This window comes from Pseudomonas sp. BF-R-19, from assembly GCF_019956445.1.
GTDB lineage: Bacteria > Pseudomonadota > Gammaproteobacteria > Pseudomonadales > Pseudomonadaceae > Aquipseudomonas > Aquipseudomonas fluorescens_BH.
In genome coordinates this window covers 56548-114218 of record NZ_JAHBDN010000022.1, presented here as the reverse complement: position 1 = coordinate 114218, position 57671 = coordinate 56548, and the positions used below count along the sequence as shown (strand labels likewise).

37 protein-coding genes, 1 tRNA gene and 3 pseudogenes (2 of these 41 only partly in view) are annotated in these 57671 nt (G+C 56.5%); 25 read left to right on the top strand and 16 right to left on the bottom strand.

What is annotated here, in order from left to right; translation table 11 throughout:
- Positions 1-1439, top strand: the 3' portion of a protein-coding gene (locus KGB28_RS01620; RefSeq protein ID WP_223441572.1) for a VRR-NUC domain-containing protein. Its footprint begins 229 nt before the window's first position; the window shows 1439 of its 1668 coding nt (coding positions 230-1668); the start codon falls outside the window, past its left edge; it ends in the stop codon at positions 1437-1439.
- Entirely contained in the window at positions 1436-3703 is a 2268-nt protein-coding gene (locus tag KGB28_RS01615) for an ATP-dependent DNA helicase (protein ID WP_223441569.1), read from the top strand. The genes KGB28_RS01620 and KGB28_RS01615 overlap by 4 nt, the downstream gene beginning before the upstream one ends.
- Before the next feature lie 142 nt (positions 3704-3845).
- On the opposite strand, the gene KGB28_RS01610 is transcribed toward KGB28_RS01615, so the two are convergent.
- The gene (locus KGB28_RS01610; RefSeq protein WP_223441566.1) at positions 3846-5000 is read right to left on the bottom strand and encodes a MalY/PatB family protein; all 1155 of its coding nucleotides are present in this window, start codon (positions 4998-5000) and stop codon (positions 3846-3848) included.
- A gap of 310 nt (positions 5001-5310) precedes the next feature.
- Between KGB28_RS01610 and fdnG the strand changes: the two genes are divergently transcribed.
- The 7 genes from fdnG (at position 5311) to KGB28_RS01575 (ending at position 14418) form a co-directional block, all read left to right on the top strand.
- A complete protein-coding gene (fdnG, locus tag KGB28_RS01605) occupies positions 5311-8376 on the top strand; it encodes a formate dehydrogenase-N subunit alpha (protein WP_223441563.1) in 3066 nt (1021 codons plus the stop codon).
- Entirely contained in the window at positions 8377-9312 is a 936-nt protein-coding gene (gene fdxH, locus KGB28_RS01600; RefSeq protein ID WP_223441560.1) for a formate dehydrogenase subunit beta, read from the top strand.
- Positions 9309-9974, top strand: a complete 666-nt coding sequence (locus tag KGB28_RS01595; protein WP_223441559.1) for a formate dehydrogenase subunit gamma — start codon at positions 9309-9311, stop codon at positions 9972-9974. The genes fdxH and KGB28_RS01595 overlap by 4 nt, the downstream gene beginning before the upstream one ends.
- A 3-nt stretch (positions 9975-9977) precedes the next feature.
- Positions 9978-10904 carry a formate dehydrogenase accessory protein FdhE gene (fdhE, locus tag KGB28_RS01590; protein WP_223441557.1) on the top strand — a complete coding sequence of 309 codons (927 nt, stop codon included), beginning with the start codon at positions 9978-9980 and terminating at the stop codon, positions 10902-10904.
- A 51-nt stretch (positions 10905-10955) separates the two neighbouring features.
- The gene (selA, locus tag KGB28_RS01585; RefSeq protein WP_223441545.1) at positions 10956-12386 is read left to right on the top strand and encodes an L-seryl-tRNA(Sec) selenium transferase; all 1431 of its coding nucleotides are present in this window, start codon (positions 10956-10958) and stop codon (positions 12384-12386) included.
- Positions 12383-14290, top strand: a complete 1908-nt coding sequence (gene selB / locus KGB28_RS01580; protein WP_223441542.1) for a selenocysteine-specific translation elongation factor — start codon at positions 12383-12385, stop codon at positions 14288-14290. Before selA ends, selB begins: the two co-directional genes overlap by 4 nt.
- 32 nt (positions 14291-14322) lie before the next feature.
- Positions 14323-14418 (top strand) — tRNA-Sec (locus KGB28_RS01575).
- Positions 14419-14426: 8 nt separating this feature from the next.
- Here KGB28_RS01575 and KGB28_RS01570 read toward each other — a convergent pair.
- Both KGB28_RS01570 and KGB28_RS01565 read right to left on the bottom strand, forming a co-directional pair.
- Entirely contained in the window at positions 14427-15758 is a 1332-nt protein-coding gene (locus KGB28_RS01570) for an OprD family porin (RefSeq protein WP_223441538.1), read from the bottom strand.
- A 178-nt stretch (positions 15759-15936) separates the two neighbouring features.
- Entirely contained in the window at positions 15937-16590 is a 654-nt protein-coding gene (locus KGB28_RS01565) for a hydrolase (RefSeq protein WP_046043338.1), read from the bottom strand.
- 207 nt (positions 16591-16797) lie between these two features.
- Here KGB28_RS01565 and KGB28_RS01560 point away from each other — a divergent pair, with 207 nt between their 5' ends.
- Complete coding sequence (locus tag KGB28_RS01560; protein WP_223441536.1) at positions 16798-17529, top strand: hypothetical protein; 732 nt, start codon at positions 16798-16800, stop codon at positions 17527-17529.
- Positions 17530-18063: 534 nt separating this feature from the next.
- Here KGB28_RS01560 and KGB28_RS01555 read toward each other — a convergent pair.
- From KGB28_RS01555 to KGB28_RS01545, 3 genes are all read right to left on the bottom strand, one after another.
- Positions 18064-19554: a DUF1254 domain-containing protein gene (locus KGB28_RS01555; RefSeq protein WP_223441533.1), complete on the bottom strand. Its 1491-nt coding sequence runs from the start codon at positions 19552-19554 to the stop codon at positions 18064-18066.
- Between the two features lie 14 nt (positions 19555-19568).
- The gene (locus KGB28_RS01550; RefSeq protein WP_223441531.1) at positions 19569-21044 is read right to left on the bottom strand and encodes a DUF1254 domain-containing protein; all 1476 of its coding nucleotides are present in this window, start codon (positions 21042-21044) and stop codon (positions 19569-19571) included.
- 190 nt (positions 21045-21234) lie between these two features.
- Positions 21235-22302, bottom strand: a complete 1068-nt coding sequence (locus KGB28_RS01545; protein ID WP_223441530.1) for an alpha/beta fold hydrolase — start codon at positions 22300-22302, stop codon at positions 21235-21237.
- A gap of 376 nt (positions 22303-22678) precedes the next feature.
- Here KGB28_RS01545 and KGB28_RS01540 point away from each other — a divergent pair, with 376 nt between their 5' ends.
- Positions 22679-23188, top strand: coding sequence for a cupin domain-containing protein (locus KGB28_RS01540; RefSeq protein ID WP_223441528.1), 510 nt, complete (start codon positions 22679-22681; stop codon positions 23186-23188).
- Positions 23189-24429: 1241 nt separating this feature from the next.
- Complete coding sequence (locus KGB28_RS01535; RefSeq protein WP_223441526.1) at positions 24430-25728, top strand: tyrosine-type recombinase/integrase; 1299 nt, start codon at positions 24430-24432, stop codon at positions 25726-25728.
- A 67-nt stretch (positions 25729-25795) separates the two neighbouring features.
- On the opposite strand, the gene KGB28_RS01530 is transcribed toward KGB28_RS01535, so the two are convergent.
- From KGB28_RS01530 to KGB28_RS01505, 6 genes are all read right to left on the bottom strand, one after another.
- The gene (locus KGB28_RS01530) at positions 25796-26623 is read right to left on the bottom strand and encodes a hypothetical protein (RefSeq protein ID WP_223441524.1); all 828 of its coding nucleotides are present in this window, start codon (positions 26621-26623) and stop codon (positions 25796-25798) included.
- Positions 26624-27194: 571 nt separating this feature from the next.
- Positions 27195-28280 (bottom strand): nucleotidyltransferase family protein, encoded by a 1086-nt coding sequence (locus KGB28_RS01525; protein ID WP_223441523.1) that lies wholly within the window; start codon positions 28278-28280, stop codon positions 27195-27197.
- Between the two features lie 8 nt (positions 28281-28288).
- Positions 28289-29338 (bottom strand): DUF3800 domain-containing protein, encoded by a 1050-nt coding sequence (locus KGB28_RS01520; protein ID WP_223441521.1) that lies wholly within the window; start codon positions 29336-29338, stop codon positions 28289-28291.
- Positions 29339-29370: 32 nt separating this feature from the next.
- On the bottom strand, positions 29371-31128 hold the full coding sequence (locus KGB28_RS01515; RefSeq protein WP_223441512.1) for an SIR2 family protein: 1758 nt from the start codon (positions 31126-31128) through the stop codon (positions 29371-29373).
- Between the two features lie 63 nt (positions 31129-31191).
- Positions 31192-32943 carry a UvrD-helicase domain-containing protein gene (locus KGB28_RS01510; RefSeq protein ID WP_223441667.1) on the bottom strand — a complete coding sequence of 584 codons (1752 nt, stop codon included), beginning with the start codon at positions 32941-32943 and terminating at the stop codon, positions 31192-31194.
- Positions 32943-34847 (bottom strand): ATP-dependent nuclease, encoded by a 1905-nt coding sequence (locus KGB28_RS01505; protein ID WP_223441510.1) that lies wholly within the window; start codon positions 34845-34847, stop codon positions 32943-32945. Before KGB28_RS01505 ends, KGB28_RS01510 begins: the two co-directional genes overlap by 1 nt.
- A 264-nt stretch (positions 34848-35111) precedes the next feature.
- Between KGB28_RS01505 and KGB28_RS01500 the strand changes: the two genes are divergently transcribed.
- From KGB28_RS01500 to KGB28_RS01465, 8 genes are all read left to right on the top strand, one after another.
- Entirely contained in the window at positions 35112-35450 is a 339-nt protein-coding gene (locus KGB28_RS01500) for a hypothetical protein (protein ID WP_411740564.1), read from the top strand.
- A 70-nt stretch (positions 35451-35520) separates the two neighbouring features.
- Complete coding sequence (locus tag KGB28_RS01495; RefSeq protein WP_223441504.1) at positions 35521-35748, top strand: AbrB/MazE/SpoVT family DNA-binding domain-containing protein; 228 nt, start codon at positions 35521-35523, stop codon at positions 35746-35748.
- 327 nt (positions 35749-36075) lie between these two features.
- The gene (locus tag KGB28_RS01490) at positions 36076-38352 is read left to right on the top strand and encodes a hypothetical protein (RefSeq protein WP_223441502.1); all 2277 of its coding nucleotides are present in this window, start codon (positions 36076-36078) and stop codon (positions 38350-38352) included.
- Between the two features lie 418 nt (positions 38353-38770).
- Positions 38771-41188 carry a TerB N-terminal domain-containing protein gene (locus tag KGB28_RS01485; protein WP_223441499.1) on the top strand — a complete coding sequence of 806 codons (2418 nt, stop codon included), beginning with the start codon at positions 38771-38773 and terminating at the stop codon, positions 41186-41188.
- Entirely contained in the window at positions 41185-42480 is a 1296-nt protein-coding gene (locus tag KGB28_RS01480; RefSeq protein WP_110746292.1) for an ATP-binding protein, read from the top strand. The genes KGB28_RS01485 and KGB28_RS01480 overlap by 4 nt, the downstream gene beginning before the upstream one ends.
- Positions 42455-44698 carry a DEAD/DEAH box helicase gene (locus tag KGB28_RS01475; protein ID WP_223441496.1) on the top strand — a complete coding sequence of 748 codons (2244 nt, stop codon included), beginning with the start codon at positions 42455-42457 and terminating at the stop codon, positions 44696-44698. Before KGB28_RS01480 ends, KGB28_RS01475 begins: the two co-directional genes overlap by 26 nt.
- A gap of 132 nt (positions 44699-44830) precedes the next feature.
- On the top strand, positions 44831-46054 hold the full coding sequence (locus KGB28_RS01470; protein WP_223441493.1) for a PD-(D/E)XK nuclease family protein: 1224 nt from the start codon (positions 44831-44833) through the stop codon (positions 46052-46054).
- 44 nt (positions 46055-46098) lie between these two features.
- Positions 46099-46341 carry an AbrB/MazE/SpoVT family DNA-binding domain-containing protein gene (locus tag KGB28_RS01465; protein WP_223441491.1) on the top strand — a complete coding sequence of 81 codons (243 nt, stop codon included), beginning with the start codon at positions 46099-46101 and terminating at the stop codon, positions 46339-46341.
- A gap of 130 nt (positions 46342-46471) precedes the next feature.
- On the opposite strand, the pseudogene KGB28_RS01460 reads toward KGB28_RS01465, so the two are convergent.
- Positions 46472-46672 (bottom strand): annotated as a pseudogene (locus tag KGB28_RS01460) (AbrB/MazE/SpoVT family DNA-binding domain-containing protein); the annotation flags it as partial.
- 263 nt (positions 46673-46935) lie between these two features.
- On the opposite strand from KGB28_RS01460, the gene KGB28_RS01455 reads away from it, so the two are divergent.
- From KGB28_RS01455 to KGB28_RS01435, 5 genes and pseudogenes are all read left to right on the top strand, one after another.
- Positions 46936-48567 carry an AMP-binding protein gene (locus tag KGB28_RS01455; protein WP_223441489.1) on the top strand — a complete coding sequence of 544 codons (1632 nt, stop codon included), beginning with the start codon at positions 46936-46938 and terminating at the stop codon, positions 48565-48567.
- A 298-nt stretch (positions 48568-48865) separates the two neighbouring features.
- Positions 48866-50212: an MFS transporter gene (locus tag KGB28_RS01450; protein WP_223441487.1), complete on the top strand. Its 1347-nt coding sequence runs from the start codon at positions 48866-48868 to the stop codon at positions 50210-50212.
- A 155-nt stretch (positions 50213-50367) separates the two neighbouring features.
- Positions 50368-50481, top strand: a pseudogene (locus KGB28_RS01445) (hypothetical protein); the annotation flags it as partial.
- Between the two features lie 231 nt (positions 50482-50712).
- Complete coding sequence (locus KGB28_RS01440; RefSeq protein WP_223441485.1) at positions 50713-52020, top strand: OprD family porin; 1308 nt, start codon at positions 50713-50715, stop codon at positions 52018-52020.
- Between the two features lie 281 nt (positions 52021-52301).
- Positions 52302-52547: pseudogene (locus KGB28_RS01435) on the top strand (SDR family NAD(P)-dependent oxidoreductase); the annotation flags it as partial.
- 435 nt (positions 52548-52982) lie between these two features.
- On the opposite strand, the gene KGB28_RS01430 reads toward KGB28_RS01435, so the two are convergent.
- The 3 genes from KGB28_RS01430 to KGB28_RS01420 form a co-directional block, all read right to left on the bottom strand.
- Complete coding sequence (locus tag KGB28_RS01430; RefSeq protein ID WP_223441479.1) at positions 52983-54521, bottom strand: IS3 family transposase; 1539 nt, start codon at positions 54519-54521, stop codon at positions 52983-52985.
- 252 nt (positions 54522-54773) lie between these two features.
- Positions 54774-56081 (bottom strand): OprD family porin, encoded by a 1308-nt coding sequence (locus tag KGB28_RS01425; protein WP_223441477.1) that lies wholly within the window; start codon positions 56079-56081, stop codon positions 54774-54776.
- A 503-nt stretch (positions 56082-56584) separates the two neighbouring features.
- Positions 56585-57671, bottom strand: the 3' portion of a protein-coding gene (locus KGB28_RS01420; RefSeq protein ID WP_223441475.1) for an AMP-binding protein. The gene runs 566 nt beyond the window's last position; only the last 1087 of its 1653 coding nucleotides appear in the window; the start codon falls outside the window, past its right edge — the gene reads right to left on this strand; it ends in the stop codon at positions 56585-56587.

Below are 57671 nucleotides of genomic sequence, written 5' to 3'. Positions count from 1 at the left end.
AGGAAATCGGCGATACCGGCAGCGCCGTCGGGCCGCTGCTGGCACTTGGCTGGGTCGATGAGCAAATGCCGTTGGCGGTCGAAGCGCTGTTCGAGGTGCTGCTCAAGGGTGAAATCCTCCAGGCCTTTGGCCCGGTCATCGATCAGCCCAATGGCAAGAAAGCCGATTGGTTGCCGGCGCTGTGCGAACAGTTTCCCCAGGTGCAAAGCTTCAACGATTGGTGCCCGAGTCTGGACGAGCGCCTGTTCAGCCTGACCATCATGCAATTGTGCGACCGCCTGCGCCTGATGTTTTTCGGCAACCTGTATCAGGACTGGTCGGAGTTCGTGTTGGCCGACCTCGGTATCTACACCTACGAAAAAGTCGAATTCAGCGCCGAGTCCCGTGGCTTGCGCAGCCGCGAAGACGTGGATGCCTGCGTCCTCCTGCACACGTACCAGCAACAATTCGAGGCCGGTGAAGCGCTGGAGGAGGTGGCCGAACGGATCAAGGGCCTGGCGCTGGATAATCCGTGGTTGCAACGCCGGCGCGGCAAGCTGCTGTTCCAGATGGCCCAGTACTGCGAACGCATCGCCGATTTCTCCATGGCCCTGAACCTGTACCGCGAATGCGTTTATCCGGGCGCGCGGGCACGGCTCATTCGCGTGCTGGAACGCAGCGGTCAGTTTGAGCAGGCCATGGGCCTGGCCGAGCAGGCCGAACAGGCACCGGAAAGCGCCGCCGAACACCAGCAGTTGCTGCGCGTGCTGCCACGCCTGCGGCGCAAGCTCGGCGGGCCGCCCATCAAGCGGGCTGCGCCGCGGGAAATGCAGCGCCTTGACCTGCAATTGCCCAGGACAGACCCGGCGTTATCGGTGGAGTTCTACGTTCAGGCGCATCTGGCGCAAGAGTCGGCGCCGGTGCACTACGTGGAAAACAGCCTGGTCAATTCACTGTTTGGCCTGCTGTGCTGGCCAGCGATTTTCGCGCCGTTGCCGGGTGCGTTTTTTCACCCGTTCCAGCGGGGGCCGGTGGATCTGCTCAGCGAAGACTTCCAGGTCCGCCGGGCCGAACTGTTTCAGGCGTGCCTGGCCGAACTCGACGACGGGCGCTACCGGCAGACCATCCGCGAACGTTATGCCGCCAAGTGGGGCGTGCAGTCGCCGTTCGTGTTCTGGAGCGTACTCAGCGAAGAGTTGCTGGAGCAGGCCCTCGATTGCCTCCCGGCCGAGCACCTCAAGCACTGGTTCAACCGTCTCTTGCTGGACATCAAGGCCAATCGCGCCGGCATGCCGGACCTGATCCAGTTCTGGCCGCAGCAAAAGACCTACCGCATGATCGAAGTCAAAGGCCCGGGCGATCGCCTGCAGGACAACCAGTTGCGCTGGCTGGAGTTCTGCCATGAACACCAGATGCCCATCGCCGTGTGCTATGTGCAATGGGCGGAGCAGGGCGATTGAGCTACAGCATTGCGGTGCGGGCGCTGTGCGAGTTCACCGCCAAGGTCGGCGACCTCGATCTGCGTTTCACTCCGTCACCGACTGCGCTGGAAGGTATCGTCGGTCACCGCACCGTGGCCTCGCGGCGCAGCGAGGGCTACCAAAGCGAAGTTGCCCTCGAGGGCCAGTATCAGACCTTGACGGTCAAGGGCAGGGCGGATGGCTATGACCCCGGGCAAAACTGTCTGGAGGAGGTCAAGACCTACCGCGGCGACTTGAGCAAACAACCGGCCAACCACCGTCAATTGCATTGGGCCCAGGTGAAAATCTACGGCTGGTTGAAGTGCCGGAAACTGGATCTGCCGCAGATCAATCTGGCTCTGGTGTACTTCGACATTGTCAGCGAAAAGGAAACCTGCCTGGTCGAGCCTTTCGACGCCACCGAGCTGCAACAATTCTTCGAACAGCATTGCGCGCGGTTCCTGCAATGGGCCGAACAGGAAGTCGCCCATCGAGAAGGGCGCAATCTGGCCGCCCAGGGCCTGGCCTTTCCCCATGCCGGTTTTCGACCGGGGCAGCGCCACCTGGCCGAGTCGGTGTTCAAGGCCGTCAGCACGGGGCGCTGCCTGATGGCCCAGGCGCCCACGGGCATCGGCAAGACCCTGGGCACCTTGTTCCCCATGCTCAAGGCCCTGGCGCCACAGCAACTGGACAAGGTGTTCTTCCTCACGGCGAAAACCCCGGGACGCAAACTGGCCCTGGACGCAGCGCAAGTGATTCTTGCCTGCACCGATGCGCCACCGTTGCGGGTGCTGGAGATGATCGCCCGGGACAAGGCCTGCGAACACCCGGACAAAGCCTGCCACGGCGAGTCCTGTCCGCTGGCCCGGGGTTTCTACGATCGCCTGCCCGCCGCACGGCAGGCGGCCAGCCAACTGAGCCTGTTGAACCAGAGCGCCTTGCGCGAGGTTGCCCTGGCGCACGATGTCTGCCCATATTACCTGAGCCAGGAAATGGCGCGTTGGGCCGACGTGGTGGTTGCCGACTACAACTATTACTTCGACTTCAGCGCGCTGCTGTTCGGCCTGGCCCAGGCCAACAACTGGAAGGTCGCGGTGCTGGTCGACGAAGCCCACAACCTGGTGGAACGCGGCCGGCAGATGTACAGCGCCAGCCTCGACCAGGCGACCTTCAACGGCGTGCGCAAAACCGCGCCCGACGTGCTGAAAAAACCGCTGCAGCGGGTCAACCGCGCGTGGAATGACCTGCATAACGCGCAAACCGGCGCCTATCAGGCCTATGACAAGGCGCCGGAAAAGCTGCTTCAGGCTCTGTCATCGTGCAGCGCCAGCATCGGTGACTACCTCAACGATCACCCTCAAGGGCTGGACAGTGCACTGCAGGGGTTTTACTTCGACATGCTGCACTTTTGCCGGGTCGCCGAACTGTTCGATGAGCAGTTCCTGTTCGACATCAGCAAGCGCGACCTCGAGCGCCAGCGCAGCCTCTCGCAACTGTGTCTGCGCAATGTGGTCCCCGCCGGGTTCATCCGCCCGCGCCTGACCGCCGCGCGTAGCACGGTGCTGTTCTCCGCGACCCTCAGCCCCCGGCACTATTACGCCGATTTACTGGGAACACCGGCGGACACGGTGTGCATCGACGTCGAGTCGCCGTTTCACGCCGATCAACTGCAAGTGCACATCGTTGACCAGATCTCCACGCGGTTCGTGCATCGCCAGGCGTCTCTTGAGCCGATCGTGGACTTGATCGCCAGGCAGTTCTGCGAGCGCCCCGGCAATTACCTGGCGTTTTTCAGCAGTTTCGATTATTTGCAGCAGGTGGCGCAGTTGCTGGCCGAGAAACATCCGCACATCAGTCTGTGGTCACAGTCCCGAGGCATGGGCGAAGCGCAGCGTCAGCAGTTTCTCGATCAGTTCCACGCCGACGGCCAAGGGGTCGGCTTTGCGGTGCTGGGAGGGGCCTTTGGTGAAGGCATCGATTTGCCCGGTGCCAGGTTGATCGGCGCATTTATCGCTACGTTGGGTCTGGCGCAGCTCAATCCGGTGAACGAGCAACTGAAACGGCGCATGGCCGCCATTTTCGGTGCCGGTTATGACTACACCTATCTTTATCCCGGTGTGCAGAAAGTGGTGCAGGCCGCTGGGCGGGTGATCCGTACGCAACAGGATCAAGGGGTGGTGATGTTGATCGACGATCGTTTTGGCGAGAGCAAGGTCAGGCAGTTGCTGCCGCGTTGGTGGGCCATGGCAGGCAATTATTCGTAGCATCACAGCATCGGGTTATCGCCCTGTGGGAGCGAGCTTGCTCGCGATAGCGCCGTGTCAGGCAACATCATTGCCGACTGACAGGACGTCATCGCGAGCAAGCTCGCTCCCACAGGGATCTTCGTTGTTGCTGAGGGGGGGATCAGGCCTTGAGATGGCGCAAGCTGCGCTCCATCCGCGCAATGCCTTCTTCCAGCAGCGACCGTGGGCAGCCGAAGTTCAGGCGTACGAACTGCTTGCAGTCATCGCCGAAGTCCAGGCCGGCGCTCAAACCGACCTTGGCCTGTTCCAGGAAGAACTGCTGCGGGTCGTCCAGCCCCAGTGCCGTGCAATCGAGCCACGCCAGGTAGGTGCTTTGCGGCAGGTTCATGGTGATGCCCGGCAGGCGGGTGCGCACGGCCTCGGCCAGGAAGTCGCGGTTGCCTTGCAGGTAGACCTTCAGCTCGGCCAGCCATGGCGCGGCTTCGCTGTAGGCGACGCGGGTGGCTTCCATGCCCAGCGGATTGACGCTGTCGACCATGCCGCAACGGGCGTGGTTGACCTTCTCGCGCAGGTGGCGGTCCTGGATGATCATGAACGAGGTCTTCAGGCCGGCGATGTTGTAGGCCTTGCTCGCCGACATCAGCGTGATGGTGCGCTGGGCGACTTGCGGGCTCAGGGTCGCCATCGGAATGTGCGTGCGGCCGTCGAAGCACAATTCGGCGTGGATCTCGTCGGAAATGATCCAGGCACCGTGCTCAAGGCAAATGTCGGCAATGGCTTGCAGCTCTGCGCGGGGGAAGGCCTTGCCCAGCGGGTTGTGCGGGTTGCTCAGCAGCAGTGCGCCGCCACCTTGCAGCGACTGGCTCAGGGTATTCAGCGGCGTGGTGTAGGTGCCGTCGGCTTGCGCATCGAAATTCAGTTCGACCTTGTTCAGTCCCCAATGCCCGGGCGCATGGCGCAGCGGCGGGTAGTTCGGCACCTGCACAACGACATTCTGTGGCGCCTGCACCAGTGCCTTGAGCGCCATGTTGAAACCGGACTCGACGCCCGGCAGGAAAATCAGCTCCTGGGGCTCGACGCGCCAGGTGTACTTGTTCCAGAGGTCGGCAACGATTGCCTCCCGCAAGTCTTCCTGGGCCACGCTGTAACCGACCATCGGGTGTTCCAGTCGCTTTTGCAGGGCCTGGATGATCACCGGCGGTGCGGCGAAATCCATGTCGGCGACCCACATCGGCAACACGTCGGCCGGGTAGCGGCTCCACTTGGTACTGCCGGTGTGGTGGCGGTCGAACACCTGATCAAAATCGAAAGTCATGCGTAGTCTCATGAAAGCTGGGTTGGAATGCTGACCATGATAAACGCCAAGCCCTGTGGGAGCGAGCTTGCTCGCGATGGGGCCAGTACAGTCAGCATTGAGGTTGCCTGATCCACCGCCATCGCGAGCAAGCTCGCTCCCACAGTCTGTTTGCCTTGGGCGCCCACCGGGAATCGTCCGACGGTCGGCTGTCATGGTGAATTCGACAGCATTGACTACAGTTTGTAGTGTCGGCAGCCAGACTGCCCCGACCGTGGTTGTTCAAAAAAGCCCGGCCATGTACCGGGTTCCACCTGATCAGGAGTGCACGATGGACCTCAGCCGTCGTCAGTTCTTCAAGGTCGCCGGTATCGGCCTTGCAGGCTCTAGCCTGGGCGCGTTGGGCATGGCCCCGACGACAGCCTTTGCCGAACAGGTGCGTCATTTCAAGCTCGCCCACACCCATGAAACCCGCAACACCTGCCCGTATTGCTCGGTCGGTTGCGGCTTGATCATGTATAGCCAGGGCGATGCGGCGAAGAATGTCGCGCAAAACATCATCCACATCGAAGGTGACGCCGACCACCCGGTCAACCGCGGTACTCTTTGCCCCAAAGGCGCAGGCCTGCTGGACTTCATTCACAGTCCCAGTCGTCTCCAGTACCCGCAGGTGCGCAAGCCTGGCACCAAGGAGTGGATACGAATCTCCTGGGATGAAGCGCTCGATCGCATCGCCGACTTGATGAAGGCCGACCGCGACGCCAACTTCATCGAGAAGAACGCCCAGGGGCAAACGGTGAACCGCTGGCTGACCACCGGTTTTCTCGCGGCGTCGGCCTCGTCCAACGAATCGGGTTATATCACCCATAAGGTGATTCGCAGTCTCGGCATGCTGGGGTTCGATAACCAGGCACGTGTCTGACATGGCCCGACGGTGGCAAGTCTTGCCCCGACGTATGGCCGTGGTGCCATGACCAACCACTGGACCGATATCGCCAACGCGAATCTGGTTCTGGTAATGGGTGGCAATGCCGCCGAAGCGCACCCTTGCGGTTTCAAATGGGTGACCGAAGCCAAAGCCCACAACAAGGCGCGGCTGATTGTGGTCGACCCGCGTTTCACCCGTACGGCCTCGGTGGCCGACTATTACGCGCCGATCCGCACCGGGACCGACATTGCCTTCATGGGCGGGCTGATCAATTACCTGCTGACCGAAGACAAGATCCAGCACGAGTACGTGCGGGCCTATACGGACGTGTCGTTCATCGTCAAGGCCAGCTACGGTTTCGAGGACGGGATCTTCAGCGGCTACGACGCGGCCAAACGCAGCTACACAGATAAATCCGGTTGGGGTTACGAAATCGGCGAAGACGGTTTTGCCAAGGTTGACCCGACACTGCAAGACCCTCGTTGCGTCTACCAATTGATGAAGCAGCATTACAGCCGCTACACCCTGGAACTGGCCAGTCAGGTCTGCGGCATGCCCGTGGAGGCCATGAAGAAAATCTGGGAAGAGATCGCCACCTGCTCGCAACCGGGCAAAACCATGACGATTCTCTACGCGCTGGGCTGGACCCAGCACTCAACCGGCTCGCAGATGATCCGTAGTGCGGCCATGGTGCAATTGCTGCTGGGCAACGTCGGCATGCCGGGCGGGGGCGTCAACGCCCTGCGCGGGCACTCCAATATTCAAGGCCTGACCGATCTCGGTTTGCTGTCCAACCTGTTGCCTGGTTACCTGACCTTGCCGGCCGATGCCGAACAGGATTACAGCGCCTACATTGCCAAGCGTGCACTCAAGCCGCTGCGTCCCGGGCAGATGTCCTACTGGCAGAACTACGGCAAGTTCCACGTCAGCCTGATGAAAGCCTGGTACGGCGCCAATGCCACCGCCGAGAATCACTGGGGTTACGACTGGCTGCCCAAGCTGGACATTCCCGGCTACGACATCCTGAAAATGTTCGACATGATGGGTAAGGGCGAGGTCAATGGCTACATGTGCCAGGGCTTCAACCCGATCGCCGCCTTGCCGGACAAAAACCGGGTGATGAAGGCGCTGGCCAAACTCAAGTGGCTGGTGGTGATGGACCCACTGGCTACCGAAACCTCGGAGTTCTGGCGCAACGTCGGGCCTTACAACGACGTGGAAACGGCCAACATCCAGACCGAGGTCATCCGCCTGCCCACCACCTGCTTCGCCGAAGAAAACGGTTCGCTGGTCAACAGCGGCCGCTGGCTGCAATGGCACTGGAAGGGTGCCGATGGCCCGGGGCTGGCGCGCACCGACGTGAAAATCATGGCCGAGCTGTTCTTGCGCCTGCGCAAGCGTTACCAGGCCAACGGCGGTGCTTGGGCCGAGCCGATCCTCAAGCTCGACTGGCCCTACAAAGTACCGGATGACCCGACGCCGGAAGAGCTGGCCCGGGAATTCAACGGCTACGCCGTCGCCGATGTCACCGACGCCTCGGGCGCGGTGGTCAAGGCCGGTCAGCAGCTGTCCGGCTTCGCCCAGCTCAAGGACGATGGCAGCACGGCGTCCGGTTGCTGGATCTTCTGCGGCAGCTGGACCGAGCAGGGCAACCTGATGGCCCGGCGTGACAACAGCGATCCTTTCGGCATGAAGCAGAACCTGGGCTGGGCCTGGGCCTGGCCGATGAACCGACGGATTCTCTACAACCGCGCCTCTTGTGACCCCCAAGGCAAACCGTGGGACGCGAACAAACGGCTGGTGTGGTGGAACGGCAAGGTGTGGACCGGCACCGACGTGCCCGACTACAAAGCCGATGCACCGCCGGAAGCCGGAATGAACCCGTTCATCATGAACCCCGAAGGGGTGGCGCGTTTCTTCGCCCTCGACAAGATGAACGAAGGGCCGTTCCCGGAACACTATGAGCCGTTCGAGACACCCATCGGTATCAACCCGATGCACCCCAACAACAAGCAGGCGACCAGCAACCCGGCCGGGCGGATCTTCGATTCAGTCTGGGAAACCCTCGGGCAGGCCAAGGACTTCCCGTATGCGGCGACCAGCTACCGGCTGACCGAACACTTCCACTTCTGGACCAAGCATTGCCCGATCAACGCCGTTACCCAACCCGAACAATTCGTCGAAATCGGCGAGGTGCTGGCCAAGGAGAAGGGCATTGCTGCCGGTGACCGAGTAAGGGTCAGCTCCAAGCGCGGGCATATCGAAGCGGTGGCGGTGGTGACCAAGCGGATTCGTCCGCTGCAGGTCAACAATCAGGTAGTTCACCAGATCGGTATCCCCTTGCACTGGGGCTTCACCGGCGCCACCCGTCACGGTTACCTGACCAACACCCTGGTGCCGTTTCTCGGCGATGGCAACACCCAGACCCCGGAATCCAAGTCATTCCTGGTCAACGTGGAGAAAGTCTAAATGGCCAGCCAAGACATCATCGCCCGCTCGGCCACCACCACCGTGCCATCCTCGGTACGCCAGCAGGAGGAAGTCGCCAAGCTGATCGACACCACCAAATGCATCGGCTGCAAGGCCTGTCAGGTCGCCTGCTCGGAATGGAACGAGTTGCGTGACGAGGTCGGCCATAACCATGGCACCTACGACAACCCGCAAGACCTCACCGCAGAAACCTGGACGTTGATGCGCTTCACCGAGCACGAGACAGACGCCGGCAACCTGGAATGGCTGATCCGCAAGGACGGCTGCATGCACTGCGCCGAGCCAGGTTGCCTGGCGGCATGCCCCAGCCCGGGGGCGATCATCAAGCACGCCAATGGCATCGTCGATTTCGATCAGGATCATTGCATCGGTTGCGGCTATTGCATCACCGGGTGTCCGTTCAACATTCCACGGATCTCGCAAAAGGATCACAAGGCCTACAAATGCACCTTGTGCTCGGACCGGGTGGCGGTAGGCCTGGAACCGGCCTGCGTGAAGACCTGCCCGACCGGTGCCATCGTGTTCGGCTCCAAGGACGACATGAAGGAACATGCCGCCGAGCGTATCGTCGACCTCAAGAGCCGGGGCTTTGAAAACGCCGGCCTGTACGACCCCGAAGGCGTTGGCGGCACTCACGTGATGTACGTGTTGCACCACGCCGATACGCCAAGGCTGTACGCCGGCTTGCCCGATCACCCGGCGATCAGCCCGTTGGTGGGGTTGTGGAAAGGCATCAGCAAACCCTTGGCGCTGCTGGCCATGGGCGCGGCGGTGCTGGCCGGGTTCTTCCACTACGTGCGCGTCGGCCCGCAAATCGTCGAAGAGGATGAACATCCGGAGCCGCCGGACACCGCCGTGCATGAAGTCGATCCGTCGGTGCACACCTTCGATCCCCGTGGGGAGGGCAGGCCATGAGCAACAAGACGATCCTGCGCTACACCAGCAATCAGCGCACCAATCACTGGCTGGTGGCGATTCTGTTCCTCATGGCCGGGCTGTCCGGACTGGCGTTGTTCCACCCGGCGTTGTTCTGGCTGAGCAACCTGTTCGGCGGCGGGCCATGGACACGCATCCTGCACCCGTTCATGGGCGTGCTGATGTTCGTGCTGTTCCTCGGCCTGGTGCTGCGCTTCTGGCGCGCCAACTACTTCATCGCCAATGACCGCCTGTGGCTCAAGCGCATTGATCGGGTCATGAAGAATGAAGAGGAGGGCGTCCCGCCTATCGGCAAATACAACCCCGGGCAAAAGCTGCTGTTCTGGACTTTACTGCTGTGCATGCTGGTGCTGTTGTTCAGCGGTCTGGTGATCTGGCGTGCGTACTTCAGCGAGTATTTCGGCATCACTACGATACGCTGGGCGATGTTGCTGCATGCGCTGGCCGGTTTCGTGCTGATCCTGAGCATCATCGTGCACATCTATGCCGGCATCTGGATCAAGGGCTCGGTCAGCGCCATGTTGCACGGCAAGGTCAGCCGCGACTGGGCCAGGAAACACCACGAACTCTGGTATCGCCAAGTGGCTCAAGATGAGACCCGCGACGAAGCACCCAAGCGACCGATCACCAAAAAGGGCTGACATTTGCCAACCATCCTCGAACCCGGAGAAATCGAAGCGGCGGCCAGTTCGCCGCCGTTTCTTTACATGCCGCCGTCTAACCTGTTCAACCTGCGCGCCCAGCGCCTGGAAGCGTTGGCAGAAGGGCACCCGCTGGCCGACTACCTGCGCCTGATCGCCGGGTTGTGCCGGGTGCAGCAACAGGTGCTGGACGACCCGCCGTCAAGCGAACCCCTCGACCGACAACGCATCGAGTTGTGCCAGCAACACGGCTTGCCGCCGTTCGCGGCCGACAGCCTGGCGCGCGAAGACGATTGGCAGCTTTACCTCGATGCCTTGTTGCAGCGCTATAGCGCACCGCCGCAATCCGCCGTGGCCGATGCCGTGGACACCTTGCGTCTGGCCGGTACCGGGCAACGCCGCGCCTGGGCAGTGGCACTGGTCAGCGGCCAGTATTCGCTGGTGCCGGCGGCGCTGGTGCCGTTTCTCGGCGCGGCGCTGCAAACAGCCTGGAGCCACTGGCTGTTGAGTACGCCGAACCTCGCGCTGACTGCCGGCGACAGCCTCAGCCAGTGCCCGGCCTGTGGCTCGCCGGCCATGGCCGGGGTGATCCGTCATCGCGGCAAGCACAACGGCTTGCGTTATCTGGTCTGTTCGCTGTGCGCCTGCGAGTGGCATGTGGTGCGGGTCAAGTGCGTGTATTGCGAGCAGAGCAAGGGCCTGGAATACCTCAGCCTTGAAGATGATCGGCATGCCGCCAACCAGGCGCCGTTGCGCGTCGAAGTCTGCCCCGGTTGCAGCAGCTATCTGAAGTTGCTCTATCTGGAGAACGATGCGGACGCCGAAGCGTTGTCGGCCGACCTGTCCAGCCTGATGCTCGACATGCGCCTGACCCAGGACGGTTATCAGCGTCTGGCACCCAATCTGTTGCTGGCGCCGGGAGACGAATAACCGCAGCGTCTACACTCTGGCGCGAGGGTCATTCGTTATCAGGAGCGCCAGATGTCTGCACGCAGTGCCAGCCAACCCCTGCGTCTACCTTCCATCGACAGTCTGTTACGTCACCCGGCGTGCCAGCCGTTGGCCGAGCGCTATGGACGCGACGCCTTGCTGGGCGCCTTGCGGCAATTGCTGGATGAATTGCGCGAAGGGGTACAGCAGGGTTTGCTCGAACCTGCAGAAGTCAGCGCCGACGTGCTGGCGGGCAGGGTCGGCGAGCGATTGGCAACCCAGCATCGCAGCCAGGTGCGTCGGGTGTTCAACCTGACCGGCACGGTCTTGCACACCAATCTCGGTCGGGCGCTGTTGCCCGAGGAAGCGATCGAGGCGGTGCAAATGGCCGCGCGCTATCCGCTCAACCTCGAATTCGACCTGCGCAGCGGCAAGCGCGGAGACCGCGACGACCTGATCGATGACTTGATCCGCGAACTGACCGGCGCCGAAGCGGTGACCGTGGTCAACAACAATGCCGCAGCGGTACTGCTGAGCCTCAACAGCCTGGGCGCGCGCAAGGAAGGGATTATTTCCCGGGGCGAGCTGATTGAAATCGGCGGCGCCTTCCGCATTCCCGACATCATGGCCCGCGCCGGGGTGAAGCTGGTTGAGGTCGGCACCACCAACCGCACCCATGCCCGCGACTACGAGGCGGCCATCGGCCCGCGCAGCGGTTTGATCATGCGCGTGCATGCGAGCAACTACAGCATTCAAGGTTTCACCACGAGCGTGCCGACCGCCGAACTGGCGCAACTGGCGCATCAGCACGGTTTGCCGCTGCTCGAAGACCTCGGCAGCGGCAGCCTGCTGGACTTGACCCGCTGGGGTTTGCCGGCGGAACCGACGGTGCGCCAGGCGCTGCTGGATGGCGCGGACATCGTCACTTTCAGTGGCGACAAACTGCTCGGCGGACCACAGGCCGGGGTGATTGTCGGCCGCAAGGAACTGATTGCCAGGATCAAGAAAAATCCGCTCAAGCGTGCGCTGCGGGTCGACAAGATGACTCTGGCCGCCCTGGAAGCGGTGCTGGGTTTGTACCGCAACCCGGACCGGCTGGCCGAGCGTTTGCCGAGCCTGCGCCTGTTGACCCGGCCACAGGCCGATATCCTCGCCCAGGCCGAGCGTTTGCGACCAGCGCTGGCCCAAGTGCTGGGTGATGGCTGGAGCGTCAGCGCCATGCCGGCACTGGGCATGATCGGCAGCGGTAGCCAACCGGTGGCGAGGCTGGCCAGTGCAGCACTGTGTCTGCGCCCGCTGACGTCCAAACGCTTGCGCGGGCGCGCTCTGTTGCGGCTGGAAGAAGCCTTTCGCGCCTTGCCGATTGCGGTCCTCGGGCGCATCGACGATGACGCCCTGTGGCTGGATCTGCGGCAACTGGACGACGAGCCGGTATGGCTGGCGCAACTCGATCAATTACACGTGGAGGGCCAGGCAGGGTGATTGTCGGCACAGCAGGGCACATCGACCATGGCAAGACGGCGCTGCTCCAGGCGTTGACCGGTCAGGCGGGTGACCGGCGCCGCGAAGAGCGCGAGCGCGGCATGACCATTGACCTCGGCTACCTGTATGCAGCGCTGGAGGTGGATGCGCCGCTGACCGGATTCATCGACGTTCCCGGCCATGAGCGCTTCACCCACAACATGCTGGCCGGGGCGCAGGGCATCGATCTGGTGTTGCTGGTGGTGGCCGCCGATGACGGGGTGATGCCGCAGACCCGCGAGCACCTGGCGATTGTCCAGTTGCTGGGTATCCCTCGGGCACTGGTAGCGATAAGCAAGTGCGACCGGGTCGACAGTGCACGGGTGCAGGACGTGCGCGAGCAGGTCCGCACCTTGCTGGCGCCCGGACCCTATGCCGATGCACCGTTGATTGCGCTGTCGAGCGTGACCGGCGAGGGTATCGAAACCTTGCGCCAAGAATTGCTGCAAGCCCAGCGTGAAGTTCAGCAACGCAGCACCGAAGGAGGTTTTCGCCTGGCGATTGACCGGGCCTTCAGCGTGGCCGGGGCCGGTATCGTGGTGACCGGTACGGCGCTGTCCGGCCAGGTCGCGGTGGGCGATACCTTGCTGTTGGGGCCACAAGGCAAACCGGTGCGCATTCGCGGCCTGCACGCGCAAAACCAGGCCACCGACCACGCTTTTGCCGGCCAGCGCGTGGCGTTGAACCTGAGTGCCGAGCGGCTGGCCCTCGAACATATCCATCGCGGCCACTGGTTACTCGCCGAAGGCCTGTATGCGCCTACCCAGCGCCTGGACATCGACATGCAACTGCTGGCCGGCGAACCCCGTGCCTTCGAGCACTTTCAACCGGTGCACGTGCACCTCGGCACCCAGGACGTTACCGGGCGCGTCGCCTTATTGGAAAGCACCAGCCTGGCACCCGGTGGACGGATGTTTGCGCAACTGCTGCTCAACACAGCGGTGCATGCGGTGAAGGGCGATCCGCTGATCCTGCGCGATCAGAGTGCCCAACGTACGCTGGGTGGCGGCCGGGTGCTCGATCCGTTTGCCCCTGATCGGCAACGCCGCAGCCCCGAACGTCTGGCACAACTGGGGGCGCTGGCGAACAGTGCCGGGCTGGAAGATGTTTTGCCGGCATTGCTGGCCCACAGCGACACCGGGCTCGATCCGCAGCGCCTGGAACGGCAGTTCAACCGACCGCGCAACAGTTGGGTGTTGCCCGCTGACGTACGCCTGATCGATACCCGGCAGGGCGCGTTGCTGTTCAGTGCAAGTCGCTGGGAAGCCTTGAAAGCGCCTTTAGTGGATCAACTCGCGCGTTTCCATCAACTCGAACCGGATCAAATGGGCCCGGACCGGGACCGCCTGCGTCGATTCACCGGTAGCACTCTGGAACGCCCAACGTTTATCAGTCTGCTCGACGAGTTGTTGACCAGCGGCGACATTGCCAGCAGCGGCCCGTGGTTGCACCTGCCCGGGCATCAGGTGCGCTTGAGCGAAGAGGACGAAGCCCTGTGGCTACAATTGCAGCCGCTGTTCGACGCGGCGCAGATCAATCCGCCCTGGGTGCGCAACCTGGGGCATGACGAAGCAACCGTCCGCGCATTGCTACGCAAAATGGCGCGCCTGGGCTTGATGCATCAAGTGGTGCGCGACCTGTTTTACACCGACAGCATGATTCGCCGATTGGCGGCTATGCTGTTGCAACTGGCGGACGCCAACCCGGTGATCCAGGTGGCGGCGTTTCGTGATGCGGTGGGCCTGGGGCGCAAGCGCAGCATCCAGATACTGGAGTACTTCGACCGTATTGGCCTGACCCGGCGTTTTGGTGATCGACGGCAGATTCGCCTGGACAGTGCGTTGGCCCAGCGCACAGAGCTCTGATTCAGGGGCATGATTCAAAGGCATGGTTTCAAGGAAGGCAATCGCGCCCGGTGGCGCGGCCGGGCTTCAAACCCGGTTGGGGACGGCATCCGTTCCCGGGCAGGTTCGACTCCGGCTGCCTTCCGCCACTTTCCGCTCAGAACGGCCCGAAGCCCAGCGGGTACTGGATGACCACGTACACCCGGTCGATATCGTCGCCGGCCTGGGCCGCATTCGCCCGGTGCGACACATGGGACAGTTGCAACGACAAACCCTTGGCCGCCCCGGACTGCACGACGTAGTGCAGGTCGATGTCTCGCTCCCAGTGCTTGCCCCCGTCACCTTGTTGCGGTGCGAAGGAGCCGGTCGCCGGGTCGAACGGGTTGTAGGCGCCGCCTTGTGGCGCATGGGTGCCGTCGATCTGGTCGCCGGTGACGTAGCGGGTCATGAACTTCAGGCCGGGTATCCCGACGTTGGCCAGGTCCAGGTCGTAACGAACCTGCCAGGAGCGTTCGCGGGCGCCGTTGAAGTCGGCGTACTTGATCGAGTTGGCGAGATAGATGGAGTCGCCACCGACGAAATCGAACGGCGTATCACCGTCGACCTTTTGATAAGCCAGGGTGAACCCATGGGCGCCGATCGTATATCTGCCGGACAGGCTGTACGCCGTGTTGTCGATGGCACCGGCCAGCGCCTGGCCGGTGTCCCGGGTGTGATAGAGGTTGGCGTCGAGGAACACCTCGGCCTGCTTGAAGTGCAGGTTGCCGTAGTACTGATTCCAGGTATCGGTCAGCTCCGAGGCATACAGGGCACCGCCGACCGGGCTTTGGGTAAACAGGTCGGCGCCGACAAACGAAATGCCGCCCGCCTCGGTGTTGGCGCCATAACCGAAAAAGTTGCCCTTGCCTGAAGCACTGTCCTGATTCTTGAACGCCGTGAAGTGGCCGACCTGCAGGTTCATGCCATCGATTTCGCGGCTGTTGAGCAGAAAACCTGTGGCGTACTCCGGCTGCAGACGTTTGTCCGCGGTGTCGAATACCGGGGATTCGACCTCCATTTCGCCAAACGCCAGGGTGGTGTTCGATGCCTTGAGCTTGATCGCGCCGCCACCACTGGAGTAGTCGCTTGCGCTGCGGCCGTCACTGCCCACTGGCAGCAATCCGGTTCCGGAATGGCCTTTGCCGCCATCGAGTTTCAATCCCACAAAGGCATGGGCATCGAGACCGAAGCCGACGGTTCCTGGTGTGAAACCGGATTCAAAAGCACTGATAAAACCTTGAGCCCATTCGGCCTGGTAGCTCTTGCCGGTCGGCGAGGGCGATCGATAGTCGCTATTCAGATAAAAGTTTCGGTTGAGCACGCCGAGTGTCGCGCCGTCCAGAAAGCCCTGCGCCGATTCACCCGCCACCGCGGTTCCGGCCGTGCTGGCGAGCAGCACCGATAACCAGAACGGGAATCCGGCCCTGAGTTCTTGCGAGTCACACTTCATCAATCGTTCACCACAGGCACAGTGACTGCGGGTAATGATTCACTGTAGGAGCGAGCTTGCTCGCGATGGTCGTTAACGATAACGCGTGTTGACTAGCAAAACGCGGCGCTCTTGAGACCATCGCGAGCAAGCTCGCTCCTACAGGGTTCGCCCGCAGTCGCTAGTTTTTCCGAGAGCCTTAGTGGCCTTCAGAGGCACCAAACATGGTCTTGGCGTAGATCAGGCCCAGACCGTAGGCACCGCCGTTGGCAATCGAGGTTTTCACGGTTTCGTCGTAGGTCTCGCTGCGGGCCCAGTCGCGTTGCAGTTCCAGCAGGTATTGCAGCGAGGTCATCGGCCGGGCACCGATCTGGATCATGCGCTGCATGGCCATTTCATGGGCTTCGGTGCTGACGTCGCCGCAGGCGTCGGCAATCACATACACCTCGAACCCCTGGTCAATCGCCGACAACGCCGGGCCAACGATGCAAACGGACGTCCACAGACCGGCGAGGACAATCTTCTGCTTGCCGATGGCGTTGACTTCCACGGCAATGCGCTCGTCTTCCCAGGTGTTCATGCTGGTGCGGTCGATCACGTTGTGTTCCGGGAACACAGCCTTGATTTCGTCGAAGATCGGCCCGGAAAAGCTCTTCTCGGCGACGGTGGTGAGAATGGTCGAGACCTTGAAGCCACGCGCTGCCTTGGCCACCAGTGCGGCGTTGTTGCGCAGGGTGACAGCGTCGATCGACTTGGTCGCGAAGGACATCTGCGATTGGTGGTCGATCATGATCAAGGTGTGGTCGGTCGGGGTCAGCAGGGTTTTGCCAGGTACTGCTTTTGCAATGGCCATGACACTGTCCTTACGGGGGTGAGTGAGGTGGTCATGGTTACGTAGATCGGGTCGGGAATATTGAATCGGTGTGCTGTCTTTGATGCCTAGTGCGCACAGTGGTTTGAACCTCAATCCGGTTGTCCATCGGCCCGGTCCTGCACGCGGCCGGCTATCCATTATTCTGGTAATGATGCAAGCGCTAACGGACGAGGAGGGGACGCAATCATGCCTGCACAGGATCGCGAACTGCTGGACCAGGTACTGACCGCTCATGGCGGCCTGGTGCGCTGGAACAGTTTCAATAAGGTCTGCGCCACGATCGTCACCGGCGGCTCGCTCTGGGGCATGAAAGGGTTGACCCAGGACAGCGCGCCACGCCAGATGAGCGTGTGGCTGCATGAACAAAGAGCCTCGGTGAAACCCTTCGGCTCACCGGAGCAATTCACGGCCTATACGCCGAACCGAATCGCCATCGAGAATACCGCGGGCAAGGTGATTGCCGAGCGCCAGGCACCCCGGGAATCCTTCAAGGGCCATGGGGAACACACGGCCTGGGACCCGTTGCACCGGGCCTACTTCAACGGCTACGCGATGTGGTCCTACCTGACCATGCCATTCCTGTTCACCTTGCCAGGCGTCACCTGCGAGGAAATCGAGCCCTTGCAAGAGGGCGCCGAGCTCTGGCGGCATTTGCGGGTGCACTTCCCCGACAGCATCGCAACCCACAGCGCCATCCAGGACTTCTACTTCGGCGATGACTTTCTGCTGCGCCGCCACGACTACAACGTCGATGTGAGCGGCGGCATGCCCGCTGCCCAACTGGTTTATGACTACGTCCAGGCCGACGGATTGCGCATGCCGGGCAAGCGGCGAGCCTATCGGCGCAAGGCCGATGGGCAGGTCAACAAGGAGGCGTTGCTGGTGTCGATCGACTTGAGTGAGATCCATTACTCGTAGCAAAAATTGTGTTTTGGCGTAAACAGGCGGGGCGGGAAGCCAACCGTCGTGTCGATATTCGTCTGGTACCGGAAAAGGGCGCCTGTCTGTCGTCGACCTGAGGTTTGCCTCGGGAGCGGATGCCGGGGGGGAGCCGATATACCCTGTGGGAGCGAGCTTGCTCGCGATGAGGTCGGCACATCCAGCATTGATGTCGGCTGACACTCCGCCATCGCGAGCAAGCTCGCTCCCACAGTTGATCTGTGTCGGACGCGAAATCTGAGGACATCCTCGAACATTGTGGGAGCGAGCTTGCTCGCGATGAGGACGGCACATCCAGCATTGATGTCGACTGAGACTCCGCCATCGCGAGCAGGCTCGCTCCCACCTTTGTTTTGTGGTGTGGCGAGTATTTGTGGGCACCACTGAAACCTGTGGGAGCGAGCTTGCTCGCGATGACGCAGGCACATCCAGCATTGATGTCAGCTGACACTCCGCCATCGCGAGCAAGCTCGCTCCCACAGGGATTTGTGTTTGCCATGCCGCCAATACGGGTTACTGCTTGTGCAAATCGCCGGGTTTCCAGGCCTTGTCGAAAAACGTCTTGGTCGGGCCGTACAGGCGCAGGATCACGAAGAAGCCTTTGCCCGGCAGGGTGCGAATCCAGTTCTTGCCTTCACCCGGTGAATCCGGCCCGAAGTGCACGTCAATCGAACCGTCGGCATTCACCTGCGGTTTGTCCATGGTGTTCAACGAAGGGAACGGCTGGCCGTTGTCCACGCCCGAGGCGGTGATCGAGTCGTACACGGTCACCGACCAGAACAACGCTGCCGGAATACCCTTGGGCAGGTTCAGTGTGTAGGCATTGCTGCCCGAGAGGAACTCGCCTTTGGCGTCGACGAAGGTAGCGGGGTACTTGGCGCCAACGTTCTCCATGTTCACCGCCATGCCGGGGCTGGCCGAGTAGGCATTGGTGAAGAAACCGGTGCGCGGGTCGATGTAGTTGAAGGTGTCGGCGGTGAACGTGGCGTTGCCCGGGAAGACGTTCAGCCACTTGCGGTCCGGATACCAGGTGCCGTTGGCGACGATGGTTTGCGGGGTGTAGGAAGTGGCATGGCCCATTTTGCTTGCAGTCTTCGCGGCCTTGTCGAGTAGGTCGCGAGTCGTCGCGTCCGGCTGGAACGGCTTGCCCTTGATGATGCCCAGGGCGGCGAGCATGCCGCGCATTTCCATATCTTGCGGGTCGACATATTCATGGTCGATAAACCGTGAAAGCATGTCGAACGCGCTGCCATCGGTGGGGTAGAGCATGTTGACCGGGGTTTTCGAGGCGTTGGGGAACTCCATCTTCTTCGCCGTGGCTTCTTTGCCCAGCGGATAGATGCGCGTCTGCTCCATGAGCTTGACCGGTGCGTCGAGCTGTTTCGGGTCCTTGAAGAAACCGCGCCAGAACACAAACACGTTGTAGGTGCGCGAACGGTAGGTCAGGTAGCCCGGCGGCACGTCACCCTTGTAATCCGGTGGCAGCACCAGGTACTTGGCGCCCTTGCCTTTGTCCGGGCCGGGCAGGCCGACATCACCGCACCATTGGCGACCTTCGATCTGGCCTTCGGAGCAGATCGGGCGCTGGAAGAAGTCGTCGAGAATGCCCTGCATTCCCGGCGGCACTTCGATCACCATCGGGCCATCCTGTTTCAGGTCGAGGTAGCCCATGGCATAGATCACGTCGGAGTTCGGCGTGGTCACCAGGGTCTTGGCGTTGAGCCGTTCCTTCCAGATCGGCAACACGTTGTAGCCGGCGCCGAAGGTTCTTTCCGAGCCTTCTTTCATGGCGTACATGTTCAGTGCCGGCAGTGCCCAGATGTAGGACTGCACGGCGCGCTGAAACAGCAACTCGTTCTTGAGCTGAGCCACGCCTTCCAGGGTTGGATAACCGCCGGCGAAGGGCAGGTCGGCCAGTTGTTCATAGTGCGTGGCCGCCTGGGCGCCGAGGCTGACCGAAACGGCCAACGCCAGTGCGGTCAGCGTTTTGCTGACTGCGTTCATCGTCGAAGTCCTTTTCAATTGGTTTTCACTACGGCCGGCGGGGTCCAGTCGCCGTCGAGAGCATCGGCTTGCGGCCAGTAGGCGCGGATATACAGCGAAAATTCGGCGCCTTTAGGCGAGGGCAGCCAGTTGCTTTCCTTGTCCTTACCCGGTGATTCGCTTTGCACGTAAATAGTCAGCGAGCCGTCAGGGTTGGTTTGCAGGGATTTGTTCTTGGTACCGATGGAGTAACGCTTGAGCTCGTTCGGCGAGAAGAAGTGCTGTTCGTTGTACAGCGTCAGCGACCAGAACCCTTTGACCGGCGGCAGCTTGCCTTTGGCAAACGTGACGCTGTAGCCGTACTGGCCGTTGAGGCGCAGGCCGTTCTCATCCAGGTCCTGGTAGAAGTATTTGGTCTCTTTCTGCTGATTGACGAATATGTTCGAGCGCGCGACGGCGGTACGGGTGAAATAGTCAGTGCCGAACGCTGCGCCGTTGCTTACGGTGCTCCAGTGATTGGGCAATTGCAGGCCGTAGTTGCGGAACTGCAACAGCGGGTCGATCACTTCTTTGTCGGCCTTTTTCGCCTCGTCGATCATCGCGGCGCGCAGTTGCGGGTCGGCCTTGGCGACGGCCGCGAGGGCGGCCATTTGCGCATAGCGGGCTTCTTCGCCCGGCAATGGCTTGGCGTCCTTGAGCAGGGCCGGCAGTTCATCGAAGAACTTCTCCGGTACCACCCATTTGGTTTCGGCATTGCCTTCAGAAGCCTGGGCCGGGAATTTCGGCTGCCTGGCCCAGTTGCGCTTCTTCATCTTGCCGTCGTATTGCGACAGCGGGTACATGTCGATGCCCGACAATGCCGGCTGCACGGCCTGGCGGTCGGCGGCGGTGTCGTCCTGGAACACCCGGGGGATCACGAACCCGGTGTTCGTGCGCGAGCGGTACACCCGTTTGATGCCGGGCGGCACCTTGCCGTTCCAGTCCGGGCCGACCAACAGGTAGAAACCTGGCTGGGTGTTATACATTTTTCCCAGTTCGGCGAAGCTGTCGGAACGCAGGTCCACCACCTGATACACCCAGAAGCGGCCGTCGAAGTCCGGCACTTGCAGCACCACCGGTTCGAGGTCCAGGGCAATGCTGCCGGCGCCATACACCACGTCCTGGTTCGGGCAGGCCACCAGCCGCTCGGCCGGGTCGATGTAGTCGCTGAGCATCGACAGCCGATTGATCGGGGCCACGGGTACGATGCCGCCCATCAAGCCGGGCTCGGGCAGGTCCTTGAAGGCCTGGCGACGATTGAAGATGTTGGCCATCGGCCAACCCCAGAAATACGCCTCGCGCGCCATCATGCGTACATAGGGTTCGGTCACTTTGGTTCCGGTGACAGGCCCCGCGACTGGTGCGACTTTGGCGGCTTCGACAGCGTAGCTCGGCGTGCTCAGTGCGGTTGCCGTGAGTGTGCTGATGAGCGTCAGCGCGAAGAGGGCGTGGCGCTGGGGTGAACAGTTCATAAAGCGTCCTTACTTGTTGGCAGTCGCCTGATGCAGGCGAGTCGCTGACAAGATAGCTCATCTTTGCCGGCGCTTGGCTCAGCGTAAGGACTGGTGTGCATCGACTTCACAAAAAACGGCTGGTTAGCTGAAACGAGCCGTTTTTGTCGAGGTATTGCTTGCGGATACGTAAGCGGATGTCAGATCGGGCTTAAAGGTGATCCGCATCTATCACCGCTTTGGCAAACGCCTGCGGATCTTCCTGCGGCAGGTTATGGCCGACGCCACCAGTGATCAGCCGGAACTCGTATTTGCCAGTGAAGCGCTTGGCATAGTCCTCAGGCGCCGGGTGCGGTGCGCCGTTGGCATCACCTTCAAGGGTGATGGTCGGCACGCTGATGGACGGCGCCGTGGCCAGTTTCTGCTCCAGTGCTTCGTATCTGCTTTCACCCTGGACCAGGCCCAGGCGCCAGCGGTAGTTGAACACGGTGATCTCGACATGGTCGGGGTTGTCCAGCGCCTTGGCGCTGCGGTCGAAGGTGGCATCATCGAACGCCCATTTCGGCGAAGCCAATTGCCAGATCAACCTGGCGAAGTCGTGGGTATTTTTCTCGTAACCGGCACGACCACGGTCAGTGGCGAAGTAGAACTGATACCACCACTGCAATTCCGCCTTGGGTGGCAGCGGGTTCTTGCCTGCCGCCTGGTTGCCGATCAGATAGCCGCTGACCGAGACCAGCGCCTTGACCCGCTCCGGCCACAACGCCGAGACAATGTCGGCCGAACGCGCACCCCAGTCATAGCCACCGAGCACCGCTTGCTTGATCTTCAGCGCATCCATGAAGTCGATGACATCACTGGCCAGCGCGGCTGGTTGGCCATTGCGCAGGGTTTTGTCGGACAGGAAATGCGTATCGCCATAGCCGCGCGCATAGGGCATCAGCACCCGATAACCCTTGGCGGCCAGCAACGGCGCGACCTCGTCATAGCTGTGAATGTCATACGGCCAGCCGTGCAGCAGGATCACCACCGGCCCGCCGGCGGGGCCTGTTTCGGCGTACGCCACGTCCAGCAGTCCGGCGTTGACATGCTTGAGCGGTCCGAACGGCGAGGGCGCTGCCTGAGTGGTACCGGCAGGGGGCACCGCTGGCTGCGCGGTGGTGGTCGTTTGCGCGTGGGCCGTGCCGAGCACGCCGAACAGAGTCAGCGCGAGGATCGAAGGGCCGACCAGGTGGCGGCGAGTGTTGCCGGTGTTGCTGTTTGGCAGTGCCATCTTCATGGGGGGTCTCCATTACTAGCCATGGGTCAGGGGGCCGGTCCGAGCCCCTTCAAACCTTGCTTGCATTGAAACGCGACAACGTATCTGGCCTGTGTCGAATCGCAGGGCGGATGAAAGCCTGTGTATCGAGATGTCATGCAGACATACTGTGATACACAGCGGCGTCGATTGGGGATGACCAGGGAGCTGAGGCCTGCATGGGGGCGTTCCATAGAGGCTTAACGTTAGCCTCTGGAAAAGCAGTTCGCCCGGTCCCCTGGAGCAGGGCGTGTGGACGGGATAAAAGCTAACTCGACTAAAGCACTATTTAGTCGAGTTATGTCGATAAATACTGCGAATGCAGCGTTAAATTCACGAATGATGGGGCAGACGGAAAATGACTCAAAGCACCCTGCGAATTGGCGAAATTATCAGAGCCCTGGGCCTTGAGCCCCATGTCGAAGGTGGTTTCTTTCGCAGAACCTACCAATCTGACGACCAGAACATGATCCTGACGTCGGGTGGCCAACGGCATTGCATGACCTCGATTTACTATCTGTTGACCCAGGATTCTCCAATAGGTCATTTCCATCTCAACCAGTCAGACATCGTTCATTACTATCATCTGGGCGATCCGATTCGGTACACACTGATTTTTCCGGACGGCACATTGGAAACCATCGTGATGGGCCACGACGTTCTCGCTGGACAATGTTTGCAGCTGCACGTGCCCGGTGGCATCTGGAAAGCTTCGCAGGTGATGCACGGCGCTGCAGGATTCGGTTTGATCAGTGAAGCGGTTACGCCAGGCTTTGATTTCGCGGATATGGAAATGGGTGACCGGCAAAAGCTCGGACAGCAGTTTCCTGGGCATTTAGCATTGATCGAAAAGCTGACGCGAGGATGAGGTGGTTGCTTGCTTCAAGATCTGTGTGTGTCAGGGTCAATCTGGCAATATCGTATTACGTGTAATGTATATTATGTTAAATCAAGTATTACTCTATAGATGCGCATAGTCCTGTCCGTCTTGCGACTCCGCTTTCCTGTGACCGTTGCGAATCGTGGACAAAACGAGTCATCGCTGCCTTGTAAGCCCCGAAAATAAAGGTGTTCAGCCAATTTCACTCCTCTCAAAAACTCACTTTTTATTACGAATTCCGGACACAGGTCGACTGGTTATGTGTCTGTAACACATTGATTTATAACGAGTCACGTTCAAACGATTGTATGAGGCGTTTCTTCCATGCTGGCGTTATTACGGACACACCTGCCTGGCGTACGCGACGTTTCTGGGCCCTCGAAACCCCATGGAACCGGGGCCTGTAGCCGTTTTTTGAGGATTGAGGACAAAAACCGAGGCGCAGGCCTACTTTGAGAATCTAGGACAAAAACCGAAAAATTACTGGAAACCGTTGGGATTCGTTCAAGGCCTTAAAATCACATTTACAATGCTGACAAGCCGCTGTTTTCGGGGCTTTTAGCATTTTTCTTAAATGTTCAGCTGCCGTGGAAGCATTCTCACGGAAATCTGGGTTGTATTGATCTGCGGCCTGTCCGAAGGCGTTCGTTTGACGAATTCAGGACAAAAACCGCAACGCTTGGACGCTGCCTGACCAGGCGAAGCCCCTACCGACGGGACATTCATCTATTTGGGCGAATTAAGGACAAAAACCGAATGGAAGATTTCATTCACGTATTAAGGACAAAATCCGATCGTGGAACGGGTCACTTAATATATGGATGAAATTGCCTTGCTTTGCTGCCCCTTATTCGCGACTTAAGTATCCAGTCATTATTGGCTATTTGTTTGTGGGGAGCTGGCAAACGTATTGCTTTAATTGTCGGCGCGCGGCGCGCCGACTAATGTTTTTATTGATGCGATCTCATGGTTGCAAAATTCGACATAGAAATGAATGCTCGCGTGCGCATAGGCAACAATCTGAAGTGTGTCAAGTAAGATAGGCGATCTGCCAGATAGATGGTGGATAGTTGCGGGGCTGTAAAGATGAAGGTAGTATCGGGTTTCCGATTAACTGTAATGTCGGTATGAAGAGACGCTGGATTGGGAAGGGAGGATTGAAACTTCCTAGAACAGTCAGAATAGGAAGTTCTCGTCAGGCCGTTCATTCGTGCTGGGCTGTTGCTTGTATGACCATTTCCACCCACCCACTATTTGAATCCCATGATGATTTTCTAGATCAGGATTTTACTGTGGGTCAGTCATCTATACGCAGCGTCAATGACTACTTGGAAAGTTTCGATGAAGAGCTTCTGGCCATCGACGGGTACTTGGCCGCACGCGCGTATCTGCGGAATTATGCGGAAAACCCCCTGACATTTAGCACCTATCGCTGCCAAGTCGAGCGTCTCTTGCTGTGGTCGTTGAGTGTTCTAAAAAAGCCGATCACACAACTTAAACGTCTTGATGCTGAGGCATTCCTGGAGTTTTGTAAGAATCCACCGGCTAGTTGGGTTGGGCCCATTATCCGTAATCGTTTTCTGGGTAATGACAATTCGACAACTATGCTGACGCATCCTGTGGTAATGAACCCCAAGTGGAAGCCATTTACACAAAAAACGCCGAAGCAGCTTCGGGATGAGTCGGTTAGTCATACCTCCCAAGCGTCGCAGCCTTATCATTCCTCGAAAGGTTCGATGGGCAATGTTTTTAAAATATGTAGTGGTTTTTATGAGTACTTGGTGGAAGAAGAACTCACGGGTGGCAATCCGTTCCGTAAAGTCACCAAAAAAAATCAGTACAACGCCACTCCTGATGAAGGCGCAGTTACGCGAGCACTAACTCCCCTGCAATGGGACTATGTATTGGATACCGCTGAGGCCATGGCGACCGCTGAGCCGAATAAACATGAGCGCACGTTGTTTATCTTGATTACGATGTTCAGTATGTATCTCCGGATTTCAGATATTGCAGGTCGCAGTAACTGGAAACCAACGATGGGCGACTTTCGCCGTGACCAAGATGGTAACTGGTGGTTCCATGTCATCGGTAAGGGCAATAAATCTGCCAAGATCGCCGTGCGGGACGATTATGTCACCGGCTACCTCACGCGGTACCGTCGCTTCTTGGGGCTTTCACCCTTGCCGGAGTATCAAGAGAAGACGCCGCTGATAACCACCCTGAGCGGTCGGTCGGGCCTCTCCGATCGACAAGTGCGCGCCCTCCTCCAGGCGGTTTTTGACAACGCCCTGAACCGCATGCGCACTGAAGGCCGTGAAGCTTATGAGATGGACAGCCTGCGGGCGGCTTCCTCGCACTGGCTGCGCCATACCTCTGCGACGTTTGATGCACCGTTTCGTAACGCCAAAGACTTGCAGAGCGACCTTCGGCATTCCAACCTGGCAACGACTCAGAACACGTATTATCACTCACACGATCAGGAGCGTGCACACTCAGTCAAGCGCCTAGGTTTACGCGATCGTGGCTAAACGTCTTTAGCTTCAAACGTGCCAATGCGTACCCGCGCGAGATGCTATGAGGTATCGGCCAGATCTTCTAAGAACAGAGGTCGAGTACCTCCAAGCCCATCCCGGCCATAGATTCCTGCGATATTGCCAGCTCTCTGGTCAGCAGATCTTCCACTTGCGGCAGTTCAACCCTCCTCAACCACTCTCTTGCGACGTGCTGCTTTTCGTAGTCCTGTGGCTTGTCCCATTCTTCCGCAATGTTGCATTCGATCGCATCCATTGTTGGTACCACAATTCCTCGAGCTTTTATCGTCAGGGTGTTCATCCACCCTTGAGGGTCGTAATCAGGGAAGCATATGACATCAGTTACACCGGCCAGGGCCTTCGTAACAGCCGCAGCCGTGTTCTGAGGGCTTCCACGGAAAAGCATGGGTAAGCGCTTTACCTCATCCGGCCAGCGGTACTCGTGAATCGCAAACATGACTGCCAGATTCTCCACCAGCAGCACTCTCTCTGAACCATGTAACTCCTCAGCGCTGACGTTCAGGCTTCCGTCAATAGGGTGGCGATAGATTCCTGAAGCCAGCTCCAGCGATGCGACCATGACGACTCGATCTGCCGTCCTCAAGCGGGCCAGATTTTCATTGCGGGATTTCTTCGCAGTGTCGATGCGGTCACCTTCCAGCTCACCCAAACTTTGGTGCAACGCATCAATTCCAGCGTCCCGCTGCAGCATCACCCTGAGGGTATGGAGGTCGCCCTCGCTCAGCGCCAAAGAACTGCTCCCAAACTTCGTGCCGATACCGTAGTCTGAGTGGAGGCGGCTCCAAGTCGCGTTCAGTTGAACCTTTGTAGCGTGTTGTCGGATCGCTTTTACGATGGGGGTAATCAATCTCCTACTTGTGAAAATGCTCATAGCCGCCCTGCTCGCTCTAAAATCAGATCAAGTACAAGTCAGTTAGAAATGAAGTCGTTCGCGCGAGATGCGCCATCCGAAGTTACCTTCACGGAAAGTGAATTTCGGCGCGCCAGAGAATGCAAAGGAAAATTCTTTTTGGTGATCGTTTCAGGTCTAGAAGTAGTCTTTTAGACAGAAATGCGGCTGTATGTTGATCCATTAAAAACTCTACCCTGGTCACCTAAAGGATCAATATCCGTGGGCGGCCTTGGCATGGGTAGAGCTTTGCTGCTGAGCGAGACCATAAGCGAATAGAGTAAAAATCTCACTTGCCTTAATGCACCCCGGTGGCTCGCCCACTGGCGTCTACGGACGAACGAGCCGGCACATCATAGTCACTATGAGCGTATGTGCCAGGAGGTGAGCAACTGGTTGAACATGGCCTTCGGTATTAAGGACGAGTTCTGGACGTTCTATGAATCACTTCAAAGGCAGTCAGCCAATCGCTTTCGCTTCGATTGATTTGTCTATGTGAGGCTTTGAATTGGAGAGCTGCGGCACGTGAAACCGCAGCTCCTTCGCTTCTGCATCAGAGCGCTAAAGCTCTCAGCAGCAACGCAGACCATTTGATTGAGTCATAGACGAGCGCGGTGATGACTGGCTTTGTCCCGTGAACATCGCCCATATCGGATCTCAGCTTCTGCATCACATATGCAGCTTGGTTCAGCGAGCCTTCGATGTTGGCAGCAAGCGGCTTGTAGTCGGCTTCAGACCAGCCGATTTCCACTAGCTCTTGAACCAAGCGATTCTTCACATTGAGTGCATCCACCGATCGTTTCGCTCTCTCCTGGAATGAAGCTTTACCAGCATCCCCCAGGTTGTACCTGTCGTAGATGTTGGCGGTTACCGTGTCCAAGGCACCACAGGCGGCCGAAAGCGCCCCGCTTAAGTCTCCATCACGAAGTCTGCTGGATGCCTTTTGGATATCTGCCCTAGCCTGCTCAGGGATTGACGCGAGCTCTGCAATGTCGAAGATCTCAACGGGAATTAAAGCTGTCCCAGAAAACTTCCAACCAACTCGGGAAAGCACGCGTTCCAGCTCTGCAACCACATCATCCTTACGACGCATCATTTCCTCGCAGCAGATGGAAACAAACGCACCACGGCGCGTTTCGTCCATCCTACCTACCTGCTTGTCGATCTCGCTCAACAGCTGAGACTTTGTCGCGCCATTTTGTTGCTTTTGCTCCAGATGCGCTAACAAGGACATGTCGATATCCCCATATCCAACGATCTGTTTGATGTCACCAAAGCTGAATTTTTCAGTGAGCGTTGAGCGAACAGGCGCCCAGGGGATCGTGCTGTTTGTTGTCATGTGCGTTCTCGACTGTTGGCTAACTTGAAGATTGCGGTGTTCAGGCGTGTCGTTGTCGATGTTGAAGTCTACGGCTACCCCTAGTAGCTCTTCGAGCGCCGACTCGAGGTCTAGGATGTCGAAGAGAGAGATTTTTCCAGCCATCTCAATAGAGCTGGTAGACAGCAGGTCGATATCGCTGGCTTCTGCGTCCTCTCCACGGCAGACGGAGCCGAAAATCCTGGCGTCTACAAATCCGTAGGACTCTATGACTTGCCGGATCTCGTGGGTTTTACCCTTGAGGGCCTCGGATGGCTTCATGCTGTTTTTCATCTGGAAAAATGCTTGGCGTAGTAGTCAATTAAAGCTGACGCTTGCGTGCCATTACGAAAAGCCATCTGCCCCTCAATGTCTAGTGAGGGGAGCATGTAGATGATCTGATCCTCAGCATACAAGGCCATCACTGTCTGAGGATCAAGACCATCGCTGATACGATTGCTCAATCGTTGGGTCATCTCTATCGCCGCACCGATCATGATGTCGGCAAGCTGTACAGCTGGGCTCCTCTTGGAGTCCACTTGGGTTACTGCGGTGAGTTTCAGCGGAAATCGGATACTCGCAATTTGTGACTGACGAAACTCGGCATTCCCAACGTGATCGATCTGCCGCTGCAGAACGTCGTGGTAAGTCAGTAGGTTTTTCGACTGATCATGCTCCACTCGGTATGGGCCGTCACTCATGGCTTCCATTCGGGTGATGAGGGCGACCACAATTACCAATGCGATGTCCGTAGTTGCGCCTGGTGTAGCTATCGCTCCCAAGCATTCTGGTGCGGCAAAGCGAGCCAATGGCCCCATTGCTTCGGGCAACTCCTGCCACTTTGTTTGTTGGGCACACGCAACAAGCTTGGCCAGTGCCGCGGGAGTCTTCAGCTTCATCGCATCCTGGAAAGCTCTCTCCAGGGACGCCATAGCCTGATCGCCTAGAAGCTGCGGGCCGATGTAATAGAGGATGGAAGCTAACGAATAGTTTTGGCCATTTTCGTAAAAGTCGATGCCTCTCTCGTAGTAGAAAGGCTCCACTGCGTAATCGAGAAATTTAAGCAGCAGCAGGAAACGCTTGTCGCACACATGAGTGACGCATTTGTGATGACTCAGGATGTCGCGCATCAGGGCCAACAAGCGAGGATGATTACCCTTCCGTCGAGACAGTGCCCGGTACTTTAGCTCAGCCGCTTGTAGCCTTGGGAAATGCTCGAGAATCAGTCGAGCAGCCTCATCGTCTTCGATCGCTATGGCTGTGGCTCCCTGGAAAGGTTGCTCCTGGTTCAGCAGGTCGAAACCCGTGTAGCCACTCTCGTCAATGCGGTAGCACTCCATTGCTCACCTCCCTGCTAGCTGAATCGAAGGAACTAGTAATGCACTCGCTGGAGCGCTGCAAAGAATTTTTCCAGGTAGGCGTCACTGCCGAAGCCAAATCCAGCCTCGGCTAACGGGGCACGGAATTCAGCAATAGCCATCTCCTCAGACAACCGCCTTCTGCCCGACGACACCATACCTAAGCGCCCGTGAATCCAGCGCCGGAACTGATTCGCCTTGATCCCATCAGTCAATGACGCCTCATCAATGTCTCGGTACTTTAGAAACTGAAGCAGACAGAACAGTTCGAAACGCTCATACAGCTGGGTTGGATCGGCAACGCCGGCGAAGCTTGTAGACCAAGATGGCGTGAGTATTTCCGCGAGTCGATCATACATTGATCTCGAAACGCTCCCGTCTACAGACATCCATGACCGGGAGCCGGTAAGGTCTTCTAGGTGGTAAGGTGAGAGCTCCTCCGTGAGTGGGATCCTTACGTTGGTTCGATTGGCGATGGGATGTTCCATCAGCGAATACAAGTCAGTTAAGCGCCCTGCCTTTGTGAGTCCCAGACCGTATCCGTAAAAGACGAGAGCGGCCGGGTAGCGCTTTAGCTCAATCCAGTCTTGATGCCCTACACGTCTCGCGTAGGCCTTAGATAGCAGAGTCTGGATCACCTCAAGCATTAGGTGATGTTCGTGCTGAGATCCCCAGCGTCCGACGACACCGGCGAGACGTACCAACGGCTCAGATGCGGCTTCGTAGCGCAGCAACCAGTCTCCAAATTCCCCAGGCCCGTCGCCGTCTGAGTTGTACATCTCTGCCAAATAAGTCATGGCGCGCTCGACCTCGTTGGCGACCAGGTCATCGAACTGAATGCGATACTCAGGTTTGGACAGGTATCGCTTTGCCATGGAAACCGTAAGCTCCACGCTGGACGGGTTGGGCTGACGGGATTGCGTGATGGTTGAGACTTTTGAGCTGAGTGCCTGGAAGAAGGTGTCAGCGTCCGGGGCAATCGCCGTATTAGCCTTTCGATGGGAAACCAACTCTTGGGCGCGCTCTGACAGCCTCCCCCGAGTTAGCCAGTAGGAGGAGTAGCGTCTGTTAGGCGCACGCAGTATTGCCGCACGAAGAGCTCGATCCCATTCCCCCGACCAGCCGGCAACGATCAGGCCGAACTCATCAAAAATTCTATCGAGCAAGCCATCGAAGACTTGGGGATATTCGCTCAGCTCGGAGTCTGTGTTGAGAATCCGAGCATCCTTGAAGTCGCCGTGAAGCTTAAGGATGTAGCAATCCGTGTGGGTCAACGGTTCAGCGCCAGCAAAACCGTCGGCTGAACTCACGATGGTTGGCTCTATACCCACATCACGCAGCGCATTTTCCATCAGACGATCGAAATTGGTTGTGATGATCACACGCACGTGGCCGGTCTTCACCAGCTCTGCAATCGCACGGTGAGCCGGCGTTGGCAACTTGAGGCCTTGCTCACGCTCATCTTCGGAAGGTTTGAGGAAGCTCTCAATGATGGCTTGCCGTTCTTTAGGCGTGCTCGCCAGCTCTTCCAGCAACGTTGAATAGTTAGGCTGCTGTTCGCGCTGCTCGACGTACCAGCGATGCCAGTCATCTTGCTCTCCGGCGCCAGCGGCAATCCCCGCCCGCCTTACCAGCTCCAGGGTTATTTCCCAGCCTGTAGGGATGCCCGCACTCCGTGAAACTCCCGACCCCAATAGCACCGCATAGACGCCGGGATTCTCAAACATGGAGAAAGCGAGCTGGGTGGTGGAATCCGTGTTGGTGATGCTCATGTGAAAATCCTTGATCAGTAAGCGTCGGGTCTTGCACTACGCTTGCGCTAGTCAGTACCGGTTTTAGGCGAGTTCAAACCCCAACCCAGTAAGCGTCTCTTTCTCTGCAGCCTTCAGTTTCTTCACCGCCCAGATGAGCATATGGCGTGGACGTGAGCTCGCCACGTAAGCAAACCTCGCGCCTTCGGAAGCTGGGTCGGCGAGCCACTCCAGCCAATGGGAAAGGTGAACGCCTTTTTGAAGTGATGACACGACCACCGTGGCATCATGGGTTTCGCCCTTGACTTGGTGGATGGTCTCGTAGCGCAAACCATCTACAGTGGCTTGCTGAGCAACTCCTTCGCTCAGACGTACGCTAAGTGTGGTGTCTCCTTGATTAGGAGGAGCCCTGAGGATTAGGTCTCTCAGTGGCTCAAGCTCTGTTGTGATTTCGGCTAACACGAAGGACTGGTCTGGGAGAGATCGCATGGCTCGTTTAGCGACGACTGCCCACTGTTTCCAAGTCAGTTCCAGGTTGCCAGCGCCAGCGGCCACCAAATGCTTCAAGCATTGGTGAATGAATTTCCGCCAGGCAAGCTTGGATTCGATCGCTACCGGGCAATGGGGGCCTGATCTCGTTACTTGCAGGGAGAGCTTATCTGCAAACCATTCGGCAAATAGTGCTACCGCGACGTTCAACTCCTTTTTGCTCCCGCTACTGGCAGCGACGCATGCCAGTGCCAGTACTTCAACGCCCTTGAAATTGTCGCCTTTGCGAAAGCGTTGCAGCGTGCTGTGCCCGCGAGCGACAACGACAACCTCTTTGTAACCACTGGTGATCTCGATGATTCTCGGAAGAAGCTCTGAAGGACATTTCACATATTGCAGCAGAAGGGGCTTAACTGGAACGATTTCGGGGTTGCCCGAGATACGATCGATTCGCAGCAAGTTACTGCAGAGATCCACGATGGGTTGCCCGCTTCTCCAATTCGCTGTGAGTGGCAGCTCCGCGAAACCGAGCTCGGCAAGGAGCGCCTTCACATTTTTTGGATTAGATTTTCTGAACCCGTAGATCGATTGGTTCAGATCGCCTACGAAATGGAATTTAACGCCAAGCCCATGGAGCTTCCGTACCATCGCCAGTTGCTCTGCTGACAGGTCTTGGCACTCGTCGACAATGACCAGTGGAAATCGCTTCGCCAGGCGCTGGAAATAGCTGGCGAGAGCGGGCCTCTGGAGCGCCGCCAAGGCAATCATGTCCACATCTTTGTAAGTCGCGAAACCTGCCGCCCAGAAACGCTTCTTCGTGTCGATCAGCTCTTCCCGAGCAACCTTACTGATTGCAGCGGCGTTGAGCTGTTTATCTCTAGTCCGCTCGCCGGTCGAGAACGTGAACCCTTTGGTCTCTAGGTCGTAGTTATACTTACAGGCGGAGATCGAACGGCCACAGATCTTGCTGCGAGTGTGGAAGATATCTGCCTTGTTTTCCAAGATCCTGATCCTACTGTCCCCCTCCTTCCCTGGAAACTCAGTAACCTCGCTTGCGATGCTTGCGACCATTCGGGAGTGGACAAAGCTGTCGAAGGTTGACACCAGGTGAGGAAAACCCAGCGGCTCTCCTAGGTGCCGTACCAATCTATCCTTGAGCTCGTCCGTTGCGCTGTTGGAGAAGGTCAAAACCGCTATCCCAGCAGGGAAGCCAGTCCACTCCTCAACGACCTTGGCAACCATGGCCGCGACGACCTCTGTTTTGCCACTGCCCGGGCAAGCGTTGAGATACACATGCTGGTCGAGAGGTGCGCCAATGTAAGCTTTCTGCTCGTCAGTCAGATTGATCATTGAGCGGGGGCTTCCTCGAGTCCGCAAGCCCAAAGAATGGCATCACGGATGTAGGCCGGTACGACGAACTCGCCCTCCTGCTTCTCAAGCTCTTCAGCAAAAGCCTGCGCATATATCCCTTTGCCGATACTTTTGGAGTCGATGCGGCTTAGCAGTTCGGCCGCGTGGCCCGCTCGTTCGAGACTTGTCATCTCGTCAAAAATGAGCTTCGCAGTTTCCCGTAGCTCTGGAACCACTGTTCCCTCCTGGGCGGGCCAGAGGTCGGCGGCTATGGAGAGCATCATCCGCAAGTTCGCGCCTTCCATAGCGATATCGTATTCAAAGGTTTTGTACCTGCCTGCGTAGAGGCGACCGAACTGCGACTGGCCAATTTTGGCGGTATAGGCGAGAGCATGGTTCTCACCATCTCGTAAGTCGCCGTCATGCGGCAGATAGTCAACAGTTACCTTGTTCCCTTCATCACCGTCGACCTTGATAGTTTTGGGTGGATCTTTGTCAGTCAAGCCAGCGCAGCGTACCGGCACGTTTTTTCCTGTGCTCTCCTCGCTCACGTCGCAGAACAATTGCATGAAATGTTTGAAATAGATTCCGCCCAGGTTGATGACGGATACACCGTAATCCTCCAGTGTATTCTTGCCGTCACCGTACTGAGCGAGCACTCTTCGCGCCAGTTCTGGGATCACCATCGCCTCAGCTATGCCTTCAGCCAGGATGGAGCCTTTGGAAAAAAGCAGATTGGATTTGGTGACATCGAGCCACCGGTCGATGAATTTCCGGCTGGGCTCTGGAAGTCCGCAAGTCCGCAGAGGAGTTGCGACTGGAGTGCCTGCGTTTGAGAGATGGATGATTTCGTTAACTGACACTGCTGATGAGATAACCGTGGAGTGGGTGGTGATAATCACCTGGATGCCTTTTTCTTTGGCCACAGTGCTCAGGTGCTTCAGCAGACGTATCTGAAGCTGGGGATGTAAGTGGGCCTCGGGCTCTTCAATCAGTAGGAGGCGCAGGTAGGTTTCTTCCCCCCGCCCCTCCTCCACTTCTAACGTCAGCTCAGCCAGAATTGAGGCAATGTAGAGCAGGTTGTTGTAGCCAAGACTGTTTTCTTCCAGAGATCGGAACTGGGCAGCCTCGGCCGCGGCCAAGTTCGGGAAGTAGAGCAATCGCAGGCCTTCAACGATGCGAGAGAAGCTTACCTCCGAGAACTGAATGAGTGTGTTCTGGGACAAGTGCATCCCTAACGCTGCCTTCAGGCTTTTGCCAATTCGTTCATTGGCTTGCTTGATGGCGTAATCGTCGCTCTCGGAGAGCTCTTGGTTGAAGGCGCCAACTCGCTCCTCCAAGGGATGAAGTTTCCCCTCCTTACGAGCTGTTTCAAGCTCCTTGCGGCAAAGCGCCTTCAAAAGTCGGGCTAGTCGGGACTGGCGCCCATCTCGGAGTTTTGTTTCTGCATCTCGCAGAGGCGGTAAGTAAATGCAATGGATGAGATCAAGCGTCTCAGTTTCCAGCGCTGTAGCTCGTGCATAACCGCCGTAAAGTTGGCTTTTGAATCGGCCCCGAGATTCGAGATTAAGCGCGGTGAACGTGAGTTTCGCTTCTTCTTGATTGCCGCACCAATCCCTGAACGCGATGGCGTCCTCCTCATCTAGGTCAGAAAAGGTGGCTTGTATATCGATCCGTGGTGCCGCTACTGCTGCCTCGTGAAATCCGCGATGAAAATCTCGCTCGTTGATCAGACGTTTGCCGGATTCGGAATCATTGAATAGCTGGCGGACGGCAGCAATGACGCCTGTCTTGCCCGCCCCGTTCTCGCCCACGAGAACATTGAGACCGTCGTGGAATTCGATCGTGAAAGGCTCGCCAAAACACTTGAAGCCATGAATGTCTAAGGTACGTAAATACATGAGAATCCTTTCTTAACCCTAAAAATTGGTGGCGTGCTGTCGTAACACGAACAACGACGCACGCATGCAGGCTGCGCAGCACTGCGGCATTTGTCTTCACAAATGGCGAGCAATTGGAGTGATAGCTTCACAACGCCACAGGGCGAAATGAGGCAAGTTTACCTCGTACGTCAACCGACGATCGTGCGTTGCGAAGGTGTCTCGATGGCCCGAAGGAACGACCTACATCCTTGCCACTTCATACCACAGCCTAGCTGGCAAGCGATGACTCGAAAGCGAAATGAATTGAACACAACCTCCCATCTCACCGCCCGCGAGATCTGCCAGGTGCTCACGGAAGTCGCACTCGACAAACGCATCATGATGCGAAGCTCCATCCAGTCATGGAATGAGATCTATCATGGCCTCATGCCTGTGGAGACTGGTGGCTGGCAGCTCACGCTATTCAATGATTGTGACACCCTCGACTACTGCGAGTACTGCAGGTCGCCTGATGGCCGAGTCGGGACACTTGAACTCTGGCAGCGCGACGGAGCTGATCCCGTCGAGCTATTGAGTGTTTGGGAGCGTGAACAGCTCGAACGACTGCTCGCCGCGCTCTGAGCCTGTATGCAAAAGCAAGTTACCATTGCCGACTTAGACGCAATGGAGATCACACGTGAGAAAGCCACCCATGAAAATCATCATCGAAGAATGGGATGGTGACGGTGCGATTCGAATTCCCGATGAGGCGTTACAGGAGCTGGAGCTTGATGTTGGCGACTCGCTGTATTTGATAGAGGAATTTGTCGGCAACACGCGCTGCCTAGTCCGGTCAAAAAAGCCTCAAATCGCGGATCGAATAGACGAGCTCACAGAAGCATGGGCTAGCGGACAGCACAGTAGCGCCGAGGACAAATGAGAAAGCCATAGAGCGTTTTATCGATCTACTCACGACACGCTCCAGTAGGGTATATGACCTGACCATGGTCTTGAGCCAATAGGGAGCTTCTGCTGGGGAAGCTATCAGTTCCATCCCATCACCCTCAGAAGGCCATTACATCTGCCATATCATTAACAAGGTGGGGCATCGACTACTGGCAGGATGCTATTGCTTAGCAAGTACAGACCCTCGTACCATTCGTGATCAGGCAACCCACTCGCGTGGGGGCGGTCGAGGGCTTGATATTAGATAAGGAAGCATCTGTGAAGGGACGACGCGCATTGAATTTCGCAAAGGTTGGCCACCATGGCTAACCGACAGCTTTCTCCAGACATCGTGTCACTGATCCACCACGTGGAGTTGAACGAGTCTGGATGGTGGAAAAAAGGCGTCAGCCAGATCGTAAAAGGCGTGCTTTGGAAGAATCATGGTGTGTCGCTGGGGTTGAATGCGCTTCATGACGCAATTCGTGCTGAGGCTCCCGGGGCTCTGGGATCCGATGATGAGCTTGAAAGGCAATTGCAGACACTTCATGATCAGGGAACTGTTTCGATCTTGCCAGGCCCAGCCTACAAGCTGACCGAGCGCGCTTTCAACGAACTTTCAGCTCAGGCGGCCACTGCTCATGCGGAGCAGGATGCGTGCGAGAAGGACTTCATTTCCACCTGCCGGGAGTATTGCCCAACTCTTGATCCGGAGCGGGTATGGAAAGACTTCACTGAAGCGCTTTCGCGAGCGATCCGCGTCAGCGGTGCCAACCTCTTCCGGCTCCTAGTCGGAGGCAAGCTGCAAAATGATTTCGACTGGCTGAATAACCTTTTCCACAAAGTGGACTCCGACAACCGAGAGGGTCTGCGTAAAGTGCTGATGTTCTTCTTCAACCCGGGAAACCAGGTCTGTCGAAGCCAGATTCTCCGTTTCATGACGGCTTACTTTTTTGCCGAGGCAACCCGCCTCAACCCTGAAACCCTTGCTGCCATTAACCAGGCACGTAAGGTGAAAACCATCAAAGTGGTGTTGGACACCAATTTCCTTTTCTCAGTGCTCCAGCTTCACGACAACCCAGCTGACGCAGCAGCGTTATCGCTTGTTGATTTGGCTCACAAGAGCAACGGGAAGCTGGATATAAAGCTCTACGTGCTGCCGAGCACTTTGGATGAAGCCAAGCGTGTTCTCATCGCACAGCTGCACTTAATAGAGCGTATACGGGTCACTCAGGCAATGTCCCGCGTGGCAATGACTCAGCCGCTACCCAGCATCGCCAAAAAGTTCTTCAGCACTGTAGCCTCGACAGCAAATCTTTCTGCCGCCGACTTCTTCCGCCCTTACATCGATGAGCTTAGGTTCATCCTAGAGGAAAAAGGAATAAGCGTCCTCGACGCTCATCCAAGCATCTACCACATACGCCAGGACGTCATTGACGATGTGATGCACGAGGTTGAGCGGGAGACAAAAGAAGTCCCTGAGAAACGTCGCAAAGGGTACGAGGCTTTGCTGCACGACGCCGTTCTATGGCATGCCGTCAATGACCGACGCCTCCCCAATCATGAGTCGCCTTTTGAAACTGAGTATTGGGCAGTTTCCATCGACTGGCGCCTGATTGGCTTCGACCGAGCAAAACGCGCAGCCAATCGCGCGAAGCTGCCGGTGGTACTGCATCCAAGCAACCTAGTACAGCTCATCCAGTTTTGGGTGCCTCGCTCCCCAGAGCTCGAGGAAAGTCTAGTTGACTCCCTGCGCCTGCCGCTTTTCTTCCAATCGTTCGATCTTGAAGACGAAAGGGCGACATTGAAGGTGCTGGAGTCAATTTCGAGATTCGAAAATGTCGGAGACCTCCCAGAGTCCGCCATCCGCGTGGTGCTGACCAATCGGGCGCTTCGCGCACGGATCAGCAATATCGAAGCCTCCAACCAGGAGGTATTCGAGCTGGTACATTATGAGCTGTTGAGCCACCACCGAGACGTTTCCCAACAGCTTGATCAAGCCAAAGCCGTACTGGAAGAAAAGGAGCAACACCTGCTCCAGGAGCGGGCCGCCCGCTCTGCTGTAGAAGGCCTGCAGGACACCACCGCCAAGCAGATCGCTGATCTCGAATCCGAGCGGCAAATAGCTGAGCAAAGGGCTCAGGATCTGGAGACTTCCCAAGCTCAGCTGAAAGAACACCTGCAGGAGGCTCGTGCGGCCACAAGCGAGATCCAGGCTCATCGAGACCGTGCCGATGGCGCTGAGCGATCACTGACACGTATTAAATACGTCGGGATTTTTCTCGTGCTTCCCCTCCTGCTTGGTCTGGGGATCTACTACTCCAGCAGCGCTCTAACACCTAATATGCTGCCGGTGATATCCACTGACACGAGAGTACTGTGCTTGCGACTTTTCGCAGCCATACTTCCTCAGACCTTAGCTTTCTGCCTCTCAGCGAGGTATGTCGAGTCAAAGCCTCATCTGAGCTCTTGGAGGCTGAGCAACTTCCTAAGTTGGGTCGGCAAGAAAGTCATCATTGCCCCAGCATTGATCGCCGGCGAAGGTATCTTTACGGGCGGGACATGGGATGGGATCAAGGCGCTTTTCGGCATCATTTAGTGCCTACATCCGGCGTATCTCACGGCGCGCCCGGCTTCCCTATACCGCCCCTACGACGATAGTCACCCCATACAAGGCTTCGTGCGCGGGGCAGGTGAGCGATATAGAAGCTCGCTGATCCGTCGTACCCTTTCGGCCCGCGCTCAAGGCATTGATGGGGAGTGATGAGTAGTGTTGATGTCTTGCACTTCGGACTATTTTTTCGAGAGCTCAGAACTGCAGATGTGAGCGTTCTCAGTGGTTATGAGCTATAGCTCGATCAGTGCGTATATGCGGCCAGCATCATGGGCGGTGTTTTTGGCGTCCATCTAGAAGGCATTTTTCCGATCAATAGCTCTGCGAGCCCCATGGCTCAAGCCATTTAATTGTCGGATACTGCCATTGCGCCAGCCCCCATCTTTCAAGGTTGAATTGACTCATGGCAAGGAAGAAGGCAAAAAACTCCAGCGGCACTGGCATCCTGATTATTATTGCACTGGCTTTCGGTGCACTCGCTTCGATCCCGAAGAACGCCTGGATCGCTGTTGGCATCGTCGCGTGCATCGGCGCCATTATGTGGTTTTTAGCCACTCGCACTAAACGACAGCTTGAACAGCTGCAAAAGTCTGCTTCAGCGACAACGCACCTGCGGGAGCCGCGAAGCAAAGACGTAACCTTCTCCATGCATGAGGTTTCGTTGAGCAATATGTCTGAAGAAACCTCCGAATTTTATACCGTCCAACTCGGCTCCCCCCCTTCCCCTTCCTTTAAGATTCCAGATTCAAGCAAACAAAAATCCGATACTCGCTGGGTGCCAGCGGGCGAATCGGTCACTGTGTCTGGTTTTTCTCTTCCCGGCGGAATGCTCTATGTAGGAAGTGCATTGGGTCGATACGATGCGCAAGAGCCGTCACTGATCAATCCAAAACTGCGGATAGCCAAGTCGTACGTCGACATCGAAGAGCGGTTGATGTCCTATTGGCCGAGTTTTCACTCCATCTCGCCAGAGGCTCGGCGCGGATACCTACAGTGGCTAGGGAGCGGACGTAGTGATCCGCTGGCAGACGCCGGCTATGTCTTTTTGTTTTTCTATGGCCTTGAGCGCCGGGCTCTCGTTGATGCTGTAAGCGAACCGCAGTTAAAGGCTGAGATTCCTCTGATCGTCAAAGAAGTCCAGCGACTGCTGAGTATCTATGGGGACAACAGATCATTCAGGGGATATGCAGAAGGCTTTCTGGATTACTTGAGTAACACCACGGTTGATCCAAACCTTTACCTTGGCCCGCCTCCTAAGGCTGCTGCTTACAGCTACGAAATGCCACTGCCGCTGCGCATAGGTTTGGGGCAACACGCGTCCAACAAGCGACCACTCGGCGCCGATTGGGCATTGGCATGGGCACTGGCCGACCCCAACATCAGCAAGCGCACCCCGGTGACACGCTGCAAAGAAGTCTTTTCAACGCTGTTCAAGCTGAAATACGAAAGCTCCCACCCTGCGGGTCTCATCCTGGCGCAGAACAAGACCAAGCTTAAAACCAGCTATCGCGCAGCCTCTGCTGTGCTAATGGCCCCCTCGCTTAGCCTGGGTGATATTCCTGATGTCATGGCCACTTCAGGAACACGTAAAATCCTGCAATTGCTGGTGGAGCTTTGCACTAGTGAGCTTGAACCCTTTAGCCGCTATCTAGGCCGAAACCCTGAGAGCGCAGAAGCCCTAGAGGGCCTGTTACAACTTCCGGTCACCCTTTGGCCAACAGCAGCCCGTACGGAGCTGGATGAGCTTCAAGCCAAAATCGGTGACGATCTGATTGTCATGAGCTTTGGCGAACTCGCGGGCCGATTCAAGAGCGCTGGTGCATTGTCTCGTGACAAGGTTCTCGCCCTTGCCCGTGCACTGGAATCGCTTCATATCGGCATGGAACCCGATGTGCTCGCTGGCAGCAGGACTCCGAAAGCTGAAGATCGTATCGCGCTGTTCGTAACCCAGCCCGAAGACGGATCACTGCGGGCCTCAGCGGCCTACAACGCGGCCTCAGTCACACTTGATCTGGCCAGTGCAGTCGCATCTGCGGATGGCGACACCTCCAATGAAGAGGTCACATTGCTTGCTCAGCACATCGATTCCTGGAGTCACTTGAGTGTTGCCCATCGCAAACGTCTCAAGGCGCACCTGCAAATCCAGATCCAGCAACCACCAACGCTTGCAAGCCTGAAGAAAAAGCTCGACCCATTAACTGTCGAAGCCAAGCGCACGATTGCCAGCTTCCTGGCTCACCTGGCGCAAGCCGATGGCATCGTCAGTCCATCGGAAGTGAAGCTTCTTGAGCGAGTTTACAAGGCGCTGCAACTGGATAGTCAGTTGCTGTACAGCGATCTTCACCTTGCTGCATCCGGAACGAATATTACCCCCGCTAAACCTGCAACAAGCTCCTCACTATCCGAGCCCGGAATATTGTCAGCTACCAGTGCGAAGCAGGGCTTCGTGCTCGATCACGAGCGAATTGCTGAGTTGCAACGTGAAACGGCAGAAGTCTCGACCCTCCTCGCCCAGGTATTCACTGACGACCAAGTTGATGAACCGGAACAGTCATTTGAGGCTGTGGAATCGGCGACAGAAACGAGCGCTGACGTTGCCGGCCTCGATCTGGAGCATTCTGCGTTCCTGCGCTTGTTAATCTCGCGTGCCGAATGGAGCCGATCCGAACTTGAAGCCGCCGCCAGCGACATGGAACTGATGCTCGATGGTGCTCTGGAGCAAATCAACGACATGGCTTTTGAACATTTCGACATGCCCGTCACCGAAGGTGATGATCCCATCGAGATCAATACAGACATTCTGGAAGAGTTAGCCCTATGAGCACTATCAGAGCCAAGGATCGCGACGCGGTCATCCAATCATTGCGTGCTGGCGTTGTTCCTCGCGTCGGTCAACACTTGATTCAGGTCGGCCGGGTGGGCGAACTCGATGCGCTGATCAAGGACGTCAATCGCCTGGTAGAAAGCGGCTCGGCATTTCGGGTGGTGATTGGCGAATACGGTGCAGGCAAGACGTTCTTTCTGAACTTGGTTCGAGCCATTGCCATGGAGCGAAAACTCGTAACCATGCACGCAGACTTAAACCCAGATCGCAGGCTGCACGCCACCGGGGGCCAGGCACGTTCGCTTTACTCCGAGCTAGCCAAGAACATGTCGACACGCACAAAGCCCGACGGTGGGGCCATGCAAGGTATTGTTGAGAAGTTTATTTCGCAGGCCAAAACCGAAGCCAAGGCGGCAGGAACAGACAGTGAGACTGTCATCCGAGCACACTTGGCTGAGTTGACCGAGATGGTCAACGGCTATGATTTCGCTGAAGTGATCGCTGCGTATTGCCGAGGTTTCGAGGAAGGCAACGAGCAACTTAAGGCTGATGCGATTCGTTGGTTGCGTGGCGAATTCACCACCAAGACCGATGCCCGAGCGGCCCTGGGTGTACGAACCATCATTGATGATGCCTCCGTCTACGATCAGCTCAAGCTGCTATCGAGATTCGTCAGGCTCGCAGGTTTTGGCGGTCTGATGATCTGCCTCGACGAACTGGTCAACCTCTACAAACTGGCCAACACACAGGCACGCAATGCCAACTATGAGCAGATCCTGCGCATCCTTAATGACTCACTGCAGGGATCCGCTGAGGGGCTTGGATTTGTCCTGGGTGGCACCCCCGAGTTTTTGATGGACACTCGCCGAGGGCTGTTTAGCTACCCTGCCCTGCAATCGCGACTGGCCGAAAACTCGTTTGCCAAATCAGGACTGGTGGATCTTTCGGGGCCGGTCATACGCCTCACAAGCCTCACACCAGAAGACTTCTACGTGTTGCTTCAGAAGCTCCGTCACGTCTACGCAGGCGGCGATGCTGAAAAGTACTTACTGCCTGACGAAGCGCTTCCATTATTCATGGCGCACTGCAACCAGCGCCTGGGTGAAGCTTACTTCCGTACGCCGCGCACGACGATCACAGCCTTCATCAACCTGCTGGCTATTCTGGAGCAAAATCCTGGAGCAGATTGGCGCACCCTGCTTGGGGCTGTCGAGGTGGCGAAGGACTTGGGTGGTGACGAGGATACAAAAGTCGACGCGGACGATGAACTTGCCACCTTCACACTCTGAATCATCGGGCTTCGACCAGCTAGAATCCCGAATCCAGCGATGGATTTGGGCTGAAGGCTGGACGTCCTTGCGCGACGCCCAAGAAAGGGCTGTGCCAGTGCTGATCGATGCCGATCAGGATGTCATTATCGCCGCAGCTACCGCGGCGGGGAAAACCGAGGCTGCCTTCCTTCCCATACTCACCAATTTACTCAACATCAATGACCCGCCCGGTTCGGTGCTGTACATCAGCCCGCTCAAGGCCTTGATCAATGATCAATGGGACAGGTTAGGCCGACTCTGTGAGCAGCTTGAAATTCCTGTAGTGGCTTGGCATGGAGACATTTCATCGAGCAAAAAACATCGCTTCCTGAAGTCGCCTGAAGGGGTGCTACTGATCACTCCAGAATCGCTTGAGGCGCTGTTCGTCAATCGAGGCTCGAGTCTTGCCGGGGTGTTCCAGAATTTACGCTATATCGTCGTGGACGAGTTGCACGCCTTCATTGGCAGCGAACGAGGCAAACAGCTTCAGTCCCTGATGCACCGTGTAGAGCTCGTTACCGGACGACGCCTCCCCAGGGTCGGGCTGTCAGCCACACTCGGCGATATGAAGTTGGCGTCAGAGTTTCTGCGCTCAGGAGGCGTCGATGGGGTTGAAGTCATTGAGTCTAAAAACTCAAACCAGACACTCCAGGTGCAAGTTCGCGGTTACATCCAGCCGCCCATGAGCGAGCTCAAAAAAACTCTCGTCCAACCTTTTGACCAGGAAGGCGATGAAGAAGAGACGGAAAACAAAGCAAGCCCTGACTTTGCGATCGCTGATCATCTCTACAAGGTATTACGCGGCAGCAATAATCTGATTTTTCCGAACAGCCGGCAGCAGGTTGAATGGTATGCAGACCAACTGCGTCGACGCTGTGAGAAAGATGGTGTGCCCAACGAATTCTGGCCTCATCACGGCAGCCTATCGAAAGACCTGCGGGAGCAAGCTGAGCATGCCCTCAAGGCGGGTAATGTGGCAGCATCGGCCATATGCACCACGACGCTTGAGCTCGGAATAGACATCGGCAGCATCAAGACAGTGGTGCAAATTGGCGCCCCACCATCGGTGGCGAGCCTGCGCCAAAGACTGGGCCGTTCGGGCAGACGCCCGGGAGAAAACGCGATCTTGCGCGTTTACTGCAAAGAGTCGCCACTCAAGGACGGATCAAGCATTTCAGATCAGTTGCGCCAGGGACTGGTTCAGACAATTGCCATGGTGCGCCTTTTAATTGGGGGATGGTTTGAACCTCCCCGGGCTCAGGGTATTCATGCGTCCACTCTCGTTCAGCAATGCCTCTCCATAATTGCTCAGTGCGGCGGCGCTTCCGCAGCTGATCTTTGGAAAAGCCTTATCACTGAAGGAGCGTTCCAAAACGTCGAGAAGTCAGACTTCGTCAAACTGCTGAAGTCGCTAGGGGAGCATGAGCTCATCGTTCAGGACAGCTCAGGATTGTTGCTCCCAGGGACAGTTGGAGAGCGCCTGATCAACCACTATGAGTTCTATAGCGCATTTACCAGTGATGAGGAATTCCGACTGGTGTGCGACGGGAAAGCGCTTGGCTCAGTACCCGTAAGCCGGCCGCTGACCAAGGATCAACGCATTATCTTCGGAGGCCGAAGGTGGCAGGTTCGTGATGTTGATCTCCAAGCCAAAGTCATCATTGTTTCCGCCGCACGCGGTGGTGCCCCTCCTCAGTTCGATGGTCTGGGTGCGATGGTGCATGACAACGTGCGCCAAGAAATGCGAGCCGTCCTGGCAGACCCTGTCCCCTGCCCATTCATTGATCGCGATGCCCAAACGTTGCTCGACGAGGCTCGCAAGACTTTTAACGCATTAGGCCTTGGTGAACGTTACGTCATTGAGTCCGGCGGTAAATGCTATCTAATCAGCTGGCTGGGTGATTACGCCAACGATGCACTGCGCCTGTTACTCAATCATGTGGGCCTTTCGTGTGACAACTCGGGCTTGGCGATTGAGGTTGACGCCAACATCCATCGGACACTGGCTGCACTCAAGGATGTAGGTGACCTAGATGCAAACAATCTCGATTCGATTCTCGTGGATGTAGAGAATATGCTGCGGGAAAAATGGGATTGGGCATTGCCGGAGGCGTTATTGATGAAGTCGTTTGCTTCAATATCACTGGATATCTCAACCGCAATCGGTTTTGCGCAGAATCTAACTTTGGTTGAGTAAATTGATCGGCCTTAAGAGTGTGGAGGCGACTAGGCACCTTCACCTGATAGACACTGTTGCGCAAAACGTTTCTGGCTTCGCGAAAACCATTTGCTCGAAACCACCCCACTCCGCAGTGCACATGAGGCCAGAATGGAAGCGTCCGTTATCAAGGACTTATTGATCGAATTTCAGATCTGGTACGACCTGGATCTCAAAGCGAAGCAAAAGTACCAAGCAAAACTAGCACCGGACTTTCGACTAATAGACTTTCTTCAACGCGACGAAAATGCGCTTTCAACGTATCTCAGTCTCCTGCTCGATCCGATTGGCCGACATGGACAGGGCGATGTGTACCTGGCCAAGTTTCTTGCACTACTTCCCGAGTCCAGCTTTCAGCCGGCCACGGCGGATCACTTAAGCAGCCACACTGAGTTCAGGCTACCAAGCAATAGACGTTTGGATCTCTACCTACGGTTTCGCACAGGCGGCCTAGCCATTGAAAACAAGCCTTGGGCGACTGATCAGAAGAAACAGGTCTATGACTACGCAACATACCTGGATAGTCAGCATCTAGACGGACGTTGGACGCTGATCTATCTCTCCAACGGAGAAATATCCGAGCATAGCCTGCCCAAGCACGCGCCCGCGCATCTAGCGGATCGAGTTGTCAGCTTGGATTTTTTCCGGCTAGCTGGATGGCTGGACGAATGCGCGGTGCTCACCCGTGCTGCATCCGTGCGCCTGTTTGTTGAGACCGTCGCGCAATTCATTCGTGAACAGATCAATGGAGAAATGCAGTTGGACAACGGTCAAGAGCTTACCGAGTTGATGCTGCGAAATGAAAAAAACCTGAGGGGAGCTTTTTATATCTCTCAGCACCTGCACGAGGTCAAGCGCCAGCTATGGCGGGATTTTGCTGATCACTTGCGTGGCGAACTCAATGCATTGGGCGCCGAGTTAGTCTTTGACGAGGAGTTGATTGATGGTGTTGCTCATAATGTGATTGGAGTTCGTTTGAATCCTGCTGACCGATGTGGGCCTAGCTGGGCGTTCAATAAACGAAACCATGAAGGGTTATATTTTGGTATCTGTGCCTTTAGCGAGGCTGACACCAAGAGGATTGACTCCGAAAAAATCAAACGAGCGATGGACAAGCTCTGCGATTTCCCTGGGCGCACTACCGTTTGGTGGCCATGGTGGACATTCGACTCCAGGGCCTTCACTTCCCATCCAGTCCCGTCGAACTGGGTCAACAACGCAGACGCTTGGCTGGGACTCCAAGACAAAAGCCACGAAGGGTTCGCAGCCATAATCATCGGAACGATCAAGCGTATGCAGAGCGATTTCGATATTAGCTTACTGCAAGGCCGTTGAGATTCGGCCACCCGAAGCCAACTCATAAGCTATGGAGACCACACGTGAAAAAGCCACCTATGAAAATCATGATCGAAGAATGGGATGGTGACGGGGCGATTCGAATTCCTGATGAGGCGTTGCAGGAGCTGGAGTTTGATGTTGGCGACTCGCTGTATTTGATAGAGGAATTTGTCGGCAACACGCGCTGCCTTGTCCTATCAAAAACACCTCAGATTGCGGATCGAATAGACGAGCTCACTGAAGCCTGGGATAGCGGACAGTCTGGCAGCGCCGAGGTGAAATAAAGCAGTCACTCGACGAGCCGGGCCTTAGGCCCGAAAACGCGATGGCAACATCCCGTCTGAGAAACCGCCTTTGAAACGCGAGGCAAACCTTAACAAGCCTTTCTCCTTATGAAATCTAATCGACGAGCATTTACTCCTTCAGCGCAAAAACTGCGTTCATGTCATCGATGCTCATGATGACTTTCGGCTTGCGAATCATGCCCTTCAGTCGCTCAACGGAATACATTGATGCCACCATGGCGAACTGGCCATTCTCCAGATTGACGAATTCGACCTCATCTCCTGGTTGCAGGCCTAGAGCAGCCCGTATCTGGGCAGGGATGGTGATTTGGCCTTTAGATTTGTTTAGTTAGCCATCTAACAATCTTAAAGCATATCTCAATGCCAGAGTTACGGCGATGGTGTGCAATATCATCCCAACGAAACGAATGCGCTTGAGCGTAATCAAGCTACACGGCTGTGTCAGGCATTATCCGCATTTAACGTCTTGGCCAAACCAGTCAGAAACATTGAGTGTTCAGAACATAGTTGCCCGCAGAAACCGGAGCTATTATCACCGCTCAATAACACTAATAACAATTATAGGATGTCGGGATGCACGACTATCACACCGCCGCAAGGCAGTTCAATTACCAGCAAAACGCCGCGCAAGAACTGCACGGTAGTCTGGACGGCCTCAACGCCTGCGTGGAGTGCTGTGACCGACATGCTGCCGGCCAAGATGTAGCCATATACTGCGAAGCGCAGGATGGTACCGCCTCGCAGTATACATTCCGTGAGCTACAGGATCAGGCCGCTCGATTCGGCAATTTCCTCCATGAGCAGGGTGTGCGACCGGGTGACCGAGTCGCAGGGCTTTTGCCGCGAACTGTCGAGCTCCTGATAACTATCCTCGGAACTTGGAGGGTTGGGGCAGTCTACCAACCGCTGTTCACCGCGTTCGGGCCGAAGGCTATCGAGCAACGACTGGAGTGTTCCGGCGCACGGTGGGTTGTCACAGACGCCCGCAACCGATCCAAACTAGACGAGGTCACCGGCTGTCCGACCGTGATCACTGTTGGCGCTGATTCATTGGGCAACGGCGATTATGATTTTTGGAGTACTCTGCAGCGCCAGAGCAACGACTGCGAGCCGTTGCTTCAGGACGGCGAAGCCCCGTTCCTGCTCATGTGCACTTCCGGTACCACCGGGCCAGCCAAGCCACTGGAAGTACCATTGCGGGCCATTTTGGCTTTCAAAGGTTACATACGTGATGCAGTAGAGCTGCGAGAGGACGATCACTTTTGGAACCTCGCCGATCCAGGCTGGGCATATGGCCTTTATTATGCGGTCACCGCGCCACTGGCTTTGGGTCACTCGACATTGTTTTACGATGGCCCCTTTTCGGTCGATAGCACCTGTCGGATAATCAACAAATATGCAATCACTAACCTCGCCGGCTCCCCGACGGCTTTCAGGTTACTTATCTCCACGGGCATGGAATTCGCCGATTGCATCCGAGGTCGATTACGCGTGGTTAGTAGCGCCGGAGAGCCTCTCAATCCCCAAGTCATCCGCTGGTTTGCTGAGCACTTAGGCGTAGTCATCCACGATCACTATGGCCAGACCGAGCTAGGCATGGTGCTTAGCAACCATCACGGCCTGAGCCACCCTGTGCTTGAAGGCTCTGCTGGCTATGCCATCCCTGGCCATCGAATCGTAGTGCTTGGTGACCGGCAGCAGGAGTTACCACCAGGCCAGCCTGGTGCGTTGGCAATTGATCGCGAGCAATCGCCGCAGTGCTGGTTCGGTGGTTATTTCGGCATGCCAACCAAGGCCTTCGTGGGGCGTTACTACTTGAGCGGCGATACAGCAGAACTCAACGACGATGGCAGCATTAGCTTCGTAGGCCGTAATGACGACGTAATTACTACCTCCGGCTACCGGGTAGGGCCGTTTGACGTTGAAAGCGCGCTGGTGGAGCATCCTGCCGTAATTGAGGCAGCCGTAATCGGAAAACCCGACCCGCAGCGTACAGAGTTGATTAAGGCCTTCGTGGTGCTAAACAAGCAATATCTACCAAGCCCGGAACTAGCTGAAACATTGCGGCTACATGTCCGCCAGCGCCTCGCGGCTCATGCCTACCCCCGGGAAATCGAGTTCGTCAATGAATTGCCGAAAACACCCAGCGGCAAGCTGCAACGCTTCATCCTGCGCAACCAGGAGATTGCCAAGCAGCAAGTTTGATGATTAAAAACCAGGAATGCGCGAAAATTCCAAGTTCACTATTCGACAAACTTGATGATTCATCATTTATGCATTTGACGATCTTGAAGCACTCTTTAGATGCTTGTATTAGCATGGCGCCTTAACATATTACACATACACAAATTACGCTGCTAAGTCCGAGTTGTGCTGTGCAGATAAAGCCAGATTTCATGCTGTAGACTGCCAACTCGGCGGCTCTTCTCACGAAGTGGCCTGATACCGAAATCCCCACTGGATGTACACTTCATAAATACAACAATACTGAAGGATACATAATATGCAGACAGTTAACGTGTACGCGCTCGCCAGCAATTCAAAGTTCAACCGATTTCACCGCCTCATACTTTTTTGGTGCATGCTAATTCTTGTGATCGATGGTTACGATCTCGCCATCGTTGGTGCGGCCCTTCCCGCTATTATGCAAGATATGCAGATTGCCCCCACTAGCGCAGGAATCATGGCGGGTTCCGCCCTATTCGGCACGATGCTTGGAGCGATCTTCCTTGGAACACTTGCCGACCGTATCGGCCGTCCGAAAATGGTTGCTATGTGCGTCGCACTGTTCAGCCTTTTCACAGCCGGTGCGGGCTTCACTAACGACCCTGTCAGTTTCAGCATCATGCGCTTCATCGCCGGCTTGGGTATTGGCGGCGTATTGCCTGTGTGCACCGCTCAAATGAGTGAGTTTGCCCCTTTGAAACTCCGTACTCGCCTGGTCACTCTGGTATTTACTGGCTACTCGGTAGGCGGCATTTTAGTTGCCATTACGTCCAAGCAGTTAATTGAGAGCCATGGTTGGCAGTGGGTGTTCTACGTTGCCGCACTACCGGTTCTGCTGATCCCCTTCATCCTGAAAACCATGCCTGATTCCATCGGGTACATGCTGAAGGAAGGTCGTCAGGATGAGCTGCGCAAGGTTGCGCTGCGTATTGAGCCAACATTGAATATCACCAGCCAAACTGAGATGACCGGCAACCTAGCGATTTTGGCTGAGCTGGACGCTCCAGTACGCAATCTATTCAAGGATGGTCGTGGCTTCAGCACGGTGATGATTTGGACAGCGTTCATGACCGGTCTGTTCATGGTTTACGCGCTCAACTCCTGGTTAACCAAACTCATGGCGATGGCTGGCTTCAGCCTGGGCTCAGCACTCAATTTCGTTATCGTATTCAACCTCGGTGCGATCGCTGGAGGACTAGGTGGTGGTTGGCTGGCCGATAAGCTCAACATCAAATACGTTCTGGTAAGCTTCTACATTGTCGGAGCCATTGCTCTGACCCTCATGGGCTATACACGCGACGTCTCTCTGTTGTACGCAGTCGTCTTCGTTGTTGGGGCATCCACACTGGGTACGCAGCTGCTGGCCTATGCCTATGCAGGTGACTTCTACCCCTCCACGATACGCTCGGCGGGTGTCGGGTTTGCGTCAGGTGTGGGACGCATCGGGGCGATCGTTGCGCCAGTGCTGATCGGCTGGCTGGTGTCAATGAACCTGCCACTTGAGCACAACTTCATGGCCATCGGCCTGGCCGGCTTGATAGGCGCAGTGGCGGTGACATTGATCAACCAGTCTTGTGCGGATTCCACTCGAGCAAAGAAATCTCTGGCGTTCTCAGCTGAGTGAAGCTTGGATGACTCCACTCGATTTTACTTGAAGAGCGATTGCTGCTTCCGCCTCGCCTCCGTCCTGGTGAACCGTGGCTTGGGCGAAGGCGATACTGTCTCCGCCCTCTACAAGCGGCAAGTTGCCACGCATAAGGGGCTCGTGCGGCAGCCTTCGAAGGCTTAATGGTTGCTGACTCCGAAACTATGCAGCCAGTACCAAAAGATGGCCAAACAACGGGTGAGCCGCTGCTCAAGGGCAACACCGTAATGATGGGTTATCTGAAAAATGTTGTAAGCGACTCAAGGGGAAGTTTGCCTTGATAAAAATCCCCCAGTCCATCTGGAGTCAGAAAACTGGATTGCACCAGTAGATGAAATGGAGGGCATTCCCATTGCGCATATTCAGTTGATGCATTCGCGTGAGTGAGCTCTGCATTGGATTCGTGTGTGTTGCGTTGGCTTGGAAGATTTACTTGTTGCTTCTGTTACTTACAAAAATAAAAAATCGGAGCGTTATAAGTGAGCATAAAAAAAATTTATGTAACTTTAGTGTTTGGCAGCATTGCCCTAAGTGGCCATGCGTTTGCTGACTTCCTAAGTGATAGCAAAGCTACCTTGGGAATGAGGAACTTCTACTTCAATAACGACAACCGTGATGGCACCGCTGCCCCTTCGAAAACCGAAGAGTGGGCGCAGGGTTTCATGTTGGACTTCAAGTCGGGATATACCGATGGTACCGTTGGTTTTGGTGTTGATACCCTGGGGTTGCTGGGCATTACCCTGGACACTGGCAAGGGACGACACGTCGGGAGCTCTATGATTCCCTCGAACAGTGACAACCGCGCCGTCGACGAGTGGAGCCGGCTGGGGCTGACCGGAAAAGTCAAAATGTCGAAGACCGAACTGCGCTACGGCACCTTGATTCCGAAACTTCCAATTCTGGTCGCCAACGATGGACGGGTGCTGCCACAAACCTTCGAGGGCGGCCAAATCACCTCGAGCGAGTTCAAGGATCTGACCCTGACGGGTGGACGAATTGAACATGCAACAGGTCGCGGTTCAACGGATCAGACGGGGCTGGCCGTTCTGGGCGGTACGCGTGAAAGCAACCAGTTCGACTTCGTCGGGGGCGACTGGAAAGTCACCAAGGATCTGACGGCTCAGTACTACTATGCCCATCTCGAGAACTACTATAACCAGCAGTTTTTCGGACTGATTCACACGTTTGCGTTCTCGGACAACCAATCCCTGAAAACCGACTTGCGCTACTTCAAAACTGACTCGTCAGGTGAAAACAGCTCTGGTACATCGGGCTACAGAATCAGTGGCTACACCAAAAACGGTGATGGCGTGATCGATAACCGCACTTGGAGTGCCGCCCTGGTTTACTCCATCGGTGGTCACGCGATCACAGCGGGCTACCAAAGCGTTTCAGATGGAAGCAACTTTACCCAGCCCAATCAAGGTAGCCTCGTAGATAAAGGTGCTGGAGGCAGCAGCTTGTATCTGTATACAGATCGCCTGATGCAGAGCTTCAACCGTGCAGGGGAACGTACGTCATTCGGTCAGTACGCCTACGACTTTGCCGCCCTGGGTGTCCCTGGCCTGAAAGCCTCGGTCATGTACGTCTCCGGGGACAATATCAAGACGAGAACCGGCGACAATCAGAAAGAATGGGAAAGGGATATCTTTCTGGACTACGTCGTTCAATCCGGCGCACTTAAAAACGTGGGGTTCGGTTGGCGTAATGGTAAATCCAATAGCGAAGCCGCCCGTGATCAAGATCAGAACCGCGTGTTTGTGAGCTACAGCATTCCGCTTCTCTAAGGGGGCAGTACAAACGTATCGCGCTCATTTCGAGGGGGCTGAGCTGGTCAATTCGCCTTTGCGCTGACACTTCTCGACTCTGCCGTCTGGCTCCCTGAGAACCTAGCAGGAATCCAATCTATCGGAGTTGTTTAGACGCGTGAGCCGCTGCCGTATCCGTTCAGGAATCTCCAGCGTGGCTACCACCTCAAGTAAACCGGCGGCCGGCTCGATCCGGCCTTTGGGACTTTTATATGTCAAATAACCGCGTATGCGACACTGCCAATTTGTGAGGAAACATCATGCGCATCGAAAACTCAGTCTTTCTAATTACTGGCGCAGGTTCCGGACTAGGTCTGGCTTCAGCGCGAGAGTTGGTGGGCCAGGGTGCAAACGTGGTGCTGGTCGATGTGAACGAAGCCGCTGGTGCAGCCCTCGCTGACGAGCTAGGAAAACGTGCGATTTTCGTGCGAGCAGACATCACCAGTGAAAGTGATTGCCGTACAGCAATTGCCTCTGCAGTAGGCGTCTTTGGCGCGTTGCATGGAACGGTGTCGCAGTGTTGGGAGCTGCTGCTCATGTTGCCCTGGCAGCCGGCCGCATGTAATAGATCGATTCCACGTGCGGTATGACAGTAGCACCTGCCATCAAACTGTACATCGGAAACTTACCCTGCGACGAGGTCGCCAGCCTTGCTGTTGATGGGATCTGAATCGCAGTTAGTTGGTTAAGCTATCTGACACTGATCATTCTGGAGCTGATTATTCACAAAGTGTGAAACAACTGAATCCAAAGATCGTCACTGAAGCAGTTGCAGTCGCAACTTTCGTAGAACATGCAACACGCTTCACACAAATCCTCGCCAACTCAAAGCAAGATGACACCATTATTAGAAACATCAAATGAATGGGCATCTGGTTGCCCATCTGTTGGCACCGATGCCGAATTGACCCAGTGGGGGTGCGGCAAAAAACTTGGACTGGTTATGCCGCGAGACCTAGGCTCTCACGATACTCAACAGGACTGAGAGCGCCGAGAGAAATCTTGATTCGTTTCTCGTTGTACCAGCGAATGTATGAATCCAGGGCCTGAATGAACTGCTCGATGCTCGTTGACTGCCAGTTGCGTGGATAGAACAGTTCCGTTTTCAGCCGGCCGAAGAAGCCTTCACAAGCCGCGTTGTCAGGCGAGCATCCCTTGCGCGACATCGAACGAATCAGCTTCGCATCAGCGATGCGCGATAACCAGCCGGGCCAGCGGTAGTGAGCGCCGCGATCGGAGTGAACGATAGGCCGTTTGCTGTTGCGGGCCACCGTTTCGACGGCGGCATCCAGCATCGTGTTCACAAGCCCGGCGTCCGGGCGCGTGCCGATCGACCAACTGATGACCTTTCCATCGAAGCAGTCAATCATGGGGGACAGGTACACCTTGCCGGCCGGGATCTGGAACTCCGTAATGTCAGTGAGCCATTTTTCATTCGGAGCAACAGCCGTGAAGTCGCGGTTGACGAGGTTTTCCGGCGCGGGACTGATCTCCCCGAGGTAGGAACCGTATCGACGCCGTTTCGGCTTGGCGACGACCAGGCATTCCTGCTTCATCAAGCGTTGCACCACCTTCTCTGACAGACGTACACACTGCCTGCTCAGCGAAGCCCGCATCCGGCGGTAGCCATAGCAGCGATGATTGCGCTCGAAGATGTCCGCCATGGCACGACGCACTTCGGTGTATTTTTCCGCGACCTGCATTCGGGCTCGATGATAGAAATAGGAGCTTCGGGCCAAACCCAGCGCTTCAAGCAGCTCTGACAAGGAGTATGTTTGCCTCAGGGCATCAGCCAGCAATGTCTTCTCCCGATTGGTCAGGACTTGCCGGTCGATGCCCGTATCTTTTTTTATGAGTTCATTCGCCTTCATCAACAGGTCGTGCTCAAGTTGTAGACGGCGCACGTCGAGCCGAAGAGATTCAAGTTGCCGCTCCAACTCTTCTCGCTCCGGTGACGATGGAGTTTTTTGTCGGCGTTTCATGGATGCGGATGCCTCTGGGCCGAGTAGCTGATTTTTCCAGTTGTACAAGGTCGGCCTGCACACGCCCAGCTTTTGAGCCACGGCGTTCGCACTTTCTTGTCGCGTGCACAGCGCGATGACCGCAGCCTGCTTCATCGCTGGCGGGCGTGCTAGCCCGTCAGATCGACCAACGACGCGCGTGTGCAGTTTGGGGTGCAACTCGTGAATCCAGGCACGCAACGAATCCCGTGCCGGGTAGCCCAAAGCCTTGATGGTGGAGGCGATGCAGCATCCATGGTCGAGATAGTACCCGACAGCCTTTTCCCTTTGGGCCAGTGAGTACTTCGGCTTCAAGATCACGTAGCCACGCGACAGGTCGAGGCATCGCTCGTACTCTTCATGCCAGCTCTTCAGAGAGTTCTTCGTCGGGTAGCCCAACTGGCGAATAGTTGCCCCGATGCGCTTCCCCAGTTTGATGTAGAGCTTGACCGCTCGGATGCGGTCTTCGTATGAATACAATGAACTACCTCCAGGTAGTCCAAGGTTTTTACCGCACCCCCAGTTGCCGAGATATCACTGACCCAGTCTGTTCCTCTCGAACCATTGCCCATGCGGGATCTGTGCAGATTTTGAGGTGGGTCAGTCTTGCTTCAGCACGTGGGTCAATTCGGTGTCGGCGTAGGCGTCGGCGTCAACAGGACGTGTCAGCTCAGAGGCAAATTGACCAGCTTAGAACTCTCGAAATGAGCGCGATATGTTTATGCTGCGTCCTTAGAGAAGTGGAATGCTGTAGCTTACAAACAACCGATTCTGATCTTGATCACGGGCGGCTTCGCTGTTGGATTTACCGTTACGCCAGCCGAAGCCAACACCTTTGAGTGCCCCCGACTGAAGGACGTAGTCCAAAAAAATATCCCTTTCCCATTCTTTCTGATTGTCGCCGGATCTCGTTTTGATATTGTCCCCGGAGACGTACATGACCGAGGCTTTCAGGCCTGGGACACCCAGAGCGGCAAAGTCATAGGCATACTGACCGAATGATGCACGCTCCCCTGCACGGGTGAAGCTCTGGATCAGACGATCTGTATACAGGTACAAGCTGCTGCCTCCGGCGCCTTTATCTACCAAGCTACCCTGGTTGACTTGGGTGAAGCTGCTACCGTCCGAAACGCTTTGGTAGCCCGCAGTTATCGCATGGCCGCCAAGGGTGTATATCAATGCAGCGCTCCAGAGACGGTTGTCGATCACGCCATCACCGTTTTTGGTGTAGCCACTGACTCTGTAACCCGATGTACCGGAGCTGTTTTCACCTGACGAGTCAGTTTTGAAGTAGCGCAGGTCGGTTTTCAGGGATTGATTGTCCGAGAACGCAAGCGTGTGAATCAGTCCGAAAAATTGCTGGTTATAGTAGTTCTCGAGATGGGCATAGTAGTACTGAGCCGTCAGATCCTTGGTGACTTTCCAGTCGCCCCCGGCGAAGTCGAACTGGTTGCTTTCACGCGTACCGCCCATAGCGGCCAGCCCCGTCTGATCAGTTGAACCGCGACCTGTTGCATGTTCAATTCGCCCACCCGTCAGGGTCAGATCCTTGAACTCGCTCGAGGTGATTTGGCCGCCCTCAAAGGTTTGTGGAAGCACCCGTCCATCATTGGCGACCAGAATCGGAAGTTTCGGAATCAAGGTGCCGTAGCGTAGTTCGGTCTTCGACATTTTGACTTTTCCGGTCAGCCCCAGCCGGCTCCACTCGTCGACGGCGCGGTTGTCACTGTTCGAGGGAATCATAGAGCTCCCGACGTGTCGTCCCTTGCCAGTGTCCAGGGTAATGCCCAGCAACCCCAGGGTATCAACACCAAAACCAACGGTACCATCGGTATATCCCGACTTGTAGTCCAACATGAAACCCTGCACCCACTCTTCGGTTTTCGAAGGGGCAGCGGTGCCATCACGGTTGTCGTTATTGAAGTAGAAGTTCCTCATTCCCAAGGTAGCTTTGCTATCACTTAGGAAGTCAGCAAACGCATGGCCACTTAGGGCAATGCTGCCAAACACTAAAGTTACAGAAATTTTTTTTATGCTCACTTATAACGCTCCGATTTTTTATTTTTGTAAGTAACAGAAGCAACAAGTAAATCTTCCAAGCCAACGCAACACACACGAATCCAATGCAGAGCTCACTCACGCGAATGCATCAACTGAATATGCGCAATGGGAATGCCCTCCATTTCATCTACTGGTGCAATCCAGTTTTCTGACTCCAGAAGTATTTTGGAGCTTTTTTATCTAAGAAAACCTACCATTGCCTCGCTTACAACATCCACATATGAAAATTGTGCGCGAGAAGTGATCGCCACTACCAATAGTAGTTTTTATCATTGCACAGCACTGCTGGCACCTTTTACTTCTTTTAGCGCGCATAATTGGTCACCACCTAATTAGTAGCACCGTGCAAGTTATATCCGCGAACCAAATGTATGTCGGCGATATGGTGGTAGTTTTTCGTAGGCCTATGATTGGAAATTAGTTTCTATATTTTCATCCATACCAAACAACTCAGCTACCCCTAGGGGTGAGCTGAACACGCCCTAGCAATTTGAAGCCAAACGGAGAATTGCATCGCGACTGCCTGCTTGCTCTCGAAGTAAAAATTTTTGGATTTTCCCAGTCGCAGTTTTTGGTAACTCCGTAAAGATCACTCTGCGAGGGCATTTGAATCGAGCAAGACGGGTCTGACAGAACACAATTATTTCTGCCTCCGTGGGAGGCTCAATACCACTTTTTAGTTCGACAAATGCGCAGGGGACTTCCCCCCATTTGTCATCAGGCTGCGCGACGACTGCGGCATGTAAAACAGCTGGATGACAGTGGATGGTTTCTTCAATCTCTACGGACGAGATATTCTCCCCTCCGGAAATAATGACGTCTTTGCAACGATCGGTAATTTGTACATAACCGTTGGGGTGCACAACTGCTACATCACCAGTATGAAACCAGCCGCCTTCAAAGGCTTTTCGGGTTGCGCTTTCATTCTTCAGATAACCCATCATCACGGTGTTGCCCTTGAGCAGCAGCTCACCAGTTGTTTGGCCGTCTTTTGGTACTGGCTGCATAGTTTCGGAGTCAGCAACCATTAAGCCTTCGAAGGCCGCAGCACGAGCCCCTTGGCGTACACGGAGAGCGCCTTGCTCACTCGGTGTTAAATCGTCCCAGCCGTCTTGCCATACGCAGCTAATCGGGGTGCCGGAAACTTCTGTAATTCCATATACGTGGTCAACGTCGAAGCCTTGTGAGACTACTGCGTTCAGCACGGCGGCCGGAGGTGGGGAACCAGCAGTCAGCACTCGAACCGGAGTTTTAAGCGGAGGACGGTCTGAGGCGTTCGCAATCATGGCCAAAACAATAGGCGCCGCACAGAAATGATCGACACCATAGTTATCTATCGACTCAAACACCGTCTCTGCGGAAACTTTTCTCAGGCACACGTGCGTACCGGCCGCCGCAGTGATAGCCCAGGTAAAACACCATCCGTTAGCGTGGAACATAGGTAGTGTCCACAGGTAACGAGGAGCCCGAGAAAGCGGCCAGTTAGTCATCTGCAGCATGCTCATGAGGTATGTGCCGCGATGGCTAGCGACGACACCCTTTGGATCGCCGGTTGTACCTGAGGTGTAG

What these genes read in the sequence shown, in the direction of transcription:
- KGB28_RS01450 (WP_223441487.1), top strand. Translation starts at nt 48,866, where the DNA reads ATGCAGACAGTTAACGTGTACGCGCTCGCCAGCAATTCAAAGTTCAAC.
- KGB28_RS01485 (WP_223441499.1), top strand. Translation starts at nt 38,771, where the DNA reads ATGGCAAGGAAGAAGGCAAAAAACTCCAGCGGCACTGGCATCCTGATT.
- KGB28_RS01520 (WP_223441521.1), bottom strand. Translation starts at nt 29,338, where the DNA reads ATGGAGTGCTACCGCATTGACGAGAGTGGCTACACGGGTTTCGACCTG.
- KGB28_RS01505 (WP_223441510.1), bottom strand. Translation starts at nt 34,847, where the DNA reads ATGTATTTACGTACCTTAGACATTCATGGCTTCAAGTGTTTTGGCGAG.
- KGB28_RS01530 (WP_223441524.1), bottom strand. Translation starts at nt 26,623, where the DNA reads ATGAGCATTTTCACAAGTAGGAGATTGATTACCCCCATCGTAAAAGCG.
- KGB28_RS01470 (WP_223441493.1), top strand. Translation starts at nt 44,831, where the DNA reads ATGGAAGCGTCCGTTATCAAGGACTTATTGATCGAATTTCAGATCTGG.
- KGB28_RS01525 (WP_223441523.1), bottom strand. Translation starts at nt 28,280, where the DNA reads ATGAAGCCATCCGAGGCCCTCAAGGGTAAAACCCACGAGATCCGGCAA.
- KGB28_RS01550 (WP_223441531.1), bottom strand. Translation starts at nt 21,044, where the DNA reads ATGAACTGTTCACCCCAGCGCCACGCCCTCTTCGCGCTGACGCTCATC.
- KGB28_RS01560 (WP_223441536.1), top strand. Translation starts at nt 16,798, where the DNA reads ATGCCTGCACAGGATCGCGAACTGCTGGACCAGGTACTGACCGCTCAT.
- KGB28_RS01495 (WP_223441504.1), top strand. Translation starts at nt 35,521, where the DNA reads ATGAAAATCATCATCGAAGAATGGGATGGTGACGGTGCGATTCGAATT.
- KGB28_RS01595 (WP_223441559.1), top strand. Translation starts at nt 9,309, where the DNA reads ATGAGCAACAAGACGATCCTGCGCTACACCAGCAATCAGCGCACCAAT.
- KGB28_RS01570 (WP_223441538.1), bottom strand. Translation starts at nt 15,758, where the DNA reads ATGAAGTGTGACTCGCAAGAACTCAGGGCCGGATTCCCGTTCTGGTTA.
- KGB28_RS01475 (WP_223441496.1), top strand. Translation starts at nt 42,455, where the DNA reads ATGAACTTGCCACCTTCACACTCTGAATCATCGGGCTTCGACCAGCTA.
- KGB28_RS01480 (WP_110746292.1), top strand. Translation starts at nt 41,185, where the DNA reads ATGAGCACTATCAGAGCCAAGGATCGCGACGCGGTCATCCAATCATTG.
- KGB28_RS01515 (WP_223441512.1), bottom strand. Translation starts at nt 31,128, where the DNA reads ATGAGCATCACCAACACGGATTCCACCACCCAGCTCGCTTTCTCCATG.
- KGB28_RS01555 (WP_223441533.1), bottom strand. Translation starts at nt 19,554, where the DNA reads ATGAACGCAGTCAGCAAAACGCTGACCGCACTGGCGTTGGCCGTTTCG.
- KGB28_RS01535 (WP_223441526.1), top strand. Translation starts at nt 24,430, where the DNA reads ATGACCATTTCCACCCACCCACTATTTGAATCCCATGATGATTTTCTA.
- KGB28_RS01455 (WP_223441489.1), top strand. Translation starts at nt 46,936, where the DNA reads ATGCACGACTATCACACCGCCGCAAGGCAGTTCAATTACCAGCAAAAC.
- KGB28_RS01565 (WP_046043338.1), bottom strand. Translation starts at nt 16,590, where the DNA reads ATGGCCATTGCAAAAGCAGTACCTGGCAAAACCCTGCTGACCCCGACC.
- KGB28_RS01500 (WP_411740564.1), top strand. Translation starts at nt 35,112, where the DNA reads ATGACTCGAAAGCGAAATGAATTGAACACAACCTCCCATCTCACCGCC.
- KGB28_RS01540 (WP_223441528.1), top strand. Translation starts at nt 22,679, where the DNA reads ATGACTCAAAGCACCCTGCGAATTGGCGAAATTATCAGAGCCCTGGGC.
- KGB28_RS01490 (WP_223441502.1), top strand. Translation starts at nt 36,076, where the DNA reads ATGGCTAACCGACAGCTTTCTCCAGACATCGTGTCACTGATCCACCAC.
- fdxH (WP_223441560.1), top strand. Translation starts at nt 8,377, where the DNA reads ATGGCCAGCCAAGACATCATCGCCCGCTCGGCCACCACCACCGTGCCA.
- KGB28_RS01610 (WP_223441566.1), bottom strand. Translation starts at nt 5,000, where the DNA reads ATGACTTTCGATTTTGATCAGGTGTTCGACCGCCACCACACCGGCAGT.
- KGB28_RS01545 (WP_223441530.1), bottom strand. Translation starts at nt 22,302, where the DNA reads ATGAAGATGGCACTGCCAAACAGCAACACCGGCAACACTCGCCGCCAC.
- selA (WP_223441545.1), top strand. Translation starts at nt 10,956, where the DNA reads ATGTCTGCACGCAGTGCCAGCCAACCCCTGCGTCTACCTTCCATCGAC.